This window comes from Leclercia sp. UBA5958 (genome assembly GCF_002430365.1).
GTDB lineage: Bacteria > Pseudomonadota > Gammaproteobacteria > Enterobacterales > Enterobacteriaceae > Enterobacter > Enterobacter pneumoniae.
This window is the reverse complement of the sequence record NZ_DJCE01000012.1, coordinates 114,165-171,835: the sequence shown is the minus strand read 5'-3', so window position 1 is coordinate 171,835 and position 57,671 is coordinate 114,165. Positions and strand designations below refer to the sequence as shown.

At 51.7% G+C, this 57,671-nt stretch carries 54 protein-coding genes and 3 tRNA genes (1 of these 57 only partly in view); 28 read left to right on the top strand and 29 right to left on the bottom strand.

Annotation, left to right across the window (positions count from 1 at the left end):
- Window positions 1–460 carry the 3' portion of an MFS transporter gene (locus B2Q93_RS19135; RefSeq protein WP_212478348.1) on the top strand. 830 nt of this gene lie to the left of the window's left edge, so 460 of the gene's 1,290 nt are visible here — the last part of the coding sequence; its start codon lies off the left edge, out of view; its stop codon occupies window positions 458–460.
- A gap of 85 nt (window positions 461–545) precedes the next feature.
- On the opposite strand, the gene rlmB is transcribed toward B2Q93_RS19135, so the two are convergent.
- The 4 genes from rlmB to B2Q93_RS19115 form a co-directional block, all read right to left on the bottom strand.
- The gene (rlmB, locus tag B2Q93_RS19130) at window positions 546–1,277 is read right to left on the bottom strand and encodes a 23S rRNA (guanosine(2251)-2'-O)-methyltransferase RlmB (RefSeq protein ID WP_023334255.1); all 732 of its coding nucleotides are present in this window, start codon (window positions 1,275–1,277) and stop codon (window positions 546–548) included.
- Between the two features lie 64 nt (window positions 1,278–1,341).
- Window positions 1,342–3,783 (bottom strand): ribonuclease R, encoded by a 2,442-nt coding sequence (gene rnr / locus B2Q93_RS19125; RefSeq protein WP_286934086.1) that lies wholly within the window; start codon window positions 3,781–3,783, stop codon window positions 1,342–1,344.
- 38 nt (window positions 3,784–3,821) lie between these two features.
- The gene (nsrR, locus tag B2Q93_RS19120) at window positions 3,822–4,247 is read right to left on the bottom strand and encodes a nitric oxide-sensing transcriptional repressor NsrR (RefSeq protein WP_040077495.1); all 426 of its coding nucleotides are present in this window, start codon (window positions 4,245–4,247) and stop codon (window positions 3,822–3,824) included.
- A gap of 183 nt (window positions 4,248–4,430) precedes the next feature.
- Window positions 4,431–5,729, bottom strand: coding sequence for an adenylosuccinate synthase (locus tag B2Q93_RS19115; protein WP_040077496.1), 1,299 nt, complete (start codon window positions 5,727–5,729; stop codon window positions 4,431–4,433).
- A 347-nt stretch (window positions 5,730–6,076) separates the two neighbouring features.
- Here B2Q93_RS19115 and B2Q93_RS19110 point away from each other — a divergent pair, with 347 nt between their 5' ends.
- Window positions 6,077–6,385, top strand: coding sequence for a hypothetical protein (locus B2Q93_RS19110; protein ID WP_286934084.1), 309 nt, complete (start codon window positions 6,077–6,079; stop codon window positions 6,383–6,385).
- 68 nt (window positions 6,386–6,453) lie between these two features.
- On the opposite strand, the gene hflC is transcribed toward B2Q93_RS19110, so the two are convergent.
- From hflC to nnr, 9 genes are all read right to left on the bottom strand, one after another.
- Window positions 6,454–7,452, bottom strand: coding sequence for a protease modulator HflC (gene hflC, locus B2Q93_RS19105; RefSeq protein WP_046886390.1), 999 nt, complete (start codon window positions 7,450–7,452; stop codon window positions 6,454–6,456).
- A 2-nt stretch (window positions 7,453–7,454) separates the two neighbouring features.
- On the bottom strand, window positions 7,455–8,708 hold the full coding sequence (gene hflK / locus B2Q93_RS19100) for an FtsH protease activity modulator HflK (RefSeq protein WP_046886389.1): 1,254 nt from the start codon (window positions 8,706–8,708) through the stop codon (window positions 7,455–7,457).
- 64 nt (window positions 8,709–8,772) lie between these two features.
- A complete protein-coding gene (gene hflX, locus B2Q93_RS19095) occupies window positions 8,773–10,053 on the bottom strand; it encodes a ribosome rescue GTPase HflX (protein ID WP_207292860.1) in 1,281 nt (426 codons plus the stop codon).
- A 77-nt stretch (window positions 10,054–10,130) separates the two neighbouring features.
- Entirely contained in the window at window positions 10,131–10,439 is a 309-nt protein-coding gene (gene hfq / locus B2Q93_RS19090; RefSeq protein ID WP_032616179.1) for an RNA chaperone Hfq, read from the bottom strand.
- Between the two features lie 85 nt (window positions 10,440–10,524).
- Entirely contained in the window at window positions 10,525–11,475 is a 951-nt protein-coding gene (gene miaA / locus B2Q93_RS19085) for a tRNA (adenosine(37)-N6)-dimethylallyltransferase MiaA (protein WP_040077501.1), read from the bottom strand.
- Window positions 11,468–13,315: a DNA mismatch repair endonuclease MutL gene (mutL, locus tag B2Q93_RS19080; protein ID WP_046886388.1), complete on the bottom strand. Its 1,848-nt coding sequence runs from the start codon at window positions 13,313–13,315 to the stop codon at window positions 11,468–11,470. The genes miaA and mutL overlap by 8 nt, the downstream gene beginning before the upstream one ends.
- 9 nt (window positions 13,316–13,324) lie before the next feature.
- Window positions 13,325–14,659 (bottom strand): N-acetylmuramoyl-L-alanine amidase AmiB, encoded by a 1,335-nt coding sequence (gene amiB / locus B2Q93_RS19075; RefSeq protein ID WP_046886387.1) that lies wholly within the window; start codon window positions 14,657–14,659, stop codon window positions 13,325–13,327.
- 16 nt (window positions 14,660–14,675) lie between these two features.
- Window positions 14,676–15,137: a tRNA (adenosine(37)-N6)-threonylcarbamoyltransferase complex ATPase subunit type 1 TsaE gene (gene tsaE, locus B2Q93_RS19070; protein ID WP_040077504.1), complete on the bottom strand. Its 462-nt coding sequence runs from the start codon at window positions 15,135–15,137 to the stop codon at window positions 14,676–14,678.
- A complete protein-coding gene (gene nnr / locus B2Q93_RS19065) occupies window positions 15,130–16,656 on the bottom strand; it encodes a bifunctional ADP-dependent NAD(P)H-hydrate dehydratase/NAD(P)H-hydrate epimerase (protein ID WP_286934082.1) in 1,527 nt (508 codons plus the stop codon). The genes tsaE and nnr overlap by 8 nt, the downstream gene beginning before the upstream one ends.
- Here nnr and queG point away from each other — a divergent pair.
- Window positions 16,655–17,794, top strand: coding sequence for a tRNA epoxyqueuosine(34) reductase QueG (queG, locus tag B2Q93_RS19060; protein ID WP_040077506.1), 1,140 nt, complete (start codon window positions 16,655–16,657; stop codon window positions 17,792–17,794). The genes nnr and queG overlap by 2 nt on opposite strands.
- A 268-nt stretch (window positions 17,795–18,062) precedes the next feature.
- Here the strand turns inward: queG and B2Q93_RS19055 are convergent.
- The 4 genes from B2Q93_RS19055 to orn form a co-directional block, all read right to left on the bottom strand.
- A tRNA-Gly gene (locus B2Q93_RS19055) sits at window positions 18,063–18,138 on the bottom strand.
- 32 nt (window positions 18,139–18,170) lie between these two features.
- A tRNA-Gly gene (locus B2Q93_RS19050) sits at window positions 18,171–18,246 on the bottom strand.
- Window positions 18,247–18,278: 32 nt separating this feature from the next.
- Window positions 18,279–18,354 (bottom strand) — tRNA-Gly (locus tag B2Q93_RS19045).
- A 205-nt stretch (window positions 18,355–18,559) separates the two neighbouring features.
- Window positions 18,560–19,105, bottom strand: a complete 546-nt coding sequence (gene orn, locus B2Q93_RS19040) for an oligoribonuclease (protein ID WP_040077508.1) — start codon at window positions 19,103–19,105, stop codon at window positions 18,560–18,562.
- Window positions 19,106–19,212: 107 nt separating this feature from the next.
- Here orn and rsgA point away from each other — a divergent pair, with 107 nt between their 5' ends.
- From rsgA to mscM, 3 genes are all read left to right on the top strand, one after another.
- Window positions 19,213–20,265, top strand: coding sequence for a small ribosomal subunit biogenesis GTPase RsgA (gene rsgA, locus B2Q93_RS19035; protein ID WP_286934080.1), 1,053 nt, complete (start codon window positions 19,213–19,215; stop codon window positions 20,263–20,265).
- Window positions 20,266–20,362: 97 nt separating this feature from the next.
- Window positions 20,363–21,331, top strand: coding sequence for an archaetidylserine decarboxylase (gene asd / locus B2Q93_RS19030; RefSeq protein WP_040077511.1), 969 nt, complete (start codon window positions 20,363–20,365; stop codon window positions 21,329–21,331).
- A 16-nt stretch (window positions 21,332–21,347) separates the two neighbouring features.
- Window positions 21,348–24,671 carry a miniconductance mechanosensitive channel MscM gene (gene mscM / locus B2Q93_RS19025; protein WP_046885479.1) on the top strand — a complete coding sequence of 1,108 codons (3,324 nt, stop codon included), beginning with the start codon at window positions 21,348–21,350 and terminating at the stop codon, window positions 24,669–24,671.
- A 38-nt stretch (window positions 24,672–24,709) separates the two neighbouring features.
- On the opposite strand, the gene epmA is transcribed toward mscM, so the two are convergent.
- Window positions 24,710–25,687: an elongation factor P--(R)-beta-lysine ligase gene (epmA, locus tag B2Q93_RS19020; RefSeq protein ID WP_286934078.1), complete on the bottom strand. Its 978-nt coding sequence runs from the start codon at window positions 25,685–25,687 to the stop codon at window positions 24,710–24,712.
- A gap of 309 nt (window positions 25,688–25,996) precedes the next feature.
- Between epmA and frdA the strand changes: the two genes are divergently transcribed.
- From frdA to blc, 5 genes are all read left to right on the top strand, one after another.
- Window positions 25,997–27,787: a fumarate reductase (quinol) flavoprotein subunit gene (gene frdA, locus B2Q93_RS19015; protein WP_286934077.1), complete on the top strand. Its 1,791-nt coding sequence runs from the start codon at window positions 25,997–25,999 to the stop codon at window positions 27,785–27,787.
- A complete protein-coding gene (locus B2Q93_RS19010) occupies window positions 27,780–28,514 on the top strand; it encodes a succinate dehydrogenase/fumarate reductase iron-sulfur subunit (RefSeq protein WP_207292851.1) in 735 nt (244 codons plus the stop codon). Before frdA ends, B2Q93_RS19010 begins: the two co-directional genes overlap by 8 nt.
- A 10-nt stretch (window positions 28,515–28,524) precedes the next feature.
- A complete protein-coding gene (gene frdC, locus B2Q93_RS19005; RefSeq protein ID WP_040077518.1) occupies window positions 28,525–28,920 on the top strand; it encodes a fumarate reductase subunit FrdC in 396 nt (131 codons plus the stop codon).
- Window positions 28,921–28,930: 10 nt separating this feature from the next.
- Entirely contained in the window at window positions 28,931–29,290 is a 360-nt protein-coding gene (gene frdD, locus B2Q93_RS19000) for a fumarate reductase subunit FrdD (protein WP_040077519.1), read from the top strand.
- Between the two features lie 83 nt (window positions 29,291–29,373).
- Entirely contained in the window at window positions 29,374–29,904 is a 531-nt protein-coding gene (gene blc / locus B2Q93_RS18995) for an outer membrane lipoprotein Blc (RefSeq protein WP_286934076.1), read from the top strand.
- Here the strand turns inward: blc and sugE are convergent.
- Window positions 29,901–30,218, bottom strand: coding sequence for a quaternary ammonium compound efflux SMR transporter SugE (gene sugE / locus B2Q93_RS18990; RefSeq protein WP_040077522.1), 318 nt, complete (start codon window positions 30,216–30,218; stop codon window positions 29,901–29,903). The two genes, blc and sugE, sit on opposite strands and share 4 nt — an antisense overlap.
- A 268-nt stretch (window positions 30,219–30,486) precedes the next feature.
- On the opposite strand from sugE, the gene B2Q93_RS18985 reads away from it, so the two are divergent.
- On the top strand, window positions 30,487–31,101 hold the full coding sequence (locus B2Q93_RS18985) for a helix-turn-helix transcriptional regulator (protein ID WP_046885482.1): 615 nt from the start codon (window positions 30,487–30,489) through the stop codon (window positions 31,099–31,101).
- A 19-nt stretch (window positions 31,102–31,120) separates the two neighbouring features.
- Here the strand turns inward: B2Q93_RS18985 and ecnB are convergent, their stop codons facing one another.
- The 3 genes from ecnB to efp all read right to left on the bottom strand — a co-directional run bounded on the left by ecnB (window position 31,121) and on the right by efp (window position 32,135).
- Window positions 31,121–31,267, bottom strand: coding sequence for a lipoprotein toxin entericidin B (gene ecnB / locus B2Q93_RS18980; RefSeq protein WP_039055654.1), 147 nt, complete (start codon window positions 31,265–31,267; stop codon window positions 31,121–31,123).
- A gap of 109 nt (window positions 31,268–31,376) precedes the next feature.
- The gene (locus B2Q93_RS18975) at window positions 31,377–31,508 is read right to left on the bottom strand and encodes an entericidin A/B family lipoprotein (protein WP_072056347.1); all 132 of its coding nucleotides are present in this window, start codon (window positions 31,506–31,508) and stop codon (window positions 31,377–31,379) included.
- Between the two features lie 60 nt (window positions 31,509–31,568).
- On the bottom strand, window positions 31,569–32,135 hold the full coding sequence (gene efp / locus B2Q93_RS18970) for an elongation factor P (protein WP_040077524.1): 567 nt from the start codon (window positions 32,133–32,135) through the stop codon (window positions 31,569–31,571).
- A 40-nt stretch (window positions 32,136–32,175) separates the two neighbouring features.
- On the opposite strand from efp, the gene epmB reads away from it, so the two are divergent.
- Window positions 32,176–33,204, top strand: a complete 1,029-nt coding sequence (gene epmB / locus B2Q93_RS18965) for an EF-P beta-lysylation protein EpmB (protein WP_212478510.1) — start codon at window positions 32,176–32,178, stop codon at window positions 33,202–33,204.
- Window positions 33,205–33,285: 81 nt separating this feature from the next.
- Here the strand turns inward: epmB and B2Q93_RS18960 are convergent, their stop codons facing one another.
- Window positions 33,286–33,861 (bottom strand): transcriptional regulator, encoded by a 576-nt coding sequence (locus B2Q93_RS18960; protein ID WP_286934075.1) that lies wholly within the window; start codon window positions 33,859–33,861, stop codon window positions 33,286–33,288.
- A 1,025-nt stretch (window positions 33,862–34,886) separates the two neighbouring features.
- Here B2Q93_RS18960 and B2Q93_RS18955 point away from each other — a divergent pair.
- From B2Q93_RS18955 to yjeJ, 9 genes are all read left to right on the top strand, one after another.
- Window positions 34,887–35,450: a fimbrial protein gene (locus tag B2Q93_RS18955; protein WP_040077527.1), complete on the top strand. Its 564-nt coding sequence runs from the start codon at window positions 34,887–34,889 to the stop codon at window positions 35,448–35,450.
- A 63-nt stretch (window positions 35,451–35,513) separates the two neighbouring features.
- Window positions 35,514–36,209 (top strand): fimbrial biogenesis chaperone, encoded by a 696-nt coding sequence (locus B2Q93_RS18950; protein ID WP_286934073.1) that lies wholly within the window; start codon window positions 35,514–35,516, stop codon window positions 36,207–36,209.
- 43 nt (window positions 36,210–36,252) lie between these two features.
- On the top strand, window positions 36,253–38,778 hold the full coding sequence (locus tag B2Q93_RS18945) for a fimbria/pilus outer membrane usher protein (RefSeq protein WP_414672039.1): 2,526 nt from the start codon (window positions 36,253–36,255) through the stop codon (window positions 38,776–38,778).
- Window positions 38,779–38,795: 17 nt separating this feature from the next.
- Window positions 38,796–39,818 carry a fimbrial protein gene (locus B2Q93_RS18940; RefSeq protein ID WP_286934072.1) on the top strand — a complete coding sequence of 341 codons (1,023 nt, stop codon included), beginning with the start codon at window positions 38,796–38,798 and terminating at the stop codon, window positions 39,816–39,818.
- Window positions 39,819–40,257: 439 nt separating this feature from the next.
- Window positions 40,258–40,635: a hypothetical protein gene (locus B2Q93_RS18935; RefSeq protein ID WP_046885489.1), complete on the top strand. Its 378-nt coding sequence runs from the start codon at window positions 40,258–40,260 to the stop codon at window positions 40,633–40,635.
- A 161-nt stretch (window positions 40,636–40,796) separates the two neighbouring features.
- Window positions 40,797–41,159 carry a hypothetical protein gene (locus B2Q93_RS18930; RefSeq protein WP_046885490.1) on the top strand — a complete coding sequence of 121 codons (363 nt, stop codon included), beginning with the start codon at window positions 40,797–40,799 and terminating at the stop codon, window positions 41,157–41,159.
- A 164-nt stretch (window positions 41,160–41,323) separates the two neighbouring features.
- A complete protein-coding gene (locus B2Q93_RS18925) occupies window positions 41,324–42,610 on the top strand; it encodes an HlyD family secretion protein (protein ID WP_040077532.1) in 1,287 nt (428 codons plus the stop codon).
- Window positions 42,603–44,717, top strand: a complete 2,115-nt coding sequence (locus B2Q93_RS18920; protein WP_286783894.1) for a peptidase domain-containing ABC transporter — start codon at window positions 42,603–42,605, stop codon at window positions 44,715–44,717. Before B2Q93_RS18925 ends, B2Q93_RS18920 begins: the two co-directional genes overlap by 8 nt.
- Window positions 44,718–44,743: 26 nt before the next feature.
- Window positions 44,744–45,610, top strand: coding sequence for a YjeJ family protein (gene yjeJ / locus B2Q93_RS18915; RefSeq protein ID WP_046885492.1), 867 nt, complete (start codon window positions 44,744–44,746; stop codon window positions 45,608–45,610).
- 129 nt (window positions 45,611–45,739) lie between these two features.
- Here the strand turns inward: yjeJ and B2Q93_RS18910 are convergent, their stop codons facing one another.
- The 3 genes from B2Q93_RS18910 to B2Q93_RS18900 all read right to left on the bottom strand — a co-directional run bounded on the left by B2Q93_RS18910 (window position 45,740) and on the right by B2Q93_RS18900 (window position 48,204).
- Window positions 45,740–46,093 carry a DUF4156 domain-containing protein gene (locus B2Q93_RS18910; protein WP_040077535.1) on the bottom strand — a complete coding sequence of 118 codons (354 nt, stop codon included), beginning with the start codon at window positions 46,091–46,093 and terminating at the stop codon, window positions 45,740–45,742.
- A gap of 131 nt (window positions 46,094–46,224) precedes the next feature.
- Entirely contained in the window at window positions 46,225–47,871 is a 1,647-nt protein-coding gene (gene groL, locus B2Q93_RS18905; RefSeq protein ID WP_040077537.1) for a chaperonin GroEL, read from the bottom strand.
- Between the two features lie 39 nt (window positions 47,872–47,910).
- A complete protein-coding gene (locus tag B2Q93_RS18900) occupies window positions 47,911–48,204 on the bottom strand; it encodes a co-chaperone GroES (protein WP_003855929.1) in 294 nt (97 codons plus the stop codon).
- A 178-nt stretch (window positions 48,205–48,382) separates the two neighbouring features.
- On the opposite strand from B2Q93_RS18900, the gene yjeH reads away from it, so the two are divergent.
- Complete coding sequence (yjeH, locus tag B2Q93_RS18895; RefSeq protein ID WP_286934067.1) at window positions 48,383–49,624, top strand: L-methionine/branched-chain amino acid transporter; 1,242 nt, start codon at window positions 48,383–48,385, stop codon at window positions 49,622–49,624.
- Window positions 49,625–49,654: 30 nt separating this feature from the next.
- Here the strand turns inward: yjeH and B2Q93_RS18890 are convergent, their stop codons facing one another.
- Window positions 49,655–50,125, bottom strand: a complete 471-nt coding sequence (locus tag B2Q93_RS18890) for an FxsA family protein (RefSeq protein ID WP_040077540.1) — start codon at window positions 50,123–50,125, stop codon at window positions 49,655–49,657.
- Window positions 50,126–50,460: 335 nt separating this feature from the next.
- Here B2Q93_RS18890 and aspA point away from each other — a divergent pair, with 335 nt between their 5' ends.
- The 5 genes from aspA (at window position 50,461) to B2Q93_RS18865 (ending at window position 56,045) form a co-directional block, all read left to right on the top strand.
- Entirely contained in the window at window positions 50,461–51,897 is a 1,437-nt protein-coding gene (gene aspA, locus B2Q93_RS18885; RefSeq protein ID WP_040077541.1) for an aspartate ammonia-lyase, read from the top strand.
- A gap of 114 nt (window positions 51,898–52,011) precedes the next feature.
- Window positions 52,012–53,313 (top strand): anaerobic C4-dicarboxylate transporter, encoded by a 1,302-nt coding sequence (locus B2Q93_RS18880; RefSeq protein WP_207292846.1) that lies wholly within the window; start codon window positions 52,012–52,014, stop codon window positions 53,311–53,313.
- Between the two features lie 113 nt (window positions 53,314–53,426).
- Window positions 53,427–53,750: a divalent cation tolerance protein CutA gene (gene cutA, locus B2Q93_RS18875; protein WP_172657815.1), complete on the top strand. Its 324-nt coding sequence runs from the start codon at window positions 53,427–53,429 to the stop codon at window positions 53,748–53,750.
- Window positions 53,726–55,423, top strand: coding sequence for a protein-disulfide reductase DsbD (locus tag B2Q93_RS18870; protein ID WP_286934066.1), 1,698 nt, complete (start codon window positions 53,726–53,728; stop codon window positions 55,421–55,423). Before cutA ends, B2Q93_RS18870 begins: the two co-directional genes overlap by 25 nt.
- A gap of 46 nt (window positions 55,424–55,469) precedes the next feature.
- A complete protein-coding gene (locus B2Q93_RS18865; protein WP_286934065.1) occupies window positions 55,470–56,045 on the top strand; it encodes a transcriptional regulator in 576 nt (191 codons plus the stop codon).
- On the opposite strand, the gene B2Q93_RS18860 is transcribed toward B2Q93_RS18865, so the two are convergent.
- Window positions 56,042–56,632, bottom strand: a complete 591-nt coding sequence (locus tag B2Q93_RS18860; RefSeq protein ID WP_040077546.1) for a LysE family translocator — start codon at window positions 56,630–56,632, stop codon at window positions 56,042–56,044. The two genes, B2Q93_RS18865 and B2Q93_RS18860, sit on opposite strands and share 4 nt — an antisense overlap.
- Before the next feature lie 35 nt (window positions 56,633–56,667).
- On the bottom strand, window positions 56,668–57,513 hold the full coding sequence (locus tag B2Q93_RS18855) for an AraC family transcriptional regulator (protein ID WP_286934063.1): 846 nt from the start codon (window positions 57,511–57,513) through the stop codon (window positions 56,668–56,670).
- Window positions 57,514–57,671 lie beyond the last annotated feature (158 nt).

Genomic DNA, 57,671 nt, shown 5'->3' with positions numbered 1-57,671 from the left:
TGCGGTGATTTCGAATATTGGCTTTGCCCTGACCATTATCCCGGCTGGGATGCTGAGCGACCGGGTTGGCCGCCGGACGGTAATGGTGGTTGCCACCGTGCTGTTACTGCTTCTCGCCCTGCCACTACTGAAGATTTTGCAGGCGGAGTCCAGCACGCTGGTGGTGAAAGCTCTCGTGGTGCTGATTGCGGGCGGCCTGGTGGGCATGCTGGCAGGACCGGGGCCGGCCATGCTCTCTGAGATGTTCCCGACCCGCGTTCGTTATACGGGGCTGGGCCTGGCCTACTCGCTGTCGAATGCGATTTTTTCGGGCTGCGCCGGGTTGATCATTACCGGGCTGATTAAAGAGACGGGGAACCTGGATATTCCGGCTTACTACGTGATGGCAACGGCGGTGGTGAGTATCGCGGCTCTTATGACGCTCAGGAAGGATGACCATTTACGGTCGCTGGAGGAGTGAGGTGAGCACCGTCTGATGCCCTCCCGCCCTTACAGGGAGAGGAAGAAAACACGCAAGGCCGTCCCCTGGACGGCCTTGCTGTTTATTACCCGCGTTGACGTACCGCTTCAAACAGGCAGATGCCCGTCGCAACGGAGACGTTCAGTGACGACACGCTACCCGCCATCGGAATGCTGATCAGCTCATCGCAATGCTCGCGCGTTAAACGGCGCATGCCTTCCCCTTCTGCACCCATCACCAGCGCCAGACGGCCCGTCATTTTGCTCTGATAGAGCGTATGGTCGGCTTCACCGGCAGTGCCCACGATCCAGATGTTCTCTTCCTGCAGCAGACGCATGGTGCGTGCAAGGTTGGTTACGCGGATCAGCGGCACATTCTCAGCCGCGCCACAGGCTACTTTCTTGGCCGTGGCGTTCAACTGTGCTGAACGATCTTTGGGAACGATCACCGCATGCACGCCCGCCGCATCGGCACTACGCAGGCAAGCGCCCAGGTTATGGGGATCGGTTACGCCATCGAGGATCAGGAAGAACGGATTATCCAGTTCGGCGATCAGATCCGGCAGATCGTTCTCCTGATACTGCCGACCCGGTTTCACGCGGGCGATAATGCCCTGATGCACCGCACCCTCGCTTTTCTCATCCAGGAACTGACGGTTCGCCAGCTGGATCACCACGCCCTGTGCTTCCAGGGCATGAATCAGCGGCATCAGACGTTTATCTTCACGTCCTTTCAGAATAAAAACTTCCTGAAAACGCTCCGGTGCGCGCTCCAGCAGGGCTTGCACCGCGTGGATGCCGTAAATCATTTCACTCATTGATGGTTCTCGTAATGTACATTTCCCCTCTCCGCAGAGGGAGAGGGTCAGGATGAGGGGAATATTACTCCGCCTGCTTTTTCTTCGCTGCGCGCTTCGCTTTGGTCGCAGCAGCTATTTTCTGCGTCTTCGCGGAAGGCTTCTTCTCTGAACGCGCCTCTTTCTTTGCCGCTTTTGGCTTCTGTTTTTTCTCACCACGGAAGGCACTATCAGGCTCGAAGTTCACACGCTTACCGGCCTGACGGCGTTTACCGCCTGCTTTGCCATTTCCGCCTTTTTTCGCCTTCTCACGCTCGGTTTTACCCACATTGCGTGGCGCGCGTTCGCTGGAGATCAAGCTGAAGTCGATTTTACGCTCGTCCATATTAACGGCTTCAACTTTCACTTCAACGCGATCGCCAAGGCGATAGGTCTGGCCGCCGGATTCGCCAATCAAACGCTGGCCTACCTGATCGAAACGGTAGTAGTCATTGTCCAGACTGGAGACATGCACCAGGCCATCAATGAACAGCTCATCCAGTCGGACAAAGAAGCCAAAGCCAGTCACGCTGGCAATTACCCCTTTAAAGACGTTGCCCACCTGATCCAGCATGAAATCACATTTCAGCCAGTCAGAGACCTCACGGGTCGCTTCATCGGCACGGCGCTCCGTCATAGAACAGTGCTGCCCAAGCTGCAGCATCTCTTCCAGGGAATAGTGATAGCCACCGGTTTCAGTGGTCTTGCCTTTGTGACCCTGCTCCTGCGCCAGCAGATACTTAATGGCGCGGTGTAGCGAAAGATCCGGATAACGGCGAATCGGCGAGGTGAAGTGCGCATATGACTGCAGCGCCAGGCCGAAGTGTCCCCGGTTTTCTGGGTCGTAGATCGCCTGTTTCATCGAGCGCAGCAGCATGGTTTGCAGCATCTCGGCATCCGGACGATCGCTGATGGATTCAAGCAGTTCCGCATAATCGCGCGGCTCTGGCTTATTGCCGCCCGGCAGTTCAAGACCCAGCTCTGCCAGCACGGTACGGAAGGAGGTGATCGCTTCCGTCGTTGGCTTATCATGAATTCGGAACAGCGCAGGCTCTTTCGCTTTTTCAACAAAACGTGCAGCCGAGATGTTAGCGAGGATCATGCACTCTTCAATCAGTTTGTGCGCATCGTTACGCTGAGTCTGCTCAATACGCTCGATACGGCGCTCAGCATTGAAGATGAATTTAGCTTCTTCACTTTCAAATGAGATACCGCCGCGCTCTTCACGAGCCTGATCCAGGGTTTTATAGAGGTTATGAAGCTCTTCAATATGCTTCACCAGCGGCGCGTACTGCTGGCGCAGCTCCTGGTCGCCCTGCAGCATATGCCAGACCTTGGTGTAGGTCAGACGTGAGTGTGAGCTCATCACCGCTTCGTAGAATTTGTAGCCTGTCAGGCGCCCCTTCGTGGAGATGGTCATCTCACAGACCATGCACAGACGGTCAACCTGCGGGTTCAGCGAGCAGAGACCGTTTGAGAGGACTTCCGGCAGCATCGGGACCACTTGCGACGGGAAATAGACCGACGTACCGCGGCCACGCGCTTCGTTATCCAGTGGCGTATTCGGCCGGACGTAGTAGCTTACGTCCGCGATAGCGACCCATAAACGCCAGCCGCCACCCCGTTTTTTCTCACAGTAGACGGCATCATCGAAGTCGCGGGCATCTTCACCATCGATAGTGACTAGCGGCAGATCGCGCAGATCGACGCGTCCAGCCTTGGCCTCTTCTGGCACCTGTTCTTTCAGATCTTTAATCTGCTCTTCAACGGCGGTTGGCCAGACGTAAGGGATCTCATGGGTGCGCAGCGCCATATCAACGGCCATGCCGGTACCCATGTTATCGCCCAGCACTTCAACAATTTTACCTACCGCTTTGGTACGGCGGGTTGGACGCTGGGTAAGTTCAACCACCACCACAAAGCCCATGCGCGCGCCCATCACCTCTTCCGGCGGGATCAGAATGTCAAAGCTCAGGCGGCTGTCATCGGGTACGACAAAGCCCACGCCCGCATCGGTAAAGTAACGGCCTACGATCTGACTGGTTTTTGGTACCAGCACGCGCACTACGCGCGCTTCCCGGCGGCCTTTACGGTCTGCACCCAGCGGTTGCGCCAGGATTTGATCGCCATGAATACACATCTTCATCTGTTCAGATGAGAGATAGAGATCATCTTTGCGGCCTTCAACGCGCAAAAACCCGAAGCCGTCGCGGTGGCCAATCACCACCCCTTTCAGCAGATCGAGACGTTCAGGCAGTGCGTAGCACTGGCGCCGCGTAAAGACCAGTTGCCCGTCACGCTCCATGGCGCGCAGGCGGCGGCGAAGAGCCTCTATTTGCTCTTCACCTTCAATATTGAGTTCAACGGCAAGTTCTTCACGATTGGCGGGTTTTTCGCGTTTAGTTAAGTGTTCAATGATGAACTCGCGGCTGGGGATAGGATTCGCGTATTTTTCGGCTTCGCGTTCCTGGAAAGGATCTTGTGACATTTCGGTTCCTCCGTTGTCATCTCCGGTGGATATTCTCTTCATTCCACCAGCAATAATTTATAAAGCGGTTGATTCTCTTCAACCAAATCGGCCAGCGTGTAGTTATCCAGTTCCTTGAGAAAACTTTGCACGGCCGTAGAAAGCGCCTGTTTCAGGCGACAAGCGGGTGTGATATGGCAGAACGCGCTGCTGCAGTTCACCAGCGACAAGGGCTCCAGCTCTCGTACCACATCCCCAACACGAATACTCTGTGCCGGTTTGCCGAGGCGGATCCCGCCATTTTTCCCGCGGACGGCAGCAACGTATCCGGCACGGCTAAGTTGATTGATTATTTTGACCATATGATTACGGGACACGCCGTAGACCTCTGTCACCTCAGAGATACTGGTCATCTGTCCTTCGGGTAATGACGCCATATAGATCAGCGCACGTAATCCGTAATCGGTGAAACTTGTTAACTGCACATCAACCTCAGGAAAAGGGCAAAACGCGGTATAACCGCAGAGATATTCACTATTGATGATAAACCAGCCAGATGGTAAGCGGCTAATTTATTTAAACTGAAGCGGGGTGAAAAGCGGGAAAGAGAGGACAAAAACCGGGGTTGCAAGCCTGCAGGTTACCCAACAGGCTTGCAGAAACGCGTCTTATGCGTCGAACGGATCGCGCAGAATCATCGTTTCACTACGATCCGGGCCGGTAGAGATAATATCGATCGGCACTTCGGTCAGTTCTTCAATACGCTTGATGTAGTCCAGCGCTGCCTGTGGCAGGCCGCTACGCTCTTTCACGCCGAAGGTGGTTTCGGACCAGCCCGGCATGGTTTCGTAAATTGGCTCAATGCCTTCCCAGTCATCTGCAGCCAGCGGCGTGGTGGTCACTTCGCGGCCATCTGGCATGCGGTAGCCCACACAGATTTTAACCTCTTTCAGGCCGTCCAGGACGTCCAGTTTGGTCAGGCAGAAGCCAGACAGGGAGTTGATCTGTACTGCACGACGCACTGCAACAGCGTCCAGCCAGCCGGTACGACGACGACGACCAGTGGTCGCGCCAAACTCGTTACCCTGCTTGCAAAGGAACTCGCCGGTTTCATCAAACAGCTCGGTCGGGAACGGACCTGCACCCACGCGAGTGGAGTAAGCTTTGATGATCCCCAGAACGTAATCCACATAACGCGGACCCAGGCCAGAACCGGTCGCCACGCCACCTGCGGTGGTGTTAGAGGAGGTGACGTACGGATAGGTACCGTGGTCGATATCCAGCAGCGTACCCTGTGCGCCTTCGAACATCACGAAGTCGCCACGTTTACGCGCCTGATCCAGCAGATCGGAGACATCAACAACCATACCGGTCAGGATGTCGGCAATCGCCATCACGTCGTCGAGCACTTTCTGGTAGTCAACGGCGTCAGCTTTATAGAAATTCACCAGCTGGAAGTTGTGATATTCCATCACCTCTTTCAGCTTTTCAGCGAAGGTGGCTTTGTCGAACAGGTCGCCAACGCGCAGACCGCGACGGGCTACTTTGTCTTCGTAGGCTGGGCCGATACCACGACCAGTAGTACCAATCGCTTTCGCACCACGTGCTTTCTCACGTGCCACATCCAGCGCGACATGATAGTCGAGGATCAGCGGACATGCTTCAGAGAGGAGAAGGCGCTCACGCACCGGGATACCACGGTCTTCCAGGCCTTTCATCTCTTTCATCAGGGCAGCAGGAGACAGCACAACACCGTTACCGATGATGCTGGTCACATTGTCACGAAGAATGCCTGATGGAATAAGATGGAGGACGGTTTTTTCACCGTTGATTACGAGAGTATGACCTGCGTTGTGACCGCCCTGGTAGCGTACAACATATTTAGCGCGTTCAGTCAGGAGATCAACGATCTTCCCTTTACCTTCGTCACCCCATTGGGTGCCCAGTACGACGACGTTGTTACCCATTTTTCAAAATCACCGTTTGCTTAAAAATGGATTCTACCATCGGTTTTGTTGATGTTCAGCTTTTTTTGTATACAAATTTCGGCGATATGGGCCGATTTGCAGAGAGTTAAACGATTACCTCAATATGTTGTGTAATCAGCTGGCTTTGATCACTAGTCAGACTCAGGCGCATCGTATTGTCCTGCATCTCTGTACGGCTATTTCATCTGTGACCGCCGGAATATGTGATTCAAGATGTGAAATAAAATTCATAATCTCATCGTATTGCTGGATATTTTAAAAGTTGTCACCATCCCTCATGCGCAACCGGAGGGTCGCGTAATAACAACATAATTAGGATGATTATCATGAAAGAATTAACCTTAATTGAGCTCGAACTCGTTAGCGGCGCAGGCTGGCTGCAGGATGGTCTGGCAACGCTGGGCGGGCAATTTGGCACCGCATTGTGGTCAACGGCCAGCGATATGCTCAATGTTGATCTGCCGCTGATCGGTAGAGTCAATCTGGGTATTTTTGCGCCGGATCTGGGTACAGAAGTGGGAACGTCTCTGGGTTCAACCATTGGCGGTTTTATCGAAACTTCGTTGTCTGCACTGCCTAAAACAGGTTCTTTCTTCACTAAGCTCTTCAGAGCTAACGTTAGCCCTACCGCTTAAGATTTAACCTTAAGCAAAAATGGCGCCTCAATGAGGCGCCATTTTTATTTCATCTGCTGCTGAACCTGTTAGTTTGCAGCCGGTGATTTCATATACCGGAAGAAATCGCTATCCGGGCTCAGAACCATAACGTCCTGGTTGCTCTTAAAGCTGTTTTCGTAAGCACGCAGGCTACGGATAAAGGCGTAGAAGTCTGGATCCTGACTAAACGCATCCGCAAACAGCTTCGCCGCTTCGGCATCGCCTTCACCGCGCTGAATACGGCCCTGACGTTCTGCTTCAGCCAGGGTTTTGGTGACTTCATAGTCTGCGGCTGCGCGCAGCTTTTCAGCCTCTTCCTGACCCTGTGAACGGTGACGACGGGCGACCGCTTCACGCTCAGCACGCATACGGTTGTAGATAGCCTCAGAGACTTCGGTCGGCAGGTTGATCTGCTTAATACGCACATCCACCACCTCGATACCCAGCGCAGCCATACTGTTCGGGTTGATCACCGGCACATTGCCGTTGGTTTCAGCCTGAACGCGCTCAGCGGCTTTGGCAATCGCGTCATCCGCCGCCGGGGTTTCTACTTCATCTTCGGTGCCTGCAGAGCCGGAGTTCAGCGCATCGCGCACTTCCGAGGTCAAACGACCACGGGAGTCAGTCACGATGTCTTTCACATCCAGACGACCAATCTCAGAACGCAGACGGTCAGAGAACTTACGTTTCAGCAGCACTTCCGCCTGGGAGACGTCGCCGCCGCCGGTGGCCAGGAAGTAACGACTGAAGTCGCTAATACGCCATTTGATATAGGAATCAACGATCAGGTCTTTTTTCTCTTTCGTCACGAAGCGATCGGCCTGGTTATCCATGGTCTGGATACGCGCATCAAGCGTCTTAACGGACTGAATGAAAGGCACCTTGAAGTGCAGACCTGGCTCATAGATCAGCGGCTTTTTGTCGCCGTCGCGCACAACGCTGCTGAACTGGAACTTGATCCCACGCTCGCCCTCTTTCACGACGAAGATAGAGGTATAAAGCACGACCAGCACGATGACAATGATCGCAATAACTGACTTACGCATCGTTATTCCCCCTGACGCTGGTAGTCGTTACGCTGCGCGTTAGCGCGGCGTTGGTCCATGATGTCACCCTCGTTCGTAGAGGTTGTATTCGCACTGGAATTGCCTGATGACGACGGTGGCAGACGTAGCATGCTGTTTGCACCGCTATTGCTATCTTTCGCCGCAGGTGCGTTACCGCCCTTCAGCATCTGATCCAGCGGCAGAACCATCAGGTTGCCACCTTTGTTATCATTAACCAGCACTTTACGGGTATGGCTCAGCACTTTCTCCATGGTCTCAATATAGAGACGCTCACGGGTAATTTCCGGTGCAGCTTTATACTCCGGCAGAATCTTCGCGAAACGAGCCACTTCACCCTGAGCTTCAAGGATGGTCTGGGTCTTGTACGCGCGAGCCTCTTCCAGAATACGCTGTGCCTGGCCGTTAGCACGCGGCTGAACTTCGTTGGTGTACGCTTCAGCTTCACGGATGTACTGTTGTTCGTTTTCACGAGCGGCAATCGCATCGTCAAACGCCGCTTTCACCTCTTCCGGCGGACGGGCAGCCTGGAAGTTGACGTCCAGCAGGGTGATACCCATGTTGTAAGGACGGATGGTCTCTTCCAGCTCACGCTGGGTATCGCTACGAATAACGGTACGACCTTCGGTCAGAATGCGGTCCATGGTGTATTTACCGATAACGCCACGCAGAGCGCTGTCGGTCGCCTGACGCAGACTGTCGTCGGGGCTGGTGACGCTAAACAGGTAGTTCTTCGGATCGGTCACGCGGTACTGCACGTTCATCTCAACGCGCACCACGTTTTCGTCAGACGTCAGCATCACGCCAGAGGCTGCCAGCTCACGCACCGATTCAACGTTCACCGCAGTGACGTTATCAATAAAGGTGGGTTTCCAGTTCAGGCCCGGCTCAACCAGATGGCTGAACTTACCAAAACGGGTAACCACGCCACGCTCCGCTTCTTTAATGGTGTAGAACCCGCTGGCTGCCCAGATGATTACCGCAGCGGCGGCAACAATCCCGACCACACGGCCACCCATATGAGGACGCGGCCCCTGACCAGTACCGCCGCCAGTGCCTTTACCGCCGCCAAGACCACCGAGCTTTTTGCTCAGCTTGCGGAAGATATCATCCAGATCCGGCGGCCCCTGCTCGCGACCACCTTTGTTGCCATTTCCCCCAGAGTTGCCGCCTTGATTATTGCTGCTTCCCCACGGGTCGCGGTCTTGTCCGTTATTACCGGGCTGATTCCACGCCATGTATATGCTCCATATTTGTTATGCAAGGGCGAATTTTTTCAGGCCTTGTGTAAACCTTTTCTGGTCAGACGACGTAGTCCACCAGCGCAGGTTCTTGTTTGCAGAGGCGACGCCAGTCAACGATCGGCATACGCACCTGCATCCCCACGCTGCCGTCATCCTCCATCCACTCTTTTTCTATCGCCTGAAGCTGATAAAAACGGCTGCGCAGTCGGCCTTCCTGTGGTGGGAGGCGCAGCGTATGCTGAGCCACCTCACCGGAGAGACGTTCTGTTAAAGCCTGGAAAAGCAGTGGCACACCAACACCGGTCTGGGCAGAAAGCCAGACCCGAATCGGCTTATTCTCTTCATCACGGTCAATACGGGGCTCGAAGTCATCCAGCATGTCGATCTTATTCATCACCAGCAGCGATGGGATCTCATGCGCGTCTATCTCTTCAAGCACGGTATTAACTGCATCGATGTTTTCCTGCACGCGGACATCCGCGCCATCAATTATGTGCAGTAGCAGGGTCGCCTGACGCGTCTCCTGCAGGGTGGCTTTAAACGCCGCCACCAGGTCGTGTGGCAAGTGACGGATAAACCCTACGGTATCCGCCAGTACGGTTTCCCCCACATCCGCCACGTTAATGCGGCGCAGCGTTGGGTCCAGGGTCGCAAAAAGTTGGTCTGCGGCGTAAACCTGGGCCTCGGTGATCTGGTTAAACAGGGTGGATTTACCGGCGTTGGTATAACCGACAAGCGAAACCGTTGGGATATCGGCTTTCATTCGGGAACGTCGCCCCTGCTCACGCTGCTTCTCGACTCTTTCCAGCCGTGAGAGGATCTGGGTTATACGGCCACGCAGTAAGCGACGGTCGGTTTCGAGCTGGGTTTCACCCGGGCCACGCAAACCGATCCCGCCTTTCTGTCTTTCAAGGTGTGTCCAGCCGCGCACCAGACGCGTGGCCAGGTGGCGCAACTGCGCCAGCTCAACCTGCAATTTCCCTTCATGGGTACGTGCACGTTGGGCAAAGATGTCTAAAATCAAACCCGTACGGTCGATAACACGGCATTCGCACAGGCGCTCCAGGTTACGTTCCTGGGCTGGGGTCAGGGCGTGATCAAAAAGCACGACTGAAGCACCAGTCGCTTTTACGGCATCCGCAATCTCAACTGCTTTACCTTCACCAACAAAATACTTTGGGTGCGGCGCTTTACGGCTACCGGTAATCACCTGCATTGCTTCGACACCGGCGGAAGAGACCAGAGATTCAAACTCCTGGAGATCTTCCATATCTTTGTCTTGCGAAAAATAGATGTGTACCAGCACCGCCTGCTCACCGGCATCATAACGGTCAAACAAGCGTAAACCCCTTAAAAAAGATCAGCGGGGAACACAGAAAACCTGGCTCCCCGACGTGGAAAAAACAGCCAGAAACCTTATTCGGTCTCTTCACTGTCCTGCGCAGGCGCTGAAGAACCCTGCGCGTTGCTGCCATGATGGTAGTTACTGGAACCGCCGCCTGCGTTATTGCTGTGATGAGATACCGGACGAGACGGAACAACAGTAGAAATCGCGTGCTTATAGACCATCTGGCTGACCGTGTTTTTCAACAGGATCACGAACTGATCGAAAGACTCAATCTGACCTTGCAGCTTAATACCATTCACCAAATAAATAGAAACTGGAACACGTTCACGACGCAGTGCGTTCAGGAACGGGTCTTGTAAAGATTGCCCCTTAGCCATTCTATCTTTTCCTTATATGCTTGTTTTGTACTTAGAATCTTGCGACTCTGAAAAATTGCGCACGATACGTCTCAATTGTACACATTCAGTCCGTGATAGCACCAACAACCTGTAATACTTCGTTGAACGCTTGTTGCGGTTTTTCACTGTCTAACCAATGAACACCTTCCCAACCGCGCAACCAGGTGATCTGGCGCTTCGCTAACTGTCTCGTGGCGCAAACACCTCGATAAACCATTTCATCATGAGATATTTCGCCTTCAATGTATGACCACATCTGGCGATAACCGACACAACGAATGGAAGGCATGTCCGTATGCAAATCTCCACGGGCAAAAAGCGCCCGCACTTCTGCTTCAAAACCTGAAGCTAACATCTGATGAAAACGCTGCTCAATTCGCTGATGGAGCAGTTCACGGCTCGCCGGGGCGATGGCGAACTGATGCACCTGATACGGCAGAGCCTCTCCTGACGTTTGCGTCAGTTCCGTTAAAGTTTTACCCGAAATGAAAAAAACTTCCAGTGCCCGGGAAAGCCTTTGCGGATCATTTGGATGAATACGTGCCGCAGCAACCGGATCGATCTGTTCCAGTTGTTGGTGCAACGCGCCCCATCCCTGCTCTGCTGCCTGCTGCTCAATCTTTGCTCTTACCGCCGGGTCTGCCGACGGCAATGGCGATAACCCTTCAAGTAACGCCTTGAAATAGAGCATAGTTCCGCCCACCAGAAGCGGAATGCGCCCCGCCTCGGTGATCCTGGCCATCTCTGCCAGCGCATCGCGGCGGAAATCTGCCGCCGAGTACGCCAGGGCCGGGTCAAGAATATCTAATAAACGGTGTGGAGCCGCGCGCAGCTCCTCGGCGCTGGGCTTTGCCGTGCCGATATCCATCCCTTTGTAGATGAGGGCGGAATCCACGCTGATCAACTCTACTGGCAAAACTTTACGTAGCTCAATGGCTAACGCCGTTTTGCCCGAGGCCGTAGGCCCCATCAAAAAAATCGCCTTAGGCAGGCCAGTCTTACTTACATCACTCATCTTTCAGGGCGTTCTTCGCCGATTGTAAATCAACAGGTTGTAATAAACCGCCCGGCGGCGCTTTCACCAGATGCGGGCAGAGGCGTTCTACCTCCGCCAGCACGGTGATGGCCTGCGCCATACTCCACACAGGATGATCGCTGGCCAGATGGCGTGCGATCCACTGTGCCGTATTGGCTGCATCAAAGGTCGTTTGCTGCGCCAGGTAGCCTATCAGTTCAGGAATCAAGTTTTGTAAATTTTGTTGGCGTAAGGGTAAAGGCACCGCGCGAAGGGTCACATGCTGGGCCTCTACTGCCGTTTCTATGCCCATTTCTGCCAACAGGGGCTGGAAACGCTGTAATACCCGGGTTTCTTCCGGGGTTATCTTTAACCGCACCGGGATTAATAGCGGTTGCGCACAGGCGCGATGTTCGCCAGGGGTTAACTGCGTCTGTTTCAGCCAGCGCTCCGCCACCGGCAGTGCCAGCAACGCCAGCTTACCGTCGCGCTCCAGAAGAGCGATATCCGGGGCGACTATCGTCAACACGCGGCCAAAACTCTGGCTATGTCCTTCCAGCGTGTCGGCCATCGGCGCGACATCGGCGCTACGTCTTTCAACCGGTGGGGTTTCCAACAGCTTGCGATAATTGGCTCCCTGCTGTTTCTGGTATCCCGTATGCGCATGCGGGTAGTTTGCTCCCGTCGCGCGCGACGCTTTGTCGCTGGCCGCATACCCCGGTGCAGATGGCGCTTTGGCCACCACCGGCTCGGCGAATTGGTTACGTCCTGCGGCGGCCCGGTTTTCAGGTATCGCACGGGGTGCAACGGGCTCGTCTGCCAACGGTAATGCAGGCTCGGCCTGTTGTTGCAGCACGCTCAATACGCCCTGATAGATAAAATCATGCACCAGCCGGGATTGATGAAAACGCACTTCATGTTTGGCGGGATGAACGTTGACGTCTACCTGATGTGGGTCGATCTCCAGATAGAGTACAAAAGCAGGCTGCTGATCGGCGCCCAGCTTGTCTTCGCAGGCCTGACGGATGGCGTGGTTGATCAGCCGGTCGCGCATCATACGGCCATTGACGTAACAGTACTGAATTTCGGCAAACGCAGCGCTGCTTACTTTAGGATCGGCCACCCAGCCGCGCAGGGTTAGATCCCCGTGCTGCCATTCGATGGCCAGAGCCTGTTCAAGGAATGGCGTACCGCAGATGGCACCAAGACGGCGCTCTTTCTGTCCGCCTTGTGCGACAGCGCGGTATTGCCGCATCACTTTACCGTTATGGCTTAGGTTGAGAGTCACGTCGAAACGTGCCAGCGCGATGCGGCGAATGACCTCATCGATATGGCTGAATTCGGTTTTTTCAGTGCGCATAAACTTGCGACGCGCCGGCGTGTTGTAAAAGAGATCTAATACTTCCAGCGTGGTACCCACCGGGTGAGCCGCAGGCTTTACCGTCACGTCCTGGTCGCGTCCTTCCGCATAGGCTTGCCAGGCTTCTTGCTGCTCAGCCGTACGTGAGGTCAGCGTTAAGCGGGAGACGGAGCTGATACTGGCCAGGGCTTCACCACGAAAACCGAGGCTGATTATGGCTTCAAGATCATCAAGCGAGGCAATTTTACTGGTGGCGTGACGCGCCAGCGCAAGCGCCAGCTCATCTTTTTTGATGCCACAGCCGTTATCGCGAATGCGGATCAGCTTGGCCCCACCGCGTTCAATATCGATATCAATGCGGGTGGCCCCCGCATCAAGGCTGTTTTCAACCAGCTCTTTCACGACCGATGCCGGACGCTCTACCACCTCGCCGGCGGCGATTTGGTTCGCAAGCTGCGGCGGCAGAACCTGAATCGGCATGAATGCTCCTTAGTTAGTGGCGGTTATCCCGCCCGGTAGTTCGGCACTGGCGGTCTGTCCGACACCACCCTGCGGCGCAGACTGGAGTGGATGGGCATCGAAATACTTGCGCAGCCCGTTATAAATCGCCTCGGCAATTTGTTGCTGATAACTGTCGCTGCCTAACAGACGCTCTTCACCGTTGTTACTGATAAACCCGGTCTCTACAAGAATGGAAGGGATATCAGGCGAGCGCAGTACGCCCAGACTCGCATGCTCAGGGCGACGCTTGTGCAGGGATCCGATACCGTCTAACTGGCTCAGTACGTTAGTGGCAACATCATACCCGACGCGCTGAGAATGGCCGAACTGTAAATCGAGAACCGCCTGGCTAAGGTAAGGATCGGACTGGCTGTTTGCCAGCACATCGCCCGCCCCGCCTAACAGCTCGGACTGTTTCTCATGTTCTTCCAGCCAGTTCGCCATTTCGCTGTTGGCGCGACGGTTGGACAACACCCAGACCGAAGCCCCCGTCGCACTCCGGTTTGGCGCGGCATCAGCATGAATAGAGACCAGGAAGTTCGCATTCTGTTTACGCGCCACGTCAGAGCGCCCCATCACAGAGATGAAATAGTCGCCGTCACGGGTGAGCACGCCTTTAAACATCGGGTCATTATTCAGCAGCGTACGCAGCTTACGGGCAATAGCGATAGTGACGTTTTTCTCACGCGTACCGCCAGGGCCTATCGCCCCTGGATCCTGCCCACCGTGGCCGGCATCGATAGCAATAATCACTTTATCGCCCGTGACGGCACGACGCGCACTGGACGCAGGCCGGGTCGCGGTATTACTGCTGGTCACGGTGGTGATACGATCGCTGCCCGATTTGAATGGGTTACGGGCAGGCTCTGCGGGCCGTGGCGTGTAAGCGGGGGTCTCCACGCGTTTCGCGACAACCGGCGGTGGTGGCGGTGGCGGCGTATCGGCTTTGATGGTGAAGACCACGGTGTAGTTCGCACCGTTCTGCTGCTTCACCGCCTGGGTTTTACCCTTTTCCGTAAGATCGACCACCAGCCTCAGCGACTGGGCATCCTTCGGTGTTCCCGAACGGATGGTTTTCACCAGATTGTTACCACTGAATTGCAGCGGCAGCCCCTGAATCACGCCCGTCTGTTTGATATCCAGCGCCACGCTGCGGCTATCAGGCTGTGAAAAAGCATATTCAGGATCGCCCATAAAACTGAAGGTAATCCGCGCCTGGCTATCGCCATTCGACACCTGAATATCCGAAAGTGTGGCCGCTCCGGCTTGTGCACAAAGCAATACCGTTGCTGCTAATAACCAATTTTTAACGCGATTAAACATCCCGTCATCCCTTCGCTTAACCGGCTAAACGCGCCAGTAGGGAACTGCCTGATGAGGAGACTGCGCTGATGCGAGCCTCACGCCCTTGCGCCTGGTAATCTAAGTGGATTTCGACATCCGGGTCAGGTAAGACACCCGCACCTTGTTGCGGCCACTCCACCAGGCAAATGGCGTCGTTGGCAAAATAGTCGCGGATCCCCATAAATTCCAGCTCCTCGGGATCCGCAAGACGGTACAGATCGAAATGGTAAACCATTAAATTTTCAAGCGTGTAGGGCTCAACCAGGGTGTAAGTGGGACTTTTCACGTTACCCTTGTGGCCTAGCGCCTGTAAAAAACCGCGGCTAAAGGTCGTTTTCCCCGCGCCCAGATCGCCATACAGATAAATCACCGTTGCGCCCTGGCAAGCCTCTGCCAGATGTTTACCCAGTGCTAAAGTGGCCTGCTCGTCAGGTAATGGAATCACTCGATTAGTCATTTTCTACATCAATCACATTCGGGTTTACAACACGCCGCAGCGTGTCAAAAAGATCGGTGGCCAGCATACCGCGCGTGCCGTACTGAACGGCAAGTTTGTCGGCTGCTGCGCCATGGGCTACACAACCCGCGCAGGCGGCATCGTAAAGAGGGAGTTTTTGTCCAAGCAACGCGCCGATAATACCGGAGAGTACATCACCCATACCGCCGCTCGCCATCCCCGCATTGCCGGCATCAATAATGCCCAGCGCGCCTGATTCACAGGCTACAACGGTTCCCGCCCCTTTTAAAACGACAACACCACCGTAACGTTGTACCAGACGTTGCGCAGAAAGTAAGCGATCGCTTTCAATTTCTGCGATGCTGCAATTTAGCAGCCGCGCGGCCTCGCCAGGGTGTGGCGTCAGGATGCGATTGTGACGTTTATCCGGATTGATTGCCAGAAGGTTCAGCGCGTCGGCATCCCAGAGCATCGGTTTCCGGACGTTTTCAACTTTCTGCAGCGCCTGTTTGCCCCATGCTTGCTGGCCGAGCCCGGGTCCAATCACCACGACATCCGCCCAGGCGAGGCTCTCTTCCAGTGAGTGCGCGGTCAGTTCATGCAGCATCAGCTCTGGCCGGGCAGTGATAATAGGCGCGATGTTCTCTGCGCGCGTCAGCACGCGTACCAGACCTGCACCTGCACGCAGGGCAGCCTCACCCGTCATCCGTATCGCCCCCGCCGTACCGTGATCGCCACCGATAATCACCAGCTTACCGTGGTCCCCTTTTTGCGAGGTCGGCCGACGCGGTGCCAGCCAGTCTGACAACTGACTGGCCTCAAAGCGGGTCATTGCCGTCTCCTGCCCTGCCAGCCACGCGTCTAGCCCGAGGGCGTTATGGTGAAGCTTGCCGACTACGTCCCGCGCTTTGCCCGTTAACAGACCGGGTTTTAGCGCGATAAAGGTCACCGTCCGGGCAGCCTGAATGACCGCACCAGGCGTGGCCCCCGTCTGAGCCAGTAATCCCGAGGGAATATCGAGCGCCATCACGGGCGCGGGATGCGCATTAGCATGGTCAATCAGCGCGGCAACCGGGTCGCGCGGCGCGCTGCGAAGCCCGGTACCAAGCAGCCCATCAATGATCAGATCGACCTCTTCTGGCCAGCATACGTCGGGAGCATGAATGACACCGCCCGCGTTAAGCCAGGCGTCCCTTGCCGCCTGGGCTTCTTCTGGTAAAGGGTTGTCGCTCTCTAATGCCAGCAGCGTGACGCTAAACCCGGCGGCAAGCGCCAGCCGGGCCACCACGTAGCCATCGCCGCCGTTGTTGCCGTGCCCGCAAAGGATGAGCCAGTGTGCTGCATCCGGCCAGGCTTCACGCGCCACGGTAAACGCCGCCTCGCCCGCGCGCTGCATCAGCTCATAAAGGGTAATGCCAAGGCTATCAGCAGCCTCTTTTTCGGCGCGACGGAGGTCATCCGCAGGCCAGATGGAATGTGGTATACTTGCGGGGTTTTTCTTCACAGTATGGTCCGTCATGTCACAGCCCCTCGATCTCAATCAGTTAGCGCTAAATATTAAACAGTGGGGCGCCGAGCTTGGCTTTCAGAAAGTCGGCATCACGGATACCGATCTCTCTGCCAGCGAGCCAAAACTGCAGGCATGGCTGGATAAACAATACCACGGCGAAATGGAGTGGATGGCGCGACACGGCATGATGCGTGCCCGTCCGCATGAACTCTTACCTGGTACCCTACGCGTCATTAGCGTACGCATGAACTACCTTCCCGCTAATGCGGCATTTGCCCGCACGCTGAAAGATCCAACATTAGGTTACGTGAGCCGTTATGCCCTGGGGCGTGATTATCATAAGCTTCTGCGTAACCGGCTAAAAAAACTGGGCGAGATCATTCAGCAGCATTGCGATTCGCTGAATTTTAGACCCTTTGTCGACTCTGCGCCTATTCTTGAGCGCCCGCTTGCGGAAAAAGCCGGCCTCGGCTGGACTGGTAAGCACTCACTTATCCTGAGCCGTGATGCCGGTTCGTTCTTTTTTTTAGGTGAGTTACTGATCGATCTCCCTCTCCCGGTGGATAGCCCGGTTGAAGAGGGCTGCGGTCGCTGTGTGGCCTGCATGACCATCTGCCCTACGGGAGCGATTGTTGAGCCCTACACGGTGGATGCCCGCCGCTGTATCTCTTATCTCACCATCGAACTGGAAGGGGCCATCCCTGAAGAGTTCCGACCGCTTATCGGCAACCGTATTTACGGCTGCGATGATTGCCAGCTGATCTGCCCCTGGAACCGCTATTCACAGTTAACGGATGAAGATGATTTCAGCCCGCGTAAGGCGCTACATGCCCCACCGCTTGTCGAGCTGTTTGCCTGGAGCGAAGCCTGGTTCTTAAAGGTAACGGAAGGTTCGGCTATTCGCCGCATCGGCCATTTACGCTGGCTGCGAAATGTCGCAGTGGCGCTGGGCAATGCGCCGTGGAGCGAGGCGAATATTCAGGCGCTGGAAAGTCGTAGAGGTGAGCACCCACTTCTCGATGAACACATCGAATGGGCGATTGCGCAGCAGATTGAGAAGCGGAATGCGTGCGTTATCGAAGTACAGCTACCGCAAAAACAACGCCTTGTAAGGGTGATCGAAAAAGGGTTACCGCGGGATGCGTGATATATTCACACCCTGTGAATAAAATTAAAAACCGAGGAATCATCATGGGTAGCTTACAGGTCAAGAGATCGCCATAACATTTTGAAATGAAATTTTATTGCCAAATTTCAGTGAGTTATAAAGATACTATTCACCAGGCGAAGTTTTTACATATTGACGCAAATCGAACAAACCTGTGGATAAGTCTGTTGAGGAAAGTTTTTCAGAAACAACACAAATCACCCGCGGCGAAGGTTCTCGCTGTGGATATCTAAGAGGAGAGAAAATTTGGAGCGGGAAACGAGACTCGAACTCGCGACCCCGACCTTGGCAAGGTCGTGCTCTACCAACTGAGCTATTCCCGCTTGGGTGGTCTTACTGTGTAGCGAACAAATTTTGGAGCGGGAAACGAGACTCGAACTCGCGACCCCGACCTTGGCAAGGTCGTGCTCTACCAACTGAGCTATTCCCGCTTGGGTGGTCTTACTGCGTAGCGAACAAATTTTGGAGCGGGAAACGAGACTCGAACTCGCGACCCCGACCTTGGCAAGGTCGTGCTCTACCAACTGAGCTATTCCCGCAAATCTGTTGCTGTCGTAACGAATAAATCCTGTCGTTACGGGAGGCGCATTATACGAGAAATCCTTTTAGCTGCAACCCCCCTCAAAGCGTTTTTTTAGAAATTCAGTTCAAGTGATGGAATATTCATCGCTTTGCGCGTTTTTACACCATGCAGCCCTTCTGACGGCCGGGTAAGGCACAAGCACTACCCGGCAACGCCCTGAATCAGAGCTGAATAAAGTGTTCGCGATAGTATGCCAGCTCCGCCACTGACTCACGAATATCGTCCATTGCCTGGTGCGTGCCCTGCTTCTTGAAGCCATCCAGGATTTCAGGTTTCCAGCGACGCGCCAGCTCTTTCAAGGTGCTGACGTCCAGATAACGGTAATGGAAGTACGATTCCAGTTCCGGCATATATTTAAAAAGAAAACGGCGATCCTGCCCGATGCTATTGCCACAGATAGGCGATTTACCTGCAGGTACCCACTGTTTCAGAAATTCAATGGTGGCCAGTTCCGCTTCGCGATCGCCCTGGTTACTGGCTTTGACACGATCCACTAGCCCGCTGCCGGTATGGGTGCGCACGTTCCAGTCATCCATCAGCGCCAGCTGTTCGTCGCTTTGATGAACCGCAATGGTCGGCCCTTCCGCCAGGATATTGAGGTTCGCATCGGTGACCAGGGTCGCAATCTCAATGATGCGATCGCGCTCGGGATCCAGCCCGGTCATCTCAAGATCGATCCAAATCAGGTTATTTTCATCCGCGCTCATGTTATTTTCCACCCTTCTCGCATAACCCGCCGCGGCAGGTTAACTAGTATTGATTAGTGTGTATCATAGAGGTTTTGCCCGTTACGGGCGACCAGGAGCCAGCACGATTGAGTAAAAATAAACTCTCCAAGGGGCAGCAGCGCCGGGTGAAAGCCAATCACCAGCGTCGTCTTAAAACCACTGCGGAGAAAGCCGACTACGATGACAACCTGTTTGGCGATACGGCTGAAGGCACGGTTATTAGCCGCTTTGGTATGCACGCCGATGTGGAATCTGAAGACGGCAGCGTGCACCGCTGCAATATTCGTCGCACCATCCGTTCACTGGTTACCGGCGATCGCGTCGTCTGGCGTCCAGGTAAAGTGGCAGCGGAAGGGGTGCTGGTAAAAGGCATCGTAGAGGCGGTACATGAGCGCACGTCGGTGCTGACGCGCCCTGATTTCTACGACGGCGTTAAGCCGATCGCTGCCAATATCAATCAGATCGTCATCGTTTCGGCCATATTGCCTGAGCTGTCGTTGAATATCATCGACCGGTATCTGGTGGCCTGCGAAACCTTGCAAGTTGAGCCGTTGATCGTACTGAATAAAATCGATCTGCTCGACGACGAAGGCATGGCGTTCGTGAACGAACAAATGGATATTTACCGCAAGATTGGCTATCGGGTACTGATGGTCTCCAGCCATAAAAAAGATGGACTGTTACCGCTGGAAGAAGCATTGACTGACCGTATCAGTATCTTTGCCGGGCAATCAGGCGTGGGTAAATCGAGCCTGCTAAATAACTTACTGGGGCTGCAGAAAGAGATCCTGACCAATGATGTCTCTGATGTCTCCGGACTTGGCCAACATACCACTACCGCCTCACGCCTGTATCACTTCCCTCATGGCGGCGACGTGATTGACTCGCCTGGCGTGCGCGAATTCGGTTTATGGCACCTCGAGCCGGAACAAATCTTTAACGGATTTGTCGAATTCCATGACTATTTAGGCGCTTGTAAATACCGCGACTGCAAGCATGATAACGACCCTGGCTGCGCAATTCGCGAAGCGGTCAAAAACGGTGACATTGCGGAGACCCGTTTCGAAAACTATCACCGCATTCTCGAAAGCATGTCTCAGGTAAAAACGCGTAAAAGCTTTTCTGAATCTGATGACTGACAACTAAGCTTAGCGTCGCTAAAATCGTCCCCCATTTTCAGGTTCCGGCTGTTAACAGCCGGATCAGGAACGACAAAACAATGGCCTGGAGGCTACCTTGTTAAACTCATTTAAACTTTCGCTTCAATACATTCTGCCAAAACTGTGGCTCACTCGCCTGGCGGGCTGGGGCGCGAGCAAACGAGCGGGCTGGCTGACAAAGCTGGTAATCGACCTGTTCGTAAAATATTACAAGGTCGACATGAAAGAGGCGCAGAAGCCGGATACAGCCAGCTACCGCACCTTTAACGACTTCTTTGTTCGCCCGCTGCGCGACGAAGTTCGCCCACTAAATACCGACCCAAATGTCCTGGTCATGCCTGCCGATGGGGTCATCAGCCAGTTAGGTAAAATCGAAGAAGATAAGATTTTGCAGGCGAAAGGCCATAACTACAGCATGGAAGCACTGCTGGCAGGTAACTACCTGATGGCTGACAAGTTCCGCAATGGCTCTTTCGTGACCACCTACCTGTCACCGCGCGACTACCACCGTGTGCATATGCCTTGTAACGGTATTCTGCGCGAAATGATCTACGTACCGGGCGACCTCTTTTCCGTTAACCACCTGACCGCGCAGAACGTACCGAATTTGTTCGCCCGTAACGAGCGCGTCATTTGCCTGTTTGATACTGAATTTGGCCCCATGGCGCAGATTTTAGTCGGTGCGACCATTGTGGGCAGCATTGAAACCGTCTGGGCTGGCACCATCACGCCACCGCGTGAAGGCGTGATCAAGCGCTGGACATGGCCTGAAGGTGAAAGCGAAGGTTCCGTCGCTCTGCTGAAAGGCCAGGAGATGGGTCGCTTCAAACTCGGCTCGACCGTTATCAACCTGTTCGCACCGGGCAAGGTGGATCTGGTCGAGTCGTTGCAGAGCCTCTCCGTAACGAAGATTGGCCAACCGTTAGCCCTCTCTACCGAGACCTTCGTTACGCCGGACGCGGAACCTGCCCCGCTTGCTGAGGAAGAGATTGCCGCTGAACTTGACGCCAGCCCGCTTGTTGACGATAAGAAAGCTGAAAGCTAATTAAAGGACCGCTGACGTGCGCCCGATTATCATTTTTCTGATGGCCTGGTGCCTCAGTACGGGGGCGTACGCTGCGACGGCCCCTGATGCCAAACAGATAACCCAGGAGCTGGAGCAGGCGAAAGCGGCTAAACCCGCGCAGCCTGAAGCCGTTGAGGCACTCCAGACCGCACTGAACGCCCTCGAGGAGCGTAAAGGTTCCCTCGAGCGCGCTCAGCAATATCAGCAGGTTATCGATAACTTCCCCAAACTCTCTCAGACGTTACGCTCTCAGCTGAATAACCTGCGCGATGAACCGCGTGAGGTGCCAGTGGGAATGACCACCGACGCCCTCAATCAGGAGATCCTGCAGGTCAGTAGCCAACTGCTGGAAAAAAGCCGTCAGGCGCAGCAAGAGCAAGAGCGCGCCCGTGAAATCGGCGACTCCCTGAACCAACTGCCGCAACAGCAAACCGACGCCCGCCGACAGCTTAATGACGTTGAGCGACGCGTAGGAACACAAGCCGGCAACACAGCCCAGAGTCAGGCGCAAAATATCGCCATTCAGGCCGAGTCCGCCAAACTCAAAGCGCTGGTGGATGAACTTGAGCTGGCACAGCTGTCTGCGAATAACCGACAGGAACTGGCGCGTATGCGCTCTGAGCTTGCGCAGAAGCAGAGCCAACAGCTTGATGGCTACTTACAGGCCCTACGTAATCAGTTAAATAGCCAGCGCCAGCGCGAAGCAGAACGCGCGCTGGAGAGCACAGAACTGCTGGCTGAAAACAGCGCCAACTTGCCACCGGACCTGATCGCCCAGTTCAAAGTGAACCGTGAGCTGTCGGCTGCCCTTAACCAGCAGGCCCAGCGGATGGATCTGGTCGCATCGCAGCAGCGTCAGGCCACCAATCAAACCTTACAGGTACGCCAGGCGCTAAATACCCTGCGCGAACAGTCTCAGTGGCTGGGATCGTCGAATCTGCTTGGCGAAGCCCTGCGTGCCCAGGTGGCACGTCTGCCTGAGATGCCGAAACCACAGCAACTTGATACCGAGCTGGCGCAGTTGCGAGTGCAGCGTTTGCGCTATGAGGATCAACTCAACAAACAGCCGCAGCTACGTCAGATCCGCCAGGCCGACGGCGCGCCGCTGACAGCCGAGCAAAATCGCATTCTGGAAGCCCAGTTGCGTACTCAGCGTGAACTGCTGAACTCGCTTTTGCAGGGTGGTGATACCCTGATTCTGGAGCTGACCAAGCTGAAGGTGTCTAACAGCCAGCTCGAAGATGCGCTGAAAGAGGTGAACGAGGCGACCCACCGCTATCTGTTCTGGACGTCTGACGTACGCCCGATGACCATCTCCTGGCCGATTGAAATTGTGCAGGATTTACGGCGCCTCATCTCGCTGGATACTGTCAATCAACTCGGCAAAGCCAGCATCATGATGCTGACCAGTAAGGAGACCATATTCCCGCTGCTGGGGGCGCTGATTCTGGTCGGATGCAGTATCTACTCCCGCCGCCACTTTACTCGCTTCCTGGAACGTTCTAGCGCTAAAGTTGGGAAAGTGACGCAAGACCATTTCTGGCTCACTCTGCGTACCGTGTTTTGGTCTATCCTGGTGGCGTCACCCTTGCCGGTGCTGTGGATGACGCTGGGTTACGGCCTGCGTGAAGCCTGGCCTTATCCGCTGGCCGTAGCAATCGGCGATGGGGTAACCGCTACGGTACCGCTGCTATGGGTTGTTATGATCTGCGCCACTTTTGCCAGACCCAATGGGCTTTTTATTACCCACTTCGCCTGGCCGCGTCATCGCGTCACACGAGCGATGCGTTACTACCTGATGAGCATCGGGCTGATTGTGCCGCTCATCATGGCGCTGATCATGTTCGATAACCTGAGCGACCGAGAATTTTCTGGCTCGCTTGGCCGCCTGTGCTTTATTTTGATTTGTGGCGCGCTGGCGATAGTTACCCTGAGCCTGAAGCGTGCGGGGATCCCGCTCTATGTCGATAAAACCGGCAGCGGCGACAATATGTTTAACCGTCTGCTCTGGAATATGCTGCTCAGCGCTCCGCTGGTTGCCATTCTGGCCTCTGCCGTAGGCTATCTGGCTACCGCTCAGGCCCTGCTGGCGCGTCTTGAGACCTCGGTCGCCATCTGGTTCTTGCTGCTGGTGGTGTATCACATTATCCGTCGCTGGATGCTGATTCAGCGGCGGCGTCTGGCTTTCGATCGGGCTAAACATCGCCGCGCGGAAATTCTTGCCCAGCGCGCCCGTGGTGAGGACGAACCGCAGCACACCACCAGCACTGAAGGCACCGCGGAGATTGATGAGGTTGAGCTGGACCTTGATGCCATCAGTACCCAGTCTCTGCGTCTGGTGCGTTCCATTCTGATGCTGATTGCCCTGCTGTCAGTGATCGTGTTGTGGTCTGAAATTCACTCGGCGTTTGGCTTCCTTGAGAACATCTCCCTGTGGGATGCCACCTCAACCGTCCAGGGCGTTGAGAGCCTTGAACCGATCACGCTTGGCGCCGTTCTGATCGCAATTCTGGTGCTGATTATCACCACCCAGTTGGTACGGAACTTCCCTGCCCTGCTGGAACTCGCCCTGCTGCAGCATCTGGATCTCACGCCAGGCACCGGCTACGCCATTACCACCATCACCAAATACCTGATCCTGCTGCTGGGTGGGCTGGTCGGTTTCTCGATGATTGGTATTGAGTGGTCGAAACTGCAGTGGCTGGTCGCCGCATTGGGTGTGGGGCTCGGCTTTGGTTTGCAGGAGATTTTTGCCAACTTCATTTCTGGCCTGATCATCCTGTTCGAAAAACCGATTCGTATCGGCGATACCGTGACGATCCGCGATTTGACGGGCAGTATTACGAAGATCAATACCCGCGCGACCACCATCAGCGACTGGGATCGCAAAGAGATCATCGTGCCGAATAAAGCGTTCATTACCGAGCAGTTTATCAACTGGTCACTGTCGGATTCGGTGACGCGTGTGGTCTTAACCGTGCCCGCCCCTTCCGATGCCGACAGCGAAGAGGTGACGAAGATCCTCTATACGGCGGCCGATCGCTGCTCGCTGGTGATCAACACACCGGAACCGGAAGTCTTCCTTGTTGACCTTCAGCAGGGGATACAGATCTTCGAACTGCGCATTTATGCCGCTGAAATGGGCCATCGTATGCCGTTGCGTCATGAGATCCACCAGCTGATTCTCGCTGGCTTCCGTGAGCATGGCCTGGAAATGCCGTTCCCGCCTTTCCAGATGCGTCTGGAAAGTCTGGATGGGCGTAAGACGGGAAGAACTTTGACGTCGGCGGCGCGTTCCCGTCCAGCGGGAAGTTTGTAACGCCTTCACCCTCTCCTGCGGGAGAGGGTGAAAAAGAATTACGCGCGATCGACCGTAAAGGCAATCACGTCGCCCAGTTGCTCGGCGCCCAGCGCCAGCATCACCAGACGGTCTACGCCCAGCGCGACGCCGGAGCAGTCCGGAAGACCGGCTGTTAATGCGTCCAGCAGGTTAGTATCAATAGGCTGCTGCGGAAGACCGCGGGCATTGCGCTTGCGGTTATCCTGCTCGAAACGTTGCTGCTGTTCACGAGCATCGGTTAATTCGTGGAAGCCATTCGCCAGCTCAATGCCCTTGTAATAGACCTCAAAACGTTCCGCAACGCGGTGATCTTCGGTGCTGATCTGCGCGAGCGAGGCCTGACTTGCCGGGAAGTGATAGACGAACGTCGGGCGGTCTTTACCAATCTGTGGCTCAACGCCAAAGGCAAACAGCAGTTGCAGTAAGGTATCGCGATCTCCTTCGGTGTCCGCCACATTGCTCAGATCGAGTTTGGCTGCCACTTCACGTAGCTGGGTTTTATCCGCTGAAAGAGGATCAATCTCCAGATAGCGCTGGAATGCTTGCTGATAAGAGAGCGTTTCGGCTTCCGCACACTCCAGAACCTGCTGCAGCAGATCGTCCACCTCGTTCATCAGGCGATACATATCGTAATGCGGACGGTACCACTCCAGCATGGTGAACTCAGGGTTGTGATGACGTCCCATCTCTTCATTACGGAAACTACGACATAGCTGGAATACCGGGCCACAACCCGCCGCCAGCAAGCGCTTCATGTGGTATTCCGGGCTGGTCATCAGATAGAGGTTCATCCCCTGAGAGTGGCCAGGTCCAACAAAACGGGTTTCAAACGGGACCAGATGAATATCAGTCACCGTCGCCTGACTCATGCAGGGCGTCTCCACCTCCAGCACACCGCGATCGGCAAAGAAACGGCGAATTTCCGCCATAATTGCTGCGCGTTTTAACAGGTTTGGGATGGATGCGCTCGGCTGCCAGGTGGCCGTTTCGCTCATGAGATTTTCTCCGATTTCAGACAAGGGGACGAAGTCTACTCGTTACCCCGAGCGGAGACAAATTTTGCACAGTGAAATAGCCATTTTTTATTTAGGACATTAATTGCGTGTCGCAATTCATCAATCACGATGATAAATCGCGCGGTAGAACCGCAAAAAAATCGAACACGTCAAATTTCCCTCACGTCTGTGCGGCTATACTGCTTTACCCATAAAGGAGCAGTGGAATCGTTTTTGCATCCGCCCATTCGGAAAAGAACCCTCTTGATGGTCGCCGTGATGCGAAATAACAATATCTGGAGGAATGTCGTGCAAACCTTTCAAGCCGATCTCGCCATCGTTGGCGCTGGCGGAGCAGGATTACGCGCTGCAATTGCTGCAGCGCAGGCCAATCCGAACGCTAAAATCGCTCTGATTTCCAAAGTTTATCCCATGCGCAGCCATACGGTTGCCGCGGAAGGCGGTTCTGCCGCCGTTGCGCAGGATCATGATAGCTTTGAGTACCATTTTCACGACACCGTCGCCGGGGGCGACTGGCTTTGCGAGCAGGATGTCGTCGATTATTTCGTACATCATTGCCCAACCGAGATGACGCAACTGGAACAGTGGGGTTGCCCGTGGAGCCGCCGCCCGGACGGCAGCGTCAATGTGCGCCGTTTTGGTGGCATGAAGATTGAGCGCACCTGGTTTGCCGCCGACAAGACCGGCTTCCATATGCTTCACACCCTCTTCCAGACCTCCCTCCAGTTCCCACAAATTCACCGCTTCGATGAGCACTTCGTGCTGGATATTCTGGTCGATGACGGGCACGCGCGCGGCCTGGTGGCGATGAATATGATGGAAGGCACGCTGGTGCAGATCCGTGCGAATGCGGTGGTGATGGCGACCGGGGGTGCAGGCCGGGTATATCGCTATAACACCAATGGCGGCATCGTTACCGGCGATGGCATGGGTATGGCGCTCAGCCACGGCGTGCCGCTGCGTGACATGGAATTTGTGCAATATCACCCTACCGGCCTGCCGGGTTCGGGCATTTTGATGACGGAGGGTTGCCGCGGTGAAGGCGGGATCCTGGTCAATAAAGATGGCTACCGTTATTTGCAAGATTACGGCATGGGCCCTGAGACTCCACTCGGCGAGCCGAAGAATAAATATATGGAGCTTGGCCCACGCGACAAGGTATCTCAGGCATTCTGGCACGAGTGGCGTAAAGGCAACACGGTTCCGACGCCGCGCGGCGATGTGGTCTGGCTGGATCTTCGTCATCTGGGCGAGAAAAAGTTACTTGAACGCCTACCGTTCATTTGTGAACTGGCGAAAGCCTACGTGGGCGTGGACCCCGTGAAAGAGCCCATTCCGGTACGCCCGACAGCACACTACACCATGGGCGGCATTGAAACCGATCAGCAGTGTGAAACCCGTATTCAGGGGCTGTTTGCCGTGGGCGAATGCTCCTCAGTAGGCCTGCACGGGGCAAACCGTCTGGGGTCCAACTCGCTGGCCGAACTGGTAGTCTTTGGCCGCATGGCAGGCGAAAAAGCGATGGCGCGAGCAGCAACCTCAGGCGAGGCCAATAGTGCCGCGCTGGATGCACAGGCTGCGGATGTCGAAAAACGCCTGAAAGCGCTCGTTAACCAGGAAGGCAGTGAAAACTGGGCGAAGATCCGCGATGAGATGGGCCTCTCCATGGAAGAGGGCTGCGGCATCTACCGTACGCCTGAGCTCATGCAGAAAACCATCGACAAACTGGCGGAGCTCCAGGAGCGTTTTAAACGCGTACGTATTACCGACTCCTCCAGCGTGTTCAATACCGACCTGCTGTACACCATTGAACTGGGCCACGGCCTGAACGTAGCCGAATGTATGGCTCACTCGGCAATGGCACGCAAAGAGTCACGTGGCGCGCATCAGCGTCTGGATGAAGGCTGCACCGAGCGCGACGATGTCAATTTCCTCAAGCATACCCTCGCTTATCGCGATGCGGACGGCACAACGCGACTGGACTATAGCGATGTGAAGATTACTACGCTGCCACCGGCGAAGCGTGTGTACGGTGCAGAAGCGGAAGCAGCCGATAAGAAGGAGACGGCGAATGGCTGAGATGCAAACGCTGAAAGTTGAAGTGGTGCGCTACAACCCGGAAGTGGATTCCGCACCGCACAGCGCTTTCTATGAAGTGCCCTATGACGAGCAAACCTCCCTGCTGGATGCGCTCGGCTATATAAAAGATAATCTGGCCCCGGACCTGAGTTACCGCTGGTCATGCCGCATGGCGATTTGCGGTTCATGCGGCATGATGGTCAATAAAGTGCCGAAGCTTGCCTGTAAAACCTTCCTGCGAGATTACCCTAAAGGCCTCAAGGTAGAAGCCCTGGGCAACTTCCCGATCGAGCGCGACCTGGTTGTCGATATGACCCACTTTATCGAAAGCCTGGAGGCAATTAAACCGTACATCATTGGTAACCCACGCACCCCGGATCAGGGGCCAAATATGCAAACGCCGGCACAGATGGCGAAATACCATCAGTTCTCCGGCTGCATCAACTGCGGCCTCTGTTACGCTGCTTGTCCACAGTTTGGCCTGAACCCGGAGTTCATCGGCCCGGCCGCCATCACGCTGGCACACCGCTATAACGAAGACAGCCGCGATCGCGGTAAAAAAGAGCGTATGGCACAGCTCAATGGCCAGAACGGTGTCTGGACCTGTACGTTTGTGGGTTACTGCTCGGAAGTCTGTCCGAAGCACGTCGACCCGGCCGCCGCTATCCAGCAGGGTAAAGTTGAAAGCTCGAAAGACTTTCTTATCGCCACCCTGAAACCACGCTAAGGAGTGCGTAATGACGACTAAACGCAAAGCCTATATACGGCCAGTGCCGTCCACCTGGTGGAAAAATCTGCCGTTTTATCGCTTCTACATGCTGCGCGAAGGTACGGCAGTCCCCGCGGTGTGGTTCAGCATTGAACTGATGTACGGCCTGTTTGCCCTGAAGCACGGTCCGGAATCCTGGGCCGGATTTGTGGGTTTCCTGCAAAATCCCATAGTGGTGCTGCTAAATATCATTGTGCTGGCGGCCGCGCTGCTACATACCAAAACCTGGTTTGAGCTGGCGCCTAAAGCGGCCAACATTATCGTCAAAGGCGAAAAAATGGGGCCAGAGCCTGTGATCAAAGGGCTTTGGGTAGTCACAGCCGTTGTGACTGTGGTGATCCTTGGCGTTGCCCTGTTCTGGTAAGGAGGCCAGTATGATCAATCAAAATCCAAAACGATCTGATGAACCTCTCTTTTGGGGACTATTTGGCGCAGGCGGCATGTGGTGCGCCATTATCGCGCCTGCGATCATCTTGTTGGTGGGAATTATGCTGCCGCTGGGACTGTATCCCGGTGATGCCCTGAGCTATGAGCGAGTACTCGCTTTTGCCCACAGCTTCATCGGTCGCGTCTTCATCTTCCTGATGATCGTTCTGCCGCTATGGTGTGGGTTACACCGTATCCATCATGCCATGCACGACCTGAAAATCCATGTGCCAAACGGTAAGTGGGTATTTTATGGTCTGGCGGCGATCCTGACCGTTGTCACGCTGGTGGCTGTCGTATTTATGTAATTATCCTCGCTCTCCTGTCGCGGCAGGAGAGCAAATTTCTCGCCAGGTTCTACACTTAACAAAAAACCTCTCAGGACATCTCTATGCGCATCCTGCCTGCTTTCGCTGCTATTGCCGCTGCGTTTCTGGTTGTTGCCTGTAGTACCCCTACCCCGCCGCCTGGCGTCACCGTCGTGAATAATTTTAACGCCCAACGTTTCCTGGGTAACTGGTATGAGATCGCCCGCTACGACCACCGTTTTGAACGCGGATTAGAGAAAGTGACGGCAAACTATAGCCCGATGCGCGACGGCGGCATCCAGGTCATCAACCGGGGCTATAACGCTGAGCGTGGAATGTGGCAGCAGGTGAAAGGGAAAGCTTATTTTACTGGCTCGCCGAGCAGAGGGGCGCTGAAAGTCTCTTTCATTGGCCCCTTCTATGGTGGGTATAATGTCATTGGACTGGATCGAGACTATCAGCATGCGCTGATATGCGGACCGGATCGCAACTATCTTTGGCTGCTGTCTCGTACGCCAACGGTCACGGCAGAGATGAAACAGCAGCTCCTCGATGTTGCGACCCGTCAGGGTTTCGACGTCAGCAAATTAATGTGGATTGAACAGCCACACTAATGGGTGCTGAGTTTTAGCCCAATGATTCCGGCAACGATCAACGCGAGGCTGGCAATTCGTGCCAGGCTCGCTGACTCGCCCAGAAGCAAAATCCCTGTGATAGCAGCGCCCACCGCGCCGATACCCGTCCACACCGCGTAGGCCGTCCCTACCGGTAGCGAACGCATCGCCCAGGAGAGCAAAACAATACTGATAATCATGGCGGAGACAGTGATGATGCTTGGAGTCAGGCGGGTAAAACCATGGGTATATTTCAGGCCAATGGCCCATACCACTTCCAGCAAGCCGGCAATAAAAAGAATAATCCAGGACATAGGGGCTCCTTAACTTAGAAAACAGTATGGGGCCGTCCCCGATGCGAAAGCCTTTATGGGTCGTCCCATAAAGGTAGGTCATTCTCATTGTGAAGAGCATGGGTTCACAATTCAATATATTTATTCAGCGAATAAATGAGAGCTTAAAAGCAAGAAATAGGCGCTGTTAGCTACGAAGTTCAGGCATTTACCACTCATCGGACTTCCCTATGATGGGGGGCTTGCCGAGAGCAGATCGTAGCCACCTCTTACCGATTGCGAAAATAATATGTTCAAAATACTTTTGATTGACCGATGTCACTTCACCCGCACCGGGCTAGAAGAGTGGCTCAATCATTCAGGGCTGTTTCCACACTCCCTGTTAGTTACCAGTCTTAATAACCTCTTTCTTGCCAAAGAGCATATCTTGCAGTGGAAACCGGCACTGGTTATTGCTGATTTAAACGGTTTTCAGTCAGATATACACCATCTTGAGCAGCTCTCTCCTCTGATGGCGGCCAGTGAAAATGTTCCTTTTATCTCTTTGCATACGGGCGAAGCGCCAGAGATGTCTGCATTTATGCAGCGCTTTCCGGTTTGGGCATCATTACAAAAAAACACGGCTCTGGACACCCTATCCGAAACCATTAACGACGCGCTCACCACTCACGAAGTATGTGAGCCTGCGTATATGGTGACGCCATTATTGACCAAACAGGAAGAGAGAGTGTTATCGCTATGGATGGAGGGGGACAGTAATCAAAAGATTGCCAGCAAGCTGAGTATTAACGGCAAAACCGTGTACACCTACAAACGAAATATTCGTATGAAACTACATATGGATACGCGGTATTCGCCGTTTTTATCACTACCTGAACATCAACTGGACGGTACGGTGACCTGAAGCCCCGTACCGTTCAGCATTACTGTTGTGCTTTCGTTGCGGCGCCAGAGATTGCGCTGCCACCGTCAGAAATATCCTCACCAACCCCACGGGTGGTATTACAGGCGGTTAAAACTGATGAAAGCACCAGAACAGAAAAGATCGCTGCAATTGTTTTCTTAACCATAATTTCTTCCTTTTTAAGCCAAAGTTATTTTTGTATAGCCACTTAAGCATAGCCAAAATCGCGCCATTCGACGGAAAAGGGAAAAATTTTAGGAATAAATGAGAAGAGATTAACTGGCAGCGCGAGAAATGATGTGGCCCAGGCCCTGAATATCCTCACCAACACCGCGCGCGGTATTGCATCCGCACAGCAAAGTGCCTGCGATAGTCATCATCAAGACGAGAGCGATTTTACGTTTCATCTTCCCTGAACCTCAAAAAAATCAGGCGCAGCAAACGCTGCGCCTTCGATCAAGAGTGCATTACTTGACGCGGGATACGTACTCGCCAGAGCGGGTATCCACTTTAATAACTTCACCGATCTGTACGAACAGCGGAACTTTAACCACTGCGCCAGTAGACAGCGTAGCGGGTTTGCCACCTGTACCTGCGGTATCACCTTTCAGGCCTGGATCGGTTTCGATAATTTCCAGTTCAACGAAGTTCGGCGGAGTGACAGCGATTGGCTGGCCATTCCACAGGGTCACGATGCACTCAGCCTGATCCAGCAGCCATTTGCCGTTATCACCGATAGCTTTTGCATCAGCGGACAGCTGCTCGAAGGTTTCGTTGTTCATGAAGTGCCAGAACTCACCATCGTTGTACAGGTAAGTCAGGTTCATATCGACAACATCTGCGCCTTCTGCAGAGTCGGTGGATTTGAAGGTTTTCTCAACACGGGTACCCGTCAGCAGGCGGCGCAGCTTAACACGTGCGAATGCCTGACCTTTGCCGGGTTTAACGAATTCACTGGCTTCAACCGCGTACGGTTCGCCGTCCATCATGATTTTGAGACCGGCACGAAAATCGTTGCTATAGTAAGTCGCCATAAGGCCCTCTGAAATTGTTAATTGGTAGCTAAGCCACAAAATGGCGCATATTGTAACCCTAAATACCCCATCCAGAGAAGATTGGTTATCGCAACTTGCCGATGTAATCACCAGTCCTGATGAACTGCTTCGTCTTTTAGATTTGGACGCCGATGAAACATTGCTTGCAGGTAGAGAGGCAAGACGCCTCTTTGCGCTGCGTGTCCCCCGCGCGTTTGTTGCGCGAATGGAGAAAGGCAATCCTAACGATCCTCTTTTAAGACAGGTACTTACTTCTCAAGAAGAGTTTATTTCTACCCCGGGATACAGCACCGATCCCCTCGACGAGCAGAACAGCGTCGTGCCGGGTTTGCTGCACAAATACCGCAATCGGGCTTTGCTGCTTGTAAAAGGAGGTTGCGCGGTAAATTGTCGCTACTGTTTCCGTCGCCACTTCCCTTACGCTGATAATCAGGGCAACAAGCGCAACTGGCAAGGTGCACTGGATTACATTACCCAGCATCCGGAGCTGGATGAGATTATTTTCTCCGGCGGCGATCCGCTTATGGCGAAAGACCATGAGCTGGATTGGCTGATGACGCAGCTTGAGAGCATTCCACATATTAAGCGGCTGCGGATTCATAGCCGTTTGCCGATTGTTATCCCGGCACGTATTACAGAACCGCTAGTTGCACGCTTTGCAGCCTCATCGTTACAAATCTTGCTCGTGAACCATATAAACCACGGCAATGAGATTGATGAAGAATTCAGTCAAGCAATGGCACGGCTACGAAAAGCGGGTGTGACACTGCTCAACCAGAGCGTCTTGTTGCGTGGTGTCAATGATAATGCGTTTACGCTAGCGGCCCTAAGCAACAAACTGTTTGATGCCGGAATCATCCCTTATTATCTCCATGTTTTGGACAAGGTTCAGGGAGGGGCTCATTTTATGGTGAGTGATAGTGAAGCGCGGGCGATCATGCGCGAGTTGATGGCCAGTATCTCTGGGTATCTGGTACCCAAATTGACGCGAGAAATAGGCGGAGAGCCTAGTAAGACGACACTCGATCTAGGCCTTAAGCAACATTAAAATCATAGTTGTCCGGGTATCCCTTTCTATCCGGACAAGAATCCAAATCCCTCTAATTCTAAACTTAAAATATCCATAAGCTTAAAATAACATTTTAAAATGTTTGATAATGAGGGAAATAAGCTCAGCGACTATCAAAATAACAAAAAGTACTATAACCCATTTCGGTAATTTCAAAATCACGCCCGAAGAGCCTGAAGGCGCTGCGTTATTGTCCATAACGTTGTAACCTGTGAGAGCACCCGGCTGATTTTTTATGGAAGCATGTCCTGAGATAGTCGTTGATGGGATAGTATTCTCACTGTCCTTCTCCTCAACGATCTCCAGATGCGTACCTGGGGCAAGAATAAACCCATTTCGGCGCACAGTAACAATGATTTCATCAGTCAAACCTGCTTTTTTAAGGGATTTCCTTAATAACGAAATATTTTGATAAAAGGTATTCTGTGACACAACAATACCTCTGGCCATCCAGACGCGCTCCAGGAAATCATCGCGTGAAACAACCTTTCCGCCATTTTCAATTAAGAGCTGCAAGCAACGCGCAGTTGGCGCATTAAGAGTCACCTTTGTACCATCAGGTTTAAGCGTTCTCAATTCGCATGAATTGACATCGAAAATAATTTCTTTATTTATTAGAAATAAATTATATGCCATAACCTTTCAGCCTTCCTTTACTGTCAAGACGGTTAAAACGTAGCGGTTATTCCCAACCACCTGTGAAATCATTTCATCACAACGATTTTGATGTATGAACCCTACCGATTCATGATGACCTACAAACAACAGCTGAATATCGTATCATAATTTCCGTATTCGATGAAAGATACCACTCGCAGCCAAAAAACATGTCTAAGATCATTTTTAACTCTTTGATTATACTGAAATGAGAATAAAGTTAGCTTAAACAATGCTACCGTTTATCAGATACATAAATAAATCATACTATTCATGCAGTTGGATACTTTAGAAGTCTTATCCAAATCCCCGCAGCCCATGGAAACCCAGTATTGATGTGTGGCTCGGAAAAATCGAATGTAGTTCTATTTCATTCTGATTTATTGATTTCTAATGCTAACCAGGCAATGTGATGTCAGAGGGAAGAGAATGCTGATAGTTGTTATGAATTTATGAAGGTTATGGCAGGTTATTTTTCTGAATAGCGTATCCATCAAAGGCGACAAGCACCCTATTGTGATACTCAAACAACTAACAATAAGGTGGCTAAAGCCCTCCATTATCGCATCGCTAAAGTATGACTGGAACATGAATTATTTGCGGGAAGAATGCCTTGCAACTAAACATATCTTAATTCAACGTTAAATTATTCTTCTTAGTAAATAAAAATCAATACAAACAGGATAAGAGCGATTATTAACAACCAAACAATTCACCAACAAAATTAAATTCATCTTGCGACTATAACCAGAATCTACCATCTATAAAAAAACTAAATGATCCCTGCTTCTGTCAACATGATATTTAATTCAATCAAATTCATATGCGCACACACATAAAAAGAAATACATTTACTCAGCTTTCTCGTTGCATAGACCTCTGATTACCATCGCATGGCGATAGATAAAAGGTTTGTGCCCAGGAGCAAAAGGGTAGGCCTAATCGCATGCATTAGCCGCTACTTAAATAGGATTGCTGTCGTTTTATATGAATGGAACAAACAAATGAAAAAGAATATTCTCGCCGTTTTAGTCGCCGCAACAACAGTTCTGAGCGCTCAGGCATTTGCAGCTGGCAACACAGCTCAACTGGTTATTCACGGTACCGTGTCTAACTCTGATGAATCCTGTAACGTTACCCCAGGTGCTGGTGCTATCAGCGGTGGTACCGTGGTACTGGACAACGTCAAAGCAACTGTACTGGAAGCCGCTGCTGCCAACGTTCCGGTATTAGCCTCTGCAAAAGATATCACTTACAAAATTGAAGATTGTAAGAAAGGTGGCAATGCGTACACAGGTAATCTGACTGTGAACGTTGCAGGTAACTATGTTTCAGGTCAGCCTCAGATTCTGACTAACGAAGCAGCAAATCCTGCAGCGAAAACAGGTATCGCATTGATCAATGGTGACTCTACCCGCGTTAAATTCGATGGTACTGAAGCAAAAACCGTTGCTTATAAAGCCGGTAGCCCAACCATCCTGAGTTATAAAGCAGCATATGTTAAAACTGCAACTGGCGTAACTGCTGGTGATGTAAAAGGTGTTGCTACCTTTACTATTACTTATTGATCGTTTGAGGGGCCTGCTACGGCAGGCCCTTTTGTTTTGCTTTTATTTTTTTGAGAATACATTATGCGCAAGTCATTATTAAAATTAGTGGCAATGTTAATTTGCTCCACCAGTTTCGTAGCTAATGGCGGCGTGGTTGTCGAGTCCACTCGTTATCTTTATAAAGAGGGCTCGCGTGAAATCAGCGCCCAGTTAGATAACAAAGATGATACACCTTACCTGATGAAATCATGGGTTGAAGCATCAGGTACAAGTACAGTCTCCGCTTTTATGGTGACCCCACCTCTTTTTCGATTAGAGGGTAAACAGAAAAACACTGTCCGCATTTTTCCCAATGCACATATCTCATCTGCAGCAAAAGACAGAGATACATTATTTTATTTCAACGTAATGTCGATTCCGCCAACAAACAGTGACGACGCAGAGAGTCAGAATAGGCTACAGCTTGCGGTTCGCCACAGAATGCGATTGATCTATCGTCCAAAAGTAATACAAAAATTATCCGTGATTGAAGAGTCAAAGAAAATAAAATGGCGGAAAAGTAACGGAAAAATCACCATTGAAAACCCGACTCCATTTTTCATTTATTTTACATCAGTGAAAATAAATGGAAAAGAAATGGTCGATAACATTCCTAACATTGAGGCGTTTGAATCAAAACAAGCAGACTTGCCAGCAGGGATAACTGGAGGAAAAGTCACATGGAGCGTCGCAACCGAATATGGAAGCGCGGGTCCGGAATATTCATCATCAATATAACTTAAAAATTCTGACCGGTTAGGGTGAAACTATGTCTGCATTCATAAAAAAAAGGGAGCACATCCTAGCAGGAGTATCCCAAAAATTTGTGGCGCTGATGCCAGCATTACTGATTGGCTTCAGTGGCAATGTTGCTGCTCGTGATTTTTTTGATCCTGCATTCATACGAAGTGTTGGTCAAAACGACACATCAAAGTTGCCGGATTTATCGATATATGCAACCCAGAATGCCCAGGCACCTGGGGAATATCGCGTTGAAGTCATGCTCAACAATGAGTACATCGAAACAACGACAGTACATTTCGTCGAAGTCGCTAAAAACGATGGGATTGCACTCGTTCCTTGTCTCAGCCTAACCAAGCTTTCTGCCTATGGCTTACGTCTGAGTGCATTTCCTGATCTGAAGGAAGATACTAAAGGTTGCACTAATACAAATATTATTCCTGATTTCAAAGCTGAATTCAACTTCAATACGCAACAATTAAATATATCCATACCTCAAGCCGCATTAACACATATAGCGCAAGACGTAATACCTGTTGAAGAATTTGATGAGGGCATAACTAGCCTTTTAGCCAACTACCAGTTTACCGGTGGTAAAGATTTTGAGAATGAGCATGAAAGTTACAATCTCAACCTGCAGTCAGGTTTGAACGTTGGTCCATGGCGAATCCGTAATTTAGGTGCATGGAGTAAAACTGACGGCAATAAATCAGAATGGGATTCTGTCTATTTATATGCGCAAAGAAGTATTGTGCCACTGAAGAGCACCCTGGTATTAGGTGAAAGTTCATCTCTATCGAATATTTTTGATAGCGTTCCTTTTACTGGCTTACAATTAAGCACCGATCTCGATATGTTACCGGAAAGCGTTCGTGGTTATGCTCCTGTTATTCGAGGCATTGCAAAAACCAATGCGCGTGTTGTTGTCAAACAAAACGGATACCAGGTCTATCAGGCTTTTGTCTCTCCTGGCGCGTTTGAAATTAATGATATGTATGCTACGGGTGGTAACGGAGATCTCTATGTAACTGTAGAAGAAGCAGATGGAACAGAACAAAAATTTATAGTCCCATTTGCATCGCTGCCATTAATGCTTCGCGAAGGGCAAGTCGAGTATGAAGTGACGAGCGGTAAATACCGCCCTTATGACAACAATACCGATGAAACACCTTTCACTCAGGCAACCGTTAGTTATGGGGCATTCAGTAACACCACCTTCTATACGGGCTTGCAGGCGGCATCTAAATATAAGTCTTTAGTATTCGGTATTGGTCATAACCTTGGCGAAATTGGTGCAATCTCCGCGGACATCACCCAAGCCTGGTCAAAAAGAAAAGATGAAGATAAAACTTCAGGTCAATCATGGCGTATTCGTTATGGTAAAAATATCATTGAAACCGGTACGAATATCACGGTAGCTGGCTACCGCTATTCTACTAAAGGTTTTAATACCCTCTCAGAGGTTCTTGATACTTACGTAAGTGACACGCTATCAAGGACTTCGCGTTCAGTGCGTAACAGAACAAACTTAACGGTAAACCAAAGCCTCGGCGATGGCCTTGGGAATATTGCCGTCACCGGTCTGTTTGAAGACTATTGGGATAGCAGCCGTAAAAATCAGTCATTAAGCATTGGCTATAATGGCGGCTGGAAAAGAATTAACTACTATGTGGGTTACAGCTATAGCAGATATAGCTGGGAAAATAGCCAAAGCGATAAAATAAAAGAAGACAACCATCTTTTCTCTTTGAACATCTCCGTACCGTTAGCCGATTGGTTGCCGAACACTTATGCTTCGTATCAATTGAATAATAGTAACCCGGGATCGACTGAACAATTTGTCTCATTAAATGGCGTTGCATTAGAAAACAACCAGCTGGACTGGAACGTTCAGCAAGGTTATAGCAACCGCGACAGTACCAGTGGAGGCGTCTACAGCTCGTACAAAGGCTCGAAAGGCTCAGTTAACGGTGGTTACAGTTACAGTAGCAGTAGCCAACAGATCAACTATGGCGCCAGTGGCGGTGTCTTGCTCCATGAGAATGGGATCACCTTTGGACAGGAAATGTCAGACACTGCAGCATTGGTTAAGGCTCCCGGGCTCAGTCATGTTCGGCTGGAGTCTGATTCAACAATTGAAACTGATTCTCGTGGATATGCCATCGTTCCTTACGTCAGCCCTTATCGCAGAACCGGTATTACACTCGACAGCACAACATTAGCCGACAATATGGAATTACCTGTTACGTCGAAAAAAGTGGTACCTACCCGAGGCGCAATCGTAAGCGCAGATTTCGAGGGTAATATCGGCCGTCGGGCATTCCTCATATTGAAACAGCTATCAGGTGCAGACGTCCCTTATGGTGCAATGGTAACCTCCTCTGCCACACCTAAAGCCCAGGCCAGTATCGTTTCCGATGCAGGCATGGTTTACATGTCAGGTCTGAAAGACACGGGTGAGGTTTATGCTAAATGGGGTACAAATGCAGAACAACAGTGTACCGCATCATATAATTTAGCTTCAGTTACAGGAAGTATTGCGCAAACAACAGTGGTTTGCCGCTAATAAGGATCGTTAACACCATGAAAAAATTATTCTTACTAATAAGTTTATTTACCACAAGCTTGCACGTAGCGGCTGAATGTAGTTACAGCGGTACTGGTGGCGGTATTAACGTATCCTTTACCAATGTAAAAATATTATCTGATTCAAGCCAGCCCAACGGAGCAATATTAGCGGCCGCAACTCGCGGTGGTAACGTAACGGATGTCAAAACATTCTCAAACTGCGATCCAAGTGATGTATATGTTATACATTCCACCAAAGATGTCGATTCCGGAATAAAAGGTGTTCAGGGTATGCCTGTTTATAATACGGGTATACCAGGCATAGGTTATCAAATAACAGACATCACAATAGGTACGAAAATACGACCTATTGCTGCAGAGTTCAACTCTCCTGTACCCGCTGACACACGTTACTTTTCTAAATCCTATATTCCAGAACAAGTGACCGTCTGGCTGGTCAAAACGGGTCCGATTACACCGCAAACATTAAGCGGTATGATTACAGTTTATTATTTGGCCGGAAACGCTACGGATACCGCGGGTACGGGTGCTCAGAACAAAGGGCAGCTCTTCAGGATTGGTATTAACTTATCGACTATTAAATTTAAGCAAACCAGTTGCAACATTACACCACGTAATGGAAATACGGTGATCCTTGATAAGATCACTGCGGCACAGTTGAAAGCAACACCTCAGGGGGGAGATACAGGGAAGCAAAAAAATATCAGGCTCGATATTGACTGCCCTTCAACTGAGGTTGGGAAAAATTATCTCTATTGGTTCAACCCAATTAGCGAAAACTCACCCACTAAAGATGGTGTTTTGCTGAACGATATTTCGAACGGGGTAAGAGGGGTTGGTCTCATCATAAAACAGGAAAACAAACCAATCACATTCTATGATCTTAATAAATATAAAATTTCTAACATTAAAAATAACCAATCGTTAAATCTCACAACAGACTACTATTTAATGTCAAATGATGTCACCTCAGGGGCTGTTAAGGGACAATTTGAAGTCATACTGCAAGAAAAATAACTCTCTATTTCAGTAAATTAAGTAGCCCTGTTAATTTTTCATCATCAGCCTAACCATCGGCTGATGATTTTTTTATAGTTCTGCGGTCCGCTCTGAAAAGACATCAATAAATAATGGCCATTAACACCCAGCCAAAGCGCCATACCGAACCAGGGAAACACTAAAAAAGCAACTTAGAAAAGTCTTTTTTATCAGTTGGATATTTTAAAATGAGACAGAGTTCACGATTAACTTCATAAGTGAAGTATGTTTCTTTTTTAGATTAACCAATCAAAATTCAACATCAAAGTATAATAAAAGTATTGGCATTGATATTTTATCGTTTTACCTTATTGCGAAAGAATGTCAGGGCACCGATTCCTGACATGCTTTTGTCTGTAAAGCACTCGTTTAGATTAATTACATACAAATTTAAATCATCATTATATAAGGAAATACAATGAAAGAATTAACTTCGATTGAAATGGCGAATGTGTCAGGAGCGGCTCTCAAATCTTTTATTAATGGTACACAAGGTTTTGGTGCCGCAGTCGTCGACGGTGTTCTGGGTGGCCTGCTTTCCGCTATCGTTTGTTCATCAGCGGGTGGTCTGCAGGGCGCTACAACTGCAAGCGGTGCGGGTGGCGGTCTGATTGGGGTAGGCGTTATTACTATGGCTGTAGGTTCAATCTGGGGTGCCATCCACGGTGGTATTCTTGGTGTTTGTTATGGCGCTTACAATGGCGTTGCAGAGGCTCAGGTTATCTCTAATCAGGTGCTAGACGGCATGTCTGATGGCACCATCGGTGGTTACAAACCTATTCAGTGGTTTAAGTAATAATACGTCTACGATAAGTGTAGTTATTATTTTATACGCTTAGCGTCTCCTCAGGCATTCTTAAAGGATGCTTACTTTTGAAGTTTAATGATTGCAGGATTAAGTCAGTCCTCATTCATTAGTTAATAACGAATACAGCAATATTAAAACAGGAATTAAAAATGAAAGAATTAACTTCAATTGAAATGAATGAAATTTCAGGTGCCGGCATTCTGAGTTTCCTGAATGGTGAACAAAGTTTTGGTGTCGCGCTTGTTGACGCCGTAGTGGGTGGTATTTACGGCGCGGTCGTTCTATCAGCTCAGGGCGCATTACAGGGCGCTACGACTGGTAACAGCACTGGCGGCGGTATGCTGGGTGTTGGTTCAGTGATGGCCTGGACTGGTTCCATCTGGGCTTCAGTTCAGGGCGGCGTATGGGGTGCCGTGATTGGTGCCTATGAAGGTACTGCTGCCATTGACGATCGCACCCGCATCTTCTTTGACAGCGTAGTATTTGGTACTGGCGGCGGCTTCAAAAACTAATTTTTCTTATTGATCGTGGAGAGCACATCGATATCACTTGTCGATGTGCTCTCCATTCTCTTTTTAAAATTCACGCCCATAGGGATCATAATTTCAATTTTACTGATAAAGAATCATTCTTTTTATTAATGATTTTAAACACTATAAAATAAAAGTGATTGAACATGACTAATAAACTTTATCGCAAGGAAGCGATTGAATACAAAAAGAATCACTGGAAAGGGAAAGCACTTTTATTAGCAGGCATGCCAGCATGGTTAATAAGCATACTTTCGCTGTGTTTTTTTTGCATGCTTATCTTTTCGTTGATTTTCTGTAGCTATACGCAGCGTATTGATGTGCGCGGCGAGGTCATTACATTGCCTCATTCGGTAAACGTCTTCTCTCCCCAGCAAGGTTTTGTTGTTAACAAATACGTGGAGCCAGGCGATATAGTGACTAAAGGAACACCACTGTATGAACTGGATGTCTCTCGCTCCACCGCAAGCGGCAATGTTAACGATTCCATGACGGCAGTCATTACTGAGAAAATTAGTAATGGCGAAGAGATTATCGCCAAAATTGCATCTAACAAGAATGAAACATTAGAGGCCTTAAACACCCAGCTGCATCAATATGAATTTTCGTTGAAAGAGACTAACGAAATGTTGCGCAATGCCTCGAGTGGTCTGCGAAAAATGAAAGAAAACCTGCAGAGTTACGACCAATATCTTAAGCAAGGGTTGATCACTAAAGATCAGTATAACTACCAGCACTCATTATTCTTTCAACAGCAGAGTACTTATCAATCGCTGGTCAGCCAAAAAATGCAGCTTGAATCGCAATTAACTCAGCTTAAAAGCGATATTGTGACTAAAGGTTCAGATTTTGATAACCAAATATCTAGTCAAAAGAACCAAATTAACGATTACAAAAACCAACGACTGGAATCTAATGCAAACGGAAATCTGGTTGTTAAAGCCACTACGGACGGCAAGATAGAATCAATATCCGTCACCACGGGCCAGATGGTTGATAAAGGAAGCAGCCTTGCTCAAATTAAACCAACGGGCAACGTTGAGTATTACTTAATTTTGTGGCTGCCTAATAACAGCATTCCCTATGTCAAAACCGGGGATACTGTAAATATTCGTTATGATGCTTTCCCTTCGGACAAATTTGGCCAGTTCCCGGGAAAAATTGTCTCTATATCCTCCGTTCCTGCATCGCGACAGGAAATGGCTGAATATACGAACACCGCATCTGGCCCTAATCAACAAGAACTCGCGCTCTATAAAACAGTTGTTGCAATCAAAGATAAGAAAATAAGTTACAACGGCAAAACACTTGAACTTTCTAATGGACTTAAGGCCCAGGCGATTGTTTTTCTTGAAGAAAGACCACTGTACATGTGGATGTTTACCCCAGTTTATAAAATTGCACAAAGCGTGAGTGGTCCGATCAATGAATAAAGCGTTATTTGAAAACATTATTTCCAAACTGAATTTTTCGTTCAGAAAAAGCACCCCTGTCATTTTGCAGTCCGAGGTTTCAGAGTGCGGAATCGCTTGCTTAGCAATGATTTCAGGCTACTACGGCCTGAATATTGACTTGTTCAATTTCCGTGAGCGTTTTGGTAGCCCTTCCCAGGGTGTGAGTCTGTTGTCATTATCTCACACAGCCGATCGCGCTGGCTTAAAGAACCGTGCATTATCTCTGGATCTTGATGAAATTCATCAGTTGAAATTGCCATGCGTGATTCACTGGGGAATGAACCACTACGTGGTACTGACTAAAGTACGTAGATCAAGCTTTGTGGTGCATGACCCCGCTCTTGGCAAACGTATTATTGGCATCCAGGAAATGTCTAATAACTTCACGGGCATTGCCATGGAGTTATGGCCTGATCAAAACTTCCAGCAGGAGAAAGCAAAGTCCCGTTTACGCTTATTAGATTTAATGCGTAATATTGTCGGACTTAAGAGTACGCTGATCAAACTCTTCGCCTTCTCTGTCGTCATCGAAGCGATAGGCTTACTCCTGCCGATTGGTACGCAGATGGTTACGGACCATGTGATCATGGCCCACGATCAAAGTCTGCTGGCAGTCATCTGTATCGGTCTGGTGACCTTTACACTGTTCCGTACATTCCTGAGCATGTTACGTGGCTGGACATCATTAACGTTGAATACACTGACAAGTATTCAGTGGAAAACAACGTTATTTGATCATCTTGTCCGTCTGCCGCTGGCGTTCTTTGAGAAACGGCAGCTTGGTGATATTCAGTCGCGCTTTGGTTCGTTAGACACTATTCGTTCAACCTTTACGAATAGTATCGTCACCGGCGTCATCGATTCGATTATGACTATCGGGCTCCTGGTTATGCTCACCCTTTACGGTGGCTGGTTAGTCTGGGTAGTTGTCGGTTTTACAGTGTGCTATGCCATCATCCGTTTAGCCACTTATCGCTTCTATCGCCGCGTATCGGAAGAACAGGTTATTAAAGGAGCCAGAGCAAACTCGCACTTTATGGAGTCCTTGTATGGTATCGCAACCATTAAAGCCCTCAATATAAAAGAGCGTCGCTCACAGAACTGGCTGAATTTGAATATCGATGCCTGTAACGCTGGTATCAAACAGACGCGATTTGACATGCTATTTGGTGGAATAAACACTTTTATTTCGTCAATTGATCAAGTGGTTATCCTTTGGCTTGGCGCACTTATGGTTATCGACAACAATATGTCGCTGGGTATGTTTATGGCCTTTAATGCTTATCGCGGTCAGTTCTCGCAGCGCGCATCCAGTTTGATCGACCTGGTCATGCAGTTACGCATGCTCTCATTACATAATGAAAGGCTTTCTGAAATTGCATTTAGCGAGCCAGAAGCTGAAATGCCGGTTCGTCGGGTCTTTGCAGAAAACGAAGGCATTAAGCTGGAGATCAAAAACCTTAGCTATCAATACGATCCCTTTTCACAGCCTATATTCTCGAATCTCGACATTACCATCGAGCCAGGGGAATCGCTGGCGTTGGTCGGCCCGTCAGGTGTGGGCAAAACCACATTACTCAAGGTGATGTGCGGGTTACTTTCGCCTACCAGCGGCGATGTGAAGGCCAACAATTTAAGTATTGAGAAGATTGGTTTAAATAATTATCGCCTCAGCACGGCTTGTGTTCTTCAGGAGGACCGTCTGTTTTCGGGTTCCATCGCTGAAAACATAAGCTGCTTTGAAGATAATGCAGATATGGATTTCATTATTGAATGTGCACGCCATTGTAATATTCATGATGAGATTATTAACATGCCTATGGGATATGAAACGCTGGTTGGTGAATTAGGGACAGGCTTGTCAGGCGGGCAAAAACAACGTTTGCTTATTGCTCGTGCCTTATACCGGAAACCAGGCATTCTGTTTATGGATGAAGCAACCAGCCATCTGGATTTAAACAACGAAGCTAACATTAACCAGTCTATTTCATCGTTAAGTATTACCCGCGTTATTGTTGCCCACCGTCCATCGACGATTGCATCAGCAGACCGCGTAATTGATTTAAGTAAACTGGCTAAACATTAAACCTATTCACAGGTAAGGAACAACCTATGACGATAAAAGTAAAAGGGATTAATACAGGATCGATTAAAAGCAATGAACGCTTTGCCCTCATGGCGTTCAAAATCAGAGATATCGATAATGTTGAACATACTTTCTTTTTCCAGTTGAATCAGTTGATCGATTTACTTTTGATCCTACGCTTTCGTATAGCAAAAGTATCGCAGCGCCTCGCTGAGCGTGGGGAAAGTTATAAAGAAAAGCTTATCGCTGAAAGAGACAGTTTGATGGCTAACGTCCCCAATATTGATGTCATGGAAGTCAATAACCCGGACATTTCTAAAGTCATTATGTCTATGGCGCCGAAGCAGAAAGATGAAAAATTCGAGCTCGTCGCTATGTTGCAAAATGAACAAATCGAGTGTATTGAAATAGATGATACTCAAATTGAGTTTATCGTCTTCGCTATCCAACAATCGCTCAATACAACAAATGACAAGCAAACCATACAACTGGTTACTTCATTGCTTGATTTTGTCATGCTGTATTTTGTTGATCTGTCAGATATGACTAATCTTAACTTCCGAAAAGTTGAACATGAGAAATGGAAGCTAGATTTGTTCACGCACTATATTGCCGTTCTGTTTTGCTTTGAACATGAAGAGGGCAAAAAAATATTGGCGGGTACCATCCTTAAAACAGAGGCCGAACCTAATACGGAGCAATTGCAGAGTATTCTTCACCGGGTTGCGGTGATGTCGCCTGGCGTAAAAGCACTTCAGGATCAGCATCCGATATGCCAGACTTTTGCCAAAATCATTCCGTCAGAACCAAACCAGCTTCTTACTATGGAGGAGTGCATGCAGCCGCTGCATGATTTCTGTGTGGAAGTGAAGGCGGCGATGCTCAACGCATAAGAATTTGAGCGTCTACAAGGATGTAGAAAACGGTAATCTTTCCCTCCGTTTGCTCAGGTTTCCCTCTCATTTATGAGAGGGCGAACCAGAGCGTCCAGACAAGATATTAATGCTTTTGCTCCGATAATATCAGTTCGGGCACTTATACACCTGGCCGTTCATCTCACTGGCCGTCGGGACAAAGCTTGATAACATCCCCTGCGTCGGGCTGCTCACGCCATAAATCACGTTACCGCCCATTGCAGCTGCCTGGTTACGCAGCGCATTAGCCGCACCACGCATTGAGCCGCCCTCTTCCCCGTGCTGCCCAGAAAGCCAGTTGCTCTGTTTGCCATTGGCCGTGCCCAACAGCTGACATTCACTCCCGGGTTTATCTTCTACGAAGCGGACATTCTGCCCACCCGCAGATAACTCATTACCGGAACTGCAACCCGCCAGCAGCAACGCTGCCCCTACGATCCCTGCACAGACTTTTACGCGCATGTTATTCCTCGATTTTAATAAGATGGACAACCGTTGCCCTGTGTAAACCTTATACTAAAAAGATGACCAAAAGAAAAACCCCCAGCCATTTCTGACTGGGGGTTTCTTCATTTCTGCGAGGTGCAGGGCAATTACATCATGCCGCCCATACCACCCATGCCGCCCATACCGCCAGCAGCACCTAAGTCAGGCGCGTCGCTTTTCGGCAGGTCAGTCACCATGCACTCGGTGGTGATCATCAGACCAGCAACAGAGGCCGCGTACTGCAGAGCAGAACGGGTCACTTTGGTTGGGTCCAGAATACCGAAGTCGATCATGTTGCCGTATTCTTCAGTAGCTGCGTTGTAACCGTAGTTACCTTCGCCCGCTTTCACGTTGTTAGTCACAACAGACGGTTCTTCACCGGCGTTAGACACGATCTGACGCAGAGGTGCTTCCATTGCGCGCAGCGCAACTTTGATACCCACGTTCTGATCTTCGTTCTGAGCAGTCAGGTTAGCCAGTTTAGCGGCAACGCGCACCAGCGCTACACCACCACCAGCAACAACGCCTTCTTCTACTGCAGCGCGGGTTGCATGCAGAGCATCATCAACGCGTGCTTTTTTCTCTTTCATTTCAACTTCGGTCGCAGCACCCACTTTGATTACTGCAACGCCGCCTGCCAGTTTCGCTACGCGCTCCTGCAGTTTTTCACGGTCGTAATCAGAAGTCGCTTCTTCGATCTGCTTACGGATCTGACCAACACGGCCCTGAATCGCAGCTTCTTCACCCACGCCATCAATGATGGTGGTGGTGTCTTTGTTGATCACAACACGTTTAGCCTGACCCAGATCTTCCAGGGTCGCTTTTTCCAGCTCCATACCGATCTCTTCAGAGATAACGGTACCGCCGGTCAGGGTAGCGATATCCTGCAGCATCGCTTTACGGCGATCGCCGAAGCCAGGTGCTTTAACCGCAGCCACTTTCACGATGCCACGCATGGTGTTAACCACCAGGGTCGCCAGCGCTTCGCCTTCAACGTCTTCAGCAATGATAAGCAGCGGCTTGCCTGCTTTCGCAACGGCTTCCAGCACTGGCAGCATTTCGCGGATGTTGGAGATTTTCTTGTCAGCCAGCAGAATGAACGGGCTTTCCAGTTCAACAGCGCCAGTTTCTGGCTTGTTGATGAAGTATGGGGACAGGTAACCGCGGTCGAACTGCATACCTTCAACCACGTCCAGTTCGTCTTCCAGACCGGTACCGTCTTCAACGGTGATAACGCCTTCTTTACCGACTTTGTCCATCGCTTCTGCGATCAGCTTACCTACGGTTTCGTCGGAGTTAGCGGAGATGGTGCCAACCTGAGCAATCGCTTTAGAGTCAGAGCACGGTACGGAGAGCGCTTTCAGTTCTTCAACAGCGGAAGCGACAGCTTTGTCGATACCACGTTTCAGATCCATTGGGTTCATACCCGCAGCTACGGCTTTCAGACCTTCAGTGATGATAGCCTGCGCCAGTACGGTCGCGGTGGTGGTGCCGTCGCCTGCAGCGTCGTTCGCTTTAGAGGCAACTTCTTTCACCATCTGCGCGCCCATGTTTTCGAACTTGTCTTCCAGCTCGATTTCACGTGCAACAGAAACACCATCTTTAGTAATGGTTGGCGCGCCGAAGGATTTATCCAGCACTACGTTACGACCTTTCGGGCCCAGAGTGACTTTAACTGCATCTGCCAGTACGTTCACGCCGCGGAGCATTTTAACACGAGCGTCGTTACCGAATTTTACGTCTTTAGCTGCCATGTTCTTATTTCCTCAAATTCGTACAGTTTCGTGCGTAAATTACGCTTCAACAATTGCCAGAATGTCGCTTTCGGACATGATCAACACTTCTTCATTGTCGATCTTCTCGGATTTCACGCCGTAGCCATCGTTGAAAATGACGATGTCACCAACTTTAACGTCCAGTGGCTGCACAGTTCCGTTTTCCAGGATGCGGCCCTTACCGACAGCGATGATTTCGCCACGCGTTGATTTTGCTGCTGCAGAACCGGTCAGAACGATGCCGCCTGCAGACTTGGTTTCAACTTCTTTACGTTTGACGATCACACGATCATGTAACGGACGAATACTCATTGATAGCTCTCCTTTGAGAAAGTCTTTATCAGTTATGGATGACGCCGGCCCGTATCCGGTTTTCCGGCTAGTGCCCTGAGAGATGGGGATAGGTTTTTCCCCCTTCAAGGGGGAGTCGAAAAAAAATTTGCGAAAGTGTTACCATCGCCTCTCTTTTGATGGTGGCAGGACGAAGTAGATGAGTGGACTCAAACAGGAGTTGGGCCTGGCGCAAGGCGTCGGCTTGCTCTCGACCTCTTTATTAGGAACAGGTGTCTTTGCCGTACCCGCTCTGGCGGCGCTGGTTGCAGGCGATAATAGCCTGTGGGCGTGGCCGCTCTTAATCGTGCTGGTGTTCCCGGTGGCGATTGTCTTTGCGATTCTGGGTCGTCACTTTCCCAGCGCCGGCGGCGTAGCGCATTTTGTCGGCATGGCGTTTGGCCCTCGTCTTGAACGGGTAACGGGATGGCTATTCTTATCCGTGATTCCGGTAGGCCTGCCCGCTGCGTTGCACATTGCTGCCGGTTTCGGTCAGGCGCTCTTTGGCTGGCACGATGAGCAGTTGCTGTTTGCCGAGCTGGGGACGCTGGCGATTGTCTGGTGGGTGGGTTCACGGGGTGCCAGCTCCAGCGCTAACTTACAAACGTTGATTGCGCTGCTTATTGTGGCGTTGATTGTCGCTATCTGGTGGGCGGGCAATATCCAGCTGCACGAAATCCCCTTCCCATCGATCGGCGAAGTGGAATTCCCCCCGCTGTTTGCCGCATTGTCGGTGATGTTCTGGTGTTTTGTCGGGCTGGAGGCCTTTGCGCACCTGGCGTCAGAGTTTAAACAGCCCGAGCGAGATTTCCCGCGCGCACTGATGATCGGCCTGCTGTTGGCCGGCACGGTCTACTGGGCCTGTACGGTGCTGGTGTTGCACTTCAACGCCTTTGGGGAAGATAAAGCGGCGGCGGCGTCACTGCCCGGTATTGTGGTGCAGTTGTTTGGCACAAAAGCGTTGTGGGTCGCCTGCGTGATTGGCTATCTGGCCTGCTTTGCCAGTCTAAATATCTACATCCAGAGTTTTGCGCGTCTGGTCTGGTCGCAGGCGCTCTACAAACCCACCAGCCCGCTGGCAAGACTTTCTCAGCGTCAGCTACCGCTGAATGCCCTCAATGCCGTACTGGGCTGCTGTGTGCTGAGTACGCTGGGCATCTACTGGCTTAACATTAATCTGGATGCCCTTATCGTCTATGCCAACGGTATCTTCATTATGATCTACCTGCTCTGTATGCTGGCAGGCGCGCGGCTGCTGAAAGGACGTTATAAGGCGTTGGCGGTAGTGGGTGGCGTGCTCTGTCTGTTGTTGCTGGCGATGGTGGGCTGGAAGAGTTTGTATGCCATTGTCATGCTGGCGGGGCTGTGGTGCTTTTTACCCGTGCGCGGCCGCACAGCATAAAAAAACGCCCGGCAATGCCGGGCGCTTTTCTTAGCGGTCGTCTTTATGGTCAAGACGATCGCGCTCATCGTCCTTGCGATGATACTCACCGTCAAAGGTTTCGCCCCCGCCCGTCCCCGCGCTAAAGCCACCACCCGGCATACGATTGAAGCGCAGGTGCGGCATCAGCTTCATGGTCAGATGTTTTTGCACCGGCGGCAGCAACAGTAGCAGCCCCAGGAAATCGGTGAAAAATCCGGGAAGTAACAGCAGCAGGCCCGCAATAATCAGCGAGACGCTTTTGATCATTTCTGCCGCCGGGCTCTCGCCTGCGGCCATCTTTTGCTGCATTAACAGGAAATTTTTGAAACCCTGGTTCCGTACCAGAGACATCCCAATCACCGACGTAAAGATGACGAGAATCAGAGTCAGCAGGACGCCAAAGACGTGGGCGACCTGAATAAAAATCGAAATCTCAATATAAACATAGAGAAAAATAGCAACTAACGGTATCCAGCGCACTGGCTTCTCCTGTGTGGCAGAGGCCCTGTGGCCCCTGTCTGAACATTTTCGCGATTCGCGTCTGTTCGAAATGAGGGCGGTTAGCCAAAATTCAATCGGTTTGCACGGATATTTTTTTTGGAAACATTAAAGCGGTGACTCATTTCACAAATTGATAATTATCATGCAACAGGGTCGATAATAAGTGATCCAGATTACGGCATTTCGCTATCATCAGCATATGATCTCGGATATCTGGTCGCTCATTGGGATAATCGTCGGTCAGTAAATAGACATAACCACAGATATACTGTGTGTTTAGTGCAATCAATCGGCAGCTTGAAAAGAAGGTTCACATGTTAAACAACATTCGTATCGAAGAAGATTTGTTGGGTACCAGGGAAGTTCCAGCGGATGCCTATTACGGTATTCATACTCTGAGAGCGATTGAAAACTTCTACATCAGCAACAGCAAAATCAGTGATATCCCTGAGTTTGTACGCGGCATGGTAATGGTGAAGAAAGCGGCAGCGCTGGCAAATAAAGAGCTGCAAACCATTCCTAAAAGCGTTGCAAACGCGATCATCGCCGCCTGCGATGAGGTGCTGAACAACGGCAAGTGCATGGACCAATTCCCGGTGGACGTCTACCAGGGCGGCGCGGGCACTTCCGTTAATATGAATACTAACGAGGTACTGGCCAACATCGGCCTGGAGCTGATGGGTCACCAGAAAGGTGAGTACCAGTACCTGAATCCGAACGACCACGTTAACAAATGCCAGTCCACCAACGATGCCTACCCTACCGGCTTCCGTATTGCGGTCTACGCCTCTGTGGTGAAACTGGTGGATGCCATTAATCAACTGGGCGAAGGTTTCCAGAACAAAGCGGTCGAGTTCCAGGACATTCTGAAAATGGGTCGCACCCAGCTGCAAGACGCGGTGCCAATGACCCTCGGCCAGGAATTCCACGCATTTAACGTGCTGCTGAACGAAGAGACCAAAAACCTGATGCGCACTTCCGAGCTGCTGCTGGAAGTGAACCTGGGCGCCACCGCTATCGGTACACGCCTGAATACGCCGGATGGCTACCAGCAGCTGGCAGTACAGAAGCTGGCAGAAGTCTCCAACCTGGCGGTCAGCCCGGCAGAAGATCTGATTGAAGCCACCTCCGACTGCGGCGCCTACGTCATGGTGCATAGCGCCCTGAAGCGTCTGGCCGTTAAGCTGTCTAAAATTTGTAATGACCTGCGCCTGCTCTCTTCCGGCCCGCGTGCTGGCCTGAATGAGATCAACCTGCCAGAGCTGCAGGCTGGCTCCTCTATCATGCCGGCTAAAGTGAACCCGGTGGTGCCAGAGGTGGTTAACCAGGTCTGCTTCAAAGTGATCGGTAATGACATCACCGTTACCATGGCCTCTGAAGCAGGTCAGTTGCAGCTGAACGTAATGGAGCCGGTCATCGGCCAGGCGATGTTTGAGTCCATTCATATTCTGACCAACGCCTGTTATAACCTGCTGGAAAAATGCATTAACGGCATTACCGCCAACAAAGCGGTATGTGAAAGCTACGTCTATAACTCCATTGGCATCGTGACCTACCTCAACCCGTTCATTGGCCACCATAACGGCGATATCGTCGGTAAGATTTGTGCTGAAACAGGTAAGAGCGTGCGAGAGGTCGTACTTGAGCGTGGCTTGCTGACAGAAGCCGAACTGGATGATATCTTCTCGGCGCAAAACTTAATGCACCCGGCCTACAAAGCGAAAAGATATACTGATGAAAGTGAACAATAACAGTTCAGGTTAAAATTCATGAAGGCACGTCAATTGACGTGCCTTTTTTCTTTTTGGGGTTTACCAAACCACAACAATTCAATATCAACTTGTTAATAAACAAGGAAGGCACCTATGTTTGGAGCAGAACTCGTCATCGTGCTGTTGGCGATATACCTTGGCGCAAGGCTTGGAGGGATCGGTATCGGTTTCGCCGGTGGGCTCGGCGTCCTTGTTCTTACCCTCATTTTTCAAATCAAACCCGGCGCAATTCCCTTTGACGTCATCGAAATCATCATGGCCGTTATCGCCGCCATTGCTGCCATGCAGGTGGCCGGTGGGATGGACTACCTGGTGAGCCTCGCCGAGCGTATGCTGCGCCGCCATCCAAAATACATTACCTTCCTGGCACCGCTGGTCACCTGGTTTATGACCATTCTCGCCGGCACGGGCCATACCGCTTTTTCCACCCTGCCCGTTATTACCGAAGTGGCAAAAGAGCAAGGGATTCGTCCGTCTCGCCCGCTCTCCATTGCTGTGGTGGCGTCTCAGATTGCGATCACCGCATCACCCATCTCTGCTGCGGTGGTCTTCTTCGCGGGTATCCTTGAACCGATGGGCGTCAGCTATCTCACCCTGCTGGCGATCTGTATTCCGGTGACGCTGATCGCCGTGATGATCACCGCCGTCCTCTGTAACTTCCTCGGCGCCGAACTGAAAGACGATCCGGTTTACCAGGAGCGCCTGGCGAAGGGGGAAGTCAAACTGCGCGGGAGCCAGGTCTTCGAACTGAAACCGCACGCAAAACGTTCCGTACTGCTGTTCCTGATCGGGATCGTGGCGGTGATGTTCTACGCTACTGCCATCAGCGATACCGTAGGTCTGATTGAGAATCCGGTACTGCCACGTAACGAAGCGATTGTGGTCTTTATGCTGACCATCGCCACGCTTATCAGCATTACCTGTAAAATCGATACCAGCGAAGTGCTCAATGCCAGCACCTTCAAATCCGGGATGAGCGCCTGCGTATGCGTACTGGGCGTGGCCTGGCTGGGTGACACCTTTGTCAAAGCCCACATCAGTGATATCCAGACCGTAGCGGGCGATCTGTTACACAGCTATCCATGGCTGCTGGCGGTCGTTCTGTTCTTCGCCGCCACCCTGCTTTACTCCCAGGCGGCAACCACCAAAGCCCTGATGCCCGCGGCGCTGATGCTGGGCGTTACTCCGCTGACCGCTATCGCCTCTTTCGCCGCCGTGTCTGCGCTATTCGTCCTCCCGACCTATCCCACCCTGCTGGCGGCGGTAGAGATGGATGACACAGGCTCTACACGTATCGGTAAATATGTATTTAACCATGCCTTCCTCATCCCGGGTGTGGTGGCGATTTCCCTCTGCGTCATCCTCGGTTTCATCTTCGGCGGCATGCTGTTGTAAAAGGCTTTTCGCTGTAAAAATCATTAAAGTCGGGCCGCTTAGCGGCCCGATTCATTAATTCTCCACTGCCCGGCATGCTATAGTGGTTTTTTTCGCGATAACGAGGTCGACCTGTGAACATGTCTGACGCTGTTGTTGTTCTCTGCACCGCACCCGATGAAGCCACTGCCCAGGATCTGGCCGCTAAAGTCCTGGCTGAAAAGCTTGCCGCCTGCGTGACTATTCTGCCTGGCGCCACCTCGCTCTATTACTGGGAGGGCAAGCTGGAGCAGGAGTATGAAGTGCAGATGCTGCTGAAATCCCGAGTCTCACTCCAGCAGGCGCTCCTCGATTGTCTTAAGTCTCACCACCCTTACCAGACCCCGGAGTTACTGGTGTTGCCAGTCTCCCACGGTGATAACGATTATCTATCATGGCTCAACGCTTCCTTACGCTGATCCTGCTGCTGTGCAGCACCTCAGTTTTTGCCGGGTTGTTTGATGCACCCGGCCGTTCAAACTTCGTTCCTGCCGACCAGGCGTTCGTTTTTGATTTTCAGCAAAATCAACATGAACTGAACCTGAACTGGAGTGTGAAGCCGGGGTTTTACCTCTATCGCAAACAGATCAGCATCACCCCTGCTCAGGCCACTGTCGGTGCGCCAACGCTGCCCGCAGGGGAGTGGCATGAAGATGAATTTTACGGCAAAAGTGAGATCTACCGGCAACAGCTCACCGTACCGGTGACCATTAACCAGGCCGGGAAAGGGGCGACCCTCACCGTCACCTACCAGGGCTGTGCCGATGCCGGTTTGTGTTATCCACCCGAAACCAAAGTGGTGCCGCTGAGTGAGGTGCAAGCTGCCGCCTTAGCGCCTTCCGCACCTGCCACAAATGCGCCTGACCCCGCGCCGAAAAGCGAGCTGCCCTTCTCCGCGCTGTGGGCGCTGCTGATCGGCATTGGCATCGCCTTTACGCCCTGCGTATTGCCGATGTATCCGCTTATTTCGGGCATTGTCCTTGGCGGTGAAACGCGTCTCTCCACGGGCCGGGCATTACTGCTGGCATTTATCTACGTGCAGGGGATGGCCCTGACGTATACTGCCCTTGGTCTGGTCGTGGCTGCAGCGGGATTGCAGTTCCAGGCTGCGCTTCAGCATCCGTACGTTCTGATCGGCCTCTCGGTGCTCTTTACTTTGCTGGCGCTGTCGATGTTTGGTCTCTTCAGCCTGCAATTGCCTTCATCGCTACAAACCCGCTTAACGTTAATGAGCAATCGCCAGCAGGGCGGCTCAGCGGGAGGCGTTTTTGCCATGGGCGCTATCGCCGGGCTCATCTGCTCCCCCTGCACGACCGCCCCGCTGAGCGCGATTCTGCTCTATATCGCCCAGAGCGGTAATTTGTGGCTCGGTGGCGGCACGCTCTATCTCTACGCGCTGGGTATGGGATTGCCGCTGATCCTGGTGACCCTGTTCGGTAACCGACTATTACCTAAAAACGGTCCCTGGATGACGCAGGTGAAAACCGCGTTCGGGTTTGTGATCCTGGCGCTGCCGGTTTTCCTGCTGGAGCGCGTTGTCGGCGACGCCTGGGGATTACGTCTCTGGTCGATGCTCGGCGTCGCCTTCTTCTTGTGGGCCTTTATTACCAGTTTGTCAGCAAAACAAGCATGGATGCGCGTAGTGCAAATCCTCCTTCTGGCCGCCGCGCTGGTAAGCGTACGTCCTCTGCAGGATTGGGCATTTGGCGTCAACGTGACGCAATCTCAGGCCCACCTTAACTTCACGCCAGTACGCAATGTAGATGAGCTGCAACGCGCGCTGGCACAGGCCAACGGTAAACCGGTCATGCTCGATCTCTATGCAGACTGGTGCGTGGCTTGCAAAGAGTTCGAAAAATACACCTTTAGCGATCCGCAGGTGCAAAATGCGCTAAAAGAGACGGTTCTGCTTCAGGCAAACGTGACGGCCAATAACGCAGAAGATAAGGCCCTGCTGAAGAGATTAAACGTGCTGGGCCTGCCGACGATTCTGTTCTTTAACGGAGAGGGCGAGGAGCAGGCGGCCCAGAGAGTGACCGGGTTTATGGATGCCACGGCTTTCAGCGCACATTTGCGCGATCGACAACCGTAAACGACACTGTAGACGGGACGTTCGACGGTATGCAGAGGAGATAATCATGCAACGCGAAGATGTTTTGGGAGAAACCCTGCAATTACTTGAGATCCAGGGAATAGCCAGCACGACGCTGGAGATGGTCGCCGAACGGGTGGATTATCCGCTGGATGAGCTGATGCGCTTCTGGCCTGATAAAGAGGCGTTGCTATACGATGCGCTGCGCTATCTTAGCCAGCAGGTCGATACCTGGCGCACGCAATTGCGGCTCAACGACGAGCTCAGCGCCGAGCAAAAATTGCTGGCGCGCTATAACGCGCTCGCTGAGTGCGTGCGTAATCACCGCTATCCCGGCTGTCTGTTTATTGCCGCCTGTACCTTCTTCCCGGATCCAGACCACCCTATCCATCAGTTGGCCGATCAGCAAAAGCGCGCTTCCCATGATTTTACTCATGAGCTGCTTACCACCCTGGAAGTGGACGATCCGGCGATGGTCGCAAAGCAGATGGATTTGGTGCTGGAGGGGTGCCTGAGCCGTATGATTGTCAACCGTAGCCAGGCCGATGTCGATACCGCACAACGCCTGGCAGAGGATATCCTGCACTTTGCTCAGTGCCGCAAAGGCGGGGCGCTCACTTAAGCCAGTATTCCCGCCCAGGCTGAAATAAACAGGCACAATGCCATCAGCCGCTGAAAGCGCACCATCGCAACGGTGGTGCGAAAGAGACGGGTCACCGCCTTTCCCAGCCATGCCCAGCACATCAGGCAGGCGATAGAAATCAGTAAAAACCAGAAGGCCATGAGCGCCACATCGTGCAACCCATTCCGCCCGGCCGGGGCAAAAAGCGTGACCACCGCCAGCGCCATCATCCAGGTTTTGGGATTCACCACCTGCAGCAGCGCAGCCGCTCGCGGGGTAAACCGCACAGGCGAGCGTCCGGAAATATCAGTCGCCGGCGCGCGAAACAACTGCCAGCTCATCCAGCTTAGCCAGAGCACCCCGGCCCAGCTCATCAGCTGTCGTATCAGCGGAGACTGACGCAGGATCTCCCCGGCACCGGCACCGGAGATCAGGACAATCGCGCTGGCCGCAGCGCAGGCGCTCACCAACGCAGGAAGCGTGGATTTAACGCCATGTTGCTGGCTATGCGTAAACACAAGAATATTAGTCGGCCCGGGGGTAATCGAGGCGACGAACGCAAATAGCAGAAATGGCATCAAATTCACAGGTGGCTCCTTATTATAGAGCTCTGACTGTGCCGCTATTTTTTAGAAAGATCTGGAAGGTTTGTGCACAAACGCCGGTAGTGGGCAGGCGTGATGCGATAGGCTCGCTGGAACCAGCGTCCCAGATGACTTTGATCGGAAAAGCCCAGCGCCGCGGCCACATCAACCGGCTGCTCGCCTTGTGCCAGACGCTGACGCGCTTTCGCCAGACGCAGCTGGATAAGCCAGGCGTGTGGGGCCAGGTGGAACTCGCGTTTAAAGCTGCGCGTAAGAGTAAAACGGTCAGTGCCTGTCTCACGTGCAAGATCGGTTAAACCGATATTTTCGCCCATATGCGCGAAGAGATAATCTCTTGCCCGGTGAGCGATGGCGGCACTTTGTATCTGGGAAGGGACTTTTTTAAGCCAGTGGCAGTGGGCGGTGATTTGTGCCAGCAGGGTATCCATGCTGCTCTGCTGCACGATTTTCATCTCATCGTTATGCAGGCTCGAGAACGTTTCACCGATGGCGAGCGCCAGATGTGGCTCGCGCGTCAGCGTCTGCGGAAAGTGCAGCGAATAGCTGCCAGGCGTAGATTCATACAACCCCTGTAGGGTGTTAGTCAGCCATCGTTCATCCAGATAAAAGGTCAGGTAGGTAAAGCCGCCTTCTACGGGCGCATCGCCGTCGTGGATCTCCCCCGGCTCCAGCAGAAACGCATCGCCCGGACGGCTATGATAACGCTCGCGACGGCAGTGAAACTGCTGCGTGCCGGAGAGAGTAATCCCCACCAGATAACTGTCGTGCCAGTGCGGATCGAAGGCGTGTCCTTCAAAGTGCGCCTTAATCGTTTCGATACCCGTTTCTGCATGCTGACGTAGCTCAAGCCAGTCTTTCGCCATACTTCCCCCTCTTTCACCGCCAGCATTGCCTGGCCTTGCGCGCCTGTCTGGAAGATTTGTGCAAATGCGACGCGCAAACCGCCAGATTGCCGTAATCTTAAGCAGTTGAACAGCTTTTCCCGAAATAGGGTTGACGGCGTTACGCGATTGCGGTTTAA

Excerpts from the sequence above, each read along its gene's own strand:
- rlmB (WP_023334255.1), bottom strand. The coding sequence starts at position 1,277 with ATGAGTGAAATGATTTACGGCATCCACGCGGTGCAAGCCCTGCTGGAG.
- rnr (WP_286934086.1), bottom strand. The coding sequence starts at position 3,783 with ATGTCACAAGATCCTTTCCAGGAACGCGAAGCCGAAAAATACGCGAAT.
- B2Q93_RS19115 (WP_040077496.1), bottom strand. The coding sequence starts at position 5,729 with ATGGGTAACAACGTCGTCGTACTGGGCACCCAATGGGGTGACGAAGGT.
- B2Q93_RS19110 (WP_286934084.1), top strand. The coding sequence starts at position 6,077 with ATGAAAGAATTAACCTTAATTGAGCTCGAACTCGTTAGCGGCGCAGGC.
- hflC (WP_046886390.1), bottom strand. The coding sequence starts at position 7,452 with ATGCGTAAGTCAGTTATTGCGATCATTGTCATCGTGCTGGTCGTGCTT.
- hflK (WP_046886389.1), bottom strand. The coding sequence starts at position 8,708 with ATGGCGTGGAATCAGCCCGGTAATAACGGACAAGACCGCGACCCGTGG.
- hfq (WP_032616179.1), bottom strand. The coding sequence starts at position 10,439 with ATGGCTAAGGGGCAATCTTTACAAGACCCGTTCCTGAACGCACTGCGT.
- miaA (WP_040077501.1), bottom strand. The coding sequence starts at position 11,475 with ATGAGTGATGTAAGTAAGACTGGCCTGCCTAAGGCGATTTTTTTGATG.
- mutL (WP_046886388.1), bottom strand. The coding sequence starts at position 13,315 with ATGCCGATTCAGGTTCTGCCGCCGCAGCTTGCGAACCAAATCGCCGCC.
- amiB (WP_046886387.1), bottom strand. The coding sequence starts at position 14,659 with ATGTTTAATCGCGTTAAAAATTGGTTATTAGCAGCAACGGTATTGCTT.
- tsaE (WP_040077504.1), bottom strand. The coding sequence starts at position 15,137 with ATGACTAATCGAGTGATTCCATTACCTGACGAGCAGGCCACTTTAGCA.
- queG (WP_040077506.1), top strand. The coding sequence starts at position 16,655 with ATGTCACAGCCCCTCGATCTCAATCAGTTAGCGCTAAATATTAAACAG.
- nnr (WP_286934082.1), bottom strand. The coding sequence starts at position 16,656 with ATGACGGACCATACTGTGAAGAAAAACCCCGCAAGTATACCACATTCC.
- orn (WP_040077508.1), bottom strand. The coding sequence starts at position 19,105 with ATGAGCGCGGATGAAAATAACCTGATTTGGATCGATCTTGAGATGACC.
- epmA (WP_286934078.1), bottom strand. The coding sequence starts at position 25,687 with ATGAGCGAAACGGCCACCTGGCAGCCGAGCGCATCCATCCCAAACCTG.
- B2Q93_RS19010 (WP_207292851.1), top strand. The coding sequence starts at position 27,780 with ATGGCTGAGATGCAAACGCTGAAAGTTGAAGTGGTGCGCTACAACCCG.
- frdC (WP_040077518.1), top strand. The coding sequence starts at position 28,525 with ATGACGACTAAACGCAAAGCCTATATACGGCCAGTGCCGTCCACCTGG.
- frdD (WP_040077519.1), top strand. The coding sequence starts at position 28,931 with ATGATCAATCAAAATCCAAAACGATCTGATGAACCTCTCTTTTGGGGA.
- blc (WP_286934076.1), top strand. The coding sequence starts at position 29,374 with ATGCGCATCCTGCCTGCTTTCGCTGCTATTGCCGCTGCGTTTCTGGTT.
- sugE (WP_040077522.1), bottom strand. The coding sequence starts at position 30,218 with ATGTCCTGGATTATTCTTTTTATTGCCGGCTTGCTGGAAGTGGTATGG.
- B2Q93_RS18985 (WP_046885482.1), top strand. The coding sequence starts at position 30,487 with ATGTTCAAAATACTTTTGATTGACCGATGTCACTTCACCCGCACCGGG.
- ecnB (WP_039055654.1), bottom strand. The coding sequence starts at position 31,267 with ATGGTTAAGAAAACAATTGCAGCGATCTTTTCTGTTCTGGTGCTTTCA.
- B2Q93_RS18975 (WP_072056347.1), bottom strand. The coding sequence starts at position 31,508 with ATGAAACGTAAAATCGCTCTCGTCTTGATGATGACTATCGCAGGCACT.
- efp (WP_040077524.1), bottom strand. The coding sequence starts at position 32,135 with ATGGCGACTTACTATAGCAACGATTTTCGTGCCGGTCTCAAAATCATG.
- epmB (WP_212478510.1), top strand. The coding sequence starts at position 32,176 with ATGGCGCATATTGTAACCCTAAATACCCCATCCAGAGAAGATTGGTTA.
- B2Q93_RS18960 (WP_286934075.1), bottom strand. The coding sequence starts at position 33,861 with ATGGCATATAATTTATTTCTAATAAATAAAGAAATTATTTTCGATGTC.
- B2Q93_RS18955 (WP_040077527.1), top strand. The coding sequence starts at position 34,887 with ATGAAAAAGAATATTCTCGCCGTTTTAGTCGCCGCAACAACAGTTCTG.
- B2Q93_RS18950 (WP_286934073.1), top strand. The coding sequence starts at position 35,514 with ATGCGCAAGTCATTATTAAAATTAGTGGCAATGTTAATTTGCTCCACC.
- B2Q93_RS18940 (WP_286934072.1), top strand. The coding sequence starts at position 38,796 with ATGAAAAAATTATTCTTACTAATAAGTTTATTTACCACAAGCTTGCAC.
- B2Q93_RS18935 (WP_046885489.1), top strand. The coding sequence starts at position 40,258 with ATGAAAGAATTAACTTCGATTGAAATGGCGAATGTGTCAGGAGCGGCT.
- B2Q93_RS18930 (WP_046885490.1), top strand. The coding sequence starts at position 40,797 with ATGAAAGAATTAACTTCAATTGAAATGAATGAAATTTCAGGTGCCGGC.
- B2Q93_RS18925 (WP_040077532.1), top strand. The coding sequence starts at position 41,324 with ATGACTAATAAACTTTATCGCAAGGAAGCGATTGAATACAAAAAGAAT.
- B2Q93_RS18920 (WP_286783894.1), top strand. The coding sequence starts at position 42,603 with ATGAATAAAGCGTTATTTGAAAACATTATTTCCAAACTGAATTTTTCG.
- yjeJ (WP_046885492.1), top strand. The coding sequence starts at position 44,744 with ATGACGATAAAAGTAAAAGGGATTAATACAGGATCGATTAAAAGCAAT.
- B2Q93_RS18910 (WP_040077535.1), bottom strand. The coding sequence starts at position 46,093 with ATGCGCGTAAAAGTCTGTGCAGGGATCGTAGGGGCAGCGTTGCTGCTG.
- groL (WP_040077537.1), bottom strand. The coding sequence starts at position 47,871 with ATGGCAGCTAAAGACGTAAAATTCGGTAACGACGCTCGTGTTAAAATG.
- B2Q93_RS18900 (WP_003855929.1), bottom strand. The coding sequence starts at position 48,204 with ATGAGTATTCGTCCGTTACATGATCGTGTGATCGTCAAACGTAAAGAA.
- yjeH (WP_286934067.1), top strand. The coding sequence starts at position 48,383 with ATGAGTGGACTCAAACAGGAGTTGGGCCTGGCGCAAGGCGTCGGCTTG.
- aspA (WP_040077541.1), top strand. The coding sequence starts at position 50,461 with ATGTTAAACAACATTCGTATCGAAGAAGATTTGTTGGGTACCAGGGAA.
- B2Q93_RS18880 (WP_207292846.1), top strand. The coding sequence starts at position 52,012 with ATGTTTGGAGCAGAACTCGTCATCGTGCTGTTGGCGATATACCTTGGC.
- B2Q93_RS18870 (WP_286934066.1), top strand. The coding sequence starts at position 53,726 with ATGGCTCAACGCTTCCTTACGCTGATCCTGCTGCTGTGCAGCACCTCA.
- B2Q93_RS18865 (WP_286934065.1), top strand. The coding sequence starts at position 55,470 with ATGCAACGCGAAGATGTTTTGGGAGAAACCCTGCAATTACTTGAGATC.
- B2Q93_RS18855 (WP_286934063.1), bottom strand. The coding sequence starts at position 57,513 with ATGGCGAAAGACTGGCTTGAGCTACGTCAGCATGCAGAAACGGGTATC.